The following is a 56,488-nucleotide window of genomic DNA, read 5'->3' as shown; positions in this document are numbered from 1 at the left end:
TTCGCGCCGATGATAGTGGACGGACGTCTGTGAAAGTAGGTCATCGTCAGGCTTTTATTGCGCAAAACCCCACAGGTAATCCTGTGGGGTTTTGTTTTATATAAGTGAGAACACGTAGATATGTGGTCATCGGTGGTAGCCATGATCACGAAAGTGTGCCTCGCTCAGTCACTACCTGTCAGTATGCAAAAATTCGAGTGGTTGACGTCTCGGTCAACGCTCAAGCGTTTACGCTTAACGACCATAGCAAGGTGGTACCACTCCTTCCCATCCCGAACAGGACAGTGAAACGCCTTCGCGCCGATGATAGTGGACGGACGTCTGTGAAAGTAGGTCATCGTTAAGCTCTTATTCCTCAAAGCCCCGCCGGTTTCCGGCGGGGCTTTGTCTTTGGCAAAGCGATCATGGATTGGGCGTTGAGAACTCATACGCATCGCCTCGTCAATCAGGCCGAAAGCCGCGCCAATGCTGATTGTGCCGAAATAACAACGCCCGTAGATGGGCCGGTTTTGTGCGGTAAGATTGACCGAGTCAATTCGTTGGAGCGTTATCGTGAGTGATCCCCAGACCCCCTTGCCCGGTACAACGTTAGACCTGCGCACACTGACCCATGTGGCTTACGGTTTATTCGCCCTGGGCTTTTTGACGAGTGGAATCCTGGGCATTGCGACGTTGGCCGCGGTGGTGCTGATGTACTTGAAGCGTTCGGACGCTGCGGGTACGGTTTACGCTGCCCACTTTGATTGGATGCTTCGCACGTTCTGGTGGGCGATGCTGTGGTTGGCCATCAGCGCGATTGCCATCTATATCTTCATTGGTTGGATTAGCCTGATCGCGACCATCGTCTGGGTGCTCTACCGTTTGATCAAAGGTTGGTTAGCGCTGCTGGACGGTGGTTCACCGACTACCTACGCCTGACCTGCAAGGTACACAGGGCCAGCAACGGCGGCTCTGTTGAGCATTTGAAAAGCCGGCAGTCTTGCCGGCTTTTTCACGTACGCAGAGATGTGTCGACTACGCGAGTCAATTACACCCGCAGCTTTGGTGCGACGCGCTGCTGGGTGTTGCCCCCGGTAATCCCGCTGGTCAAGCATGCACAGCGCAGGCATCAGGTGACGGCTGTTCGTGTACGGAAGTGGGCGCTTGGGAGCGTATGCTCCCCCTTCAGATATGCGCGCAAACAGAAGCTGGGCTGCCGTAAACAGCCGATGCTCTTGCAAGCTCTGTAGGCGCAGCGCCAGTCGAAGATCTTGAAGATCAGGGCGACAGCAAGAAAGATTTTTGACGCAGCCGCGATGTGCGGGCTCGCATGTTGCGCCGGGGGATGGCGTATGCGTGAAGGTAGCGAGCTAGCCCGGCGAAAAGCCAGGGCGTCGCGACAATCCAAGAGGCAGGGACGTACGGGGTACGCCCTTTGCCTGCTTACTTCAGATGTGCGTTGACCAACTTGGTCAATTCGAACATCGTGACCTGATCCTTGCCAAAGATCGGACGCAGCTTGGCATCGGCGTTGATGTTGCGCTTGTTGCTGGCATCTTGCAGGTTGTGCTTCTTGATGTATTCCCAGATCTTCTTGGTGACCTCGGTACGCGGCACGGCTTCCGAGCCGATGACAGCGGCCAATTCGGCGCTGGGGGTCAGGGGCTTCATGAATGCAGCGTTCGGCTTGCGCGCGGTCGCGGGTTTGGAGGTTGTGGCCATAATGCGGCGCTCCTTCTCTGGCTGTTGGAAAAATTGTCCTGCGGCCGGAGCATAACGTGTCTCTCTGGTAAAGACAAAGGCATTTATCCTCTGTAGCAACTAAAATGCGGTGACCGTCCCCTCTATCACGCCATTCTGTAACGTCCTATGTACGCACGATCTGCCTTGGAATCAATTCGGCTTTTTCATGACGAGCTGACTGCGCTGCGGCGCGATTTGCATGCTCACCCAGAACTGGGTTTTGAAGAGGTCCGCACGTCTGGCATTGTCGCCGGCGCGCTTGAGGCGTTGGGCATCGAAGTGCATCGCGGCATCGGCAAAACCGGTGTTGTGGGCGTGATCCGTGGCCGGCGCTGCGACAGCGGACGCATGATTGGCCTGCGGGCCGACATGGATGCCCTGCCCATGACGGAAGACAATGACTTTGGCCATAAGTCGACCAAGCCTGGCCTGATGCACGGCTGCGGCCACGATGGTCATACCGCCGTGCTGATCGGGGCTGCCAAGTACCTGGCGCAGACGCGTAATTTTGATGGCACTGCCGTCCTGATTTTTCAGCCGGCCGAAGAGGGGCGTGGCGGTGCCCGAGCCATGCTGGAGGATGGTCTTTTCGACACTTTTCCGTGTGATGCGATCTATGCCCTGCACAATTGGCCCGGACTGCGACCCGGTACCATCGGTATCAATCCGGGGCCGATGATGGCGGCGGCCGATCGCTTTGAAATTCAGATCACTGGTCGCGGTGGTCATGGTGCGCATCCCTATCAGACGATCGACCCGGTGACCATCGCCGGGCAGATCATCACCGCGTTGCAAACGATCGTGTCGCGCAATGTGAATCCGTTGGATTCGGCGGTGGTATCGATAGGTTCAATGCAGGCCGGACACCCAGGCGCAATGAGCGTGATTCCACGTGAGGCCAAGTTGGTGGGGACCGTACGCACCTTTCGCAAGTCGGTTCAAGAGATGGTCGAAACGCGCATGCGTGAGCTGGTCACTGCCATCGCCGGCGCGTTTGGAGGTGCTGCCGAGCTGATCTACGAACGCATTTATCCCGCAACCCTCAATACACCGCAGCACGCCAACCTTGTCGCGGATATCGCGACCGAGATGATCGGCAAGGAGAACGTGGTGCGCGACTTGGTGCCTTCGATGGGCTCCGAAGATTTCTCGTTCATGTTGCAGAGCAAGCCGGGCGCGTATTTCCGCCTGGGCCAAGGCGGCGCCGAGTCGGGCTGCGTGCTGCACAACTCTCATTTTGATTTCAACGATGCGGTCATTCCCCTGGGCAGCGCGATGTTTTGCGCGCTGGCCGAGCGGGGCATGCCGTTGGCAGATTAAGAAGCCCTTTACATGTCTACTCAAAGCACGACTCAGCTCACGATTACTCGTCCGGACGATTGGCATCTGCATTTGCGCGATGGCGCGGCGCTGGAGGCGGTGGTGGCGGACACCGCGCGCCAGTTCGCGCGCGCCATCATCATGCCGAATCTGAAGCCGCCAGTTACGACAACCGAACAGGCATTGGCGTATCGAGACCGCATCCTCCAGGCGCTGCGCAAGGCAGGCGGAAATCCGGACGCTTTTACGCCACTGATGACGCTTTACCTGACCGACAACACGTCCGCAGACGAGATCCGCACTGCGCATGCGTCCGGCCAGGTCTATGCGGTAAAGCTCTATCCGGCGGGCGCTACGACTAATTCGGATGCTGGCGTCACGGACTTGCTGGGCAAGTGCACCAAGGCGCTGGAAGCCTTGGAGAAATGCGGGATGCCGCTGCTGGTGCATGGCGAAGTCACCGATCCGGCGATTGACGTGTTCGACCGCGAGGCCATTTTCGTAGAGCGTGTCATGAAGCCTTTGCGCCGCGCGTTTCCTGCCTTGAAGGTGGTGTTCGAACACATCACGACGAAAGAGGGCGCGGAATACGTGCGCGACGCCGAAGGGCCGACTGCTGCGACGATCACGCCGCAGCACATGCTGTATAACCGCAACGCGATTTTCCTGGGTGGGGTGCGCCCACATTGGTACTGTCTGCCGATCCTGAAGCGCGAGACGCATCGACTGGCCTTGGTTGAGGCGGCTACCAGCGGTAGTCCACGGTTTTTCCTCGGCACCGACAGTGCACCCCATGCGCGCGGTCTTAAAGAGCACGCCTGCGGCTGCGCGGGTTGCTACACGGCATTGCACGCGATGGAGCTGTACGCGACCGCCTTTGACGCCGTGGGCAAGCTGGACAAGCTGGAAGGCTTTGCGAGTTTCCATGGCCCTGACTTCTATGGTCTGCCGCGTAATACCGGTACGCTGACGCTTGTGCGTGAGACGTATCAGGTGCCTGAAGAGCTGGCGTTCGGCAATACCACGCTGGTGCCGCTCGCGGCGGGCGAATCGCTGGCCTGGCGGGCGCACGTTTGAATAGCCAGGCACTTGAGCTGACGGCGGGGCCGCCAATGTAAACGAAGCGGGATGGCCGGCATCATGCCGGCCACCCCGCTTCTTTGGCCCGACCGTCGTTGCCGGTGTGCCTATCTATATAGTGATGCCGCTTAGAGAGTGCCGTCGCGGCGTGCTTCCAGCAGTTCCCAGCGGGCAAACTTTTCTTCTAGCTCGCTTTCCAGTTTGGCGAGTTCGCCATTGATGCGCTCAACTTCTGAGGGGGCTTCGCGGTAGAGGCTGCCGTCCGCCAACTTACCCGCCAGCTCGACCTGCTTGGCTTCAAGTGCGGCGATGGCATCAGGAAGGCCTTCAAGTTCACGCAGGTCCCACGCGTTTATCTTGCTGGCCTTGGCTGGCTTCGGGCGGGCGACTTTTGCTCGCGCCGCGCCTTCGTCCACGGGCTTGGACGCCTCGTCCTCGTCGGAAGATGGGGCGACGGGCGCGGGGCGCTGTGCGACCCATTCGTCATATCCACCCACATAATCGCGCCAGCGGCCGTTCCCTTCATACGCGATCGTCTGCGTGACGACGTTGTTCAGGAACGCGCGGTCGTGGCTGACAAGCAATACGGTGCCGGCGTATTCCTGCAGCAGTTCTTCCAGAAGCTCCAGCGTTTCGATGTCGAGGTCGTTGGTGGGTTCGTCCAGAACGAGCACGTTCGCGGGGCGAGCGAACAGGCGGGCCAGCAGCAGACGCGCGCGTTCGCCGCCAGACAGGCTGCGCACAGGGGAGCCGGCACGGGCGGGCGAGAAGAGGAAGTCGCCCAGGTAGGTCATGACGTGCTTGCGGGTGCCACCGATTTCAACCCATTCGCTGCCAGGGCTGATGATGTCCACCAGCGAGGCTTCTTCGTCCAGCTGCGCGCGCATCTGATCGAAATACGCGACCGCCACGTTCGTGCCCAGGCGGGTCGTTCCCGTGTCGGGCTGCATTTCTCCCAGAATGAGCTTTAGCAAGGTGGTCTTGCCGGCGCCGTTGGGCCCGATGATGCCAATGCGGTCGCCGCGCAGGATGGTCGTTGTATAGTCGTCCACCACGATCTTGTCGCCGAACGTCTTGCCCACGTGTTCAAGTTCGGCCACAAGTTTGCCCGAACGTTGACCTTCGGCAAGCGCCAACGAGACGTCGCCGATACGTTCGCGGCGTTCGGCACGCTGAACCCGCAGGCTCTCCAAACGGCGCACGCGGCCTTCGTTACGGGTGCGGCGCGCTTCGACGCCCTTGCGGATCCACACCTCTTCTTGCGCCAGCAGCTTGTCGAAGCGGGCTTGTTCCAGACGTTCCGATTCCAGCCACTGAGCCTTGCGTTCCTGCCATTGAGAGAAGTTGCCGGGAAAGCTCAGCAGGCGACCGCGGTCGAGCTCGACGATGCGGGTGGTGACGGCGTCCAGGAATCGGCGGTCGTGGGTGATGATGACCGCCGCACCACGCCAACTGCGCAACATCTCTTCCAGCCAGGCAATGCCTTCGAAGTCGAGATGGTTGGTGGGTTCGTCCAGTAGCAGCAGGTCGGGCTCTTCGACCAGTGCGCGCGCCAGCGCCACGCGCTTGCGTGTGCCGCCGGACAACCCGGCGATTTGCACGTCCGCCGGCAGGCCCAGCTTTTCCAGGATGGCACGTACGCGCGACGGGCGTTGCCAATCTTCGTGGTCGCCTTCCACGTTGCAGACAACATCGAACACCGTGGCGTTTTCATCCAGCTCTGGTTCCTGTTCGACCGTGGCAACGCGCAACCCCGAACTGCGGGCGATGTCGCCGTCATCGGGCACGGTGCGGCCGTCAAGCAGCCTCAGCAGCGACGACTTGCCGGCGCCGTTGCGGCCGATCAGTCCAATGCGCTCGCCGGCCTGGATGGCGAAGTCGGCGTGATCCAGCAGCGGGTGGTGCCCATAAGCCAGTTGGATGTCGGTAAGAGTGATGAGGGTAGCAAGGGCCATGTAGTCGGTCTTTTCTGCGGCAGACAAGTGAGTCAGGGCGTATTGTCGCAGGAACATTGCCGGCTCGTTGGGCGGGGCGTGGGGACGGCATCATGGGGACAGTGCCGCGACCTGTAATAGAATACGAACCGCAAGGCGGGTCGGGCGATCGCGGTGGATGCGAATTCATCGAGGAAGGTCCGGACTCCATAGGGCAGGGTAACGGCTAACGGCCGTCCGGCCGCGTTTTCGGGCGCGGTTGAGGAATAGGGCCACAGAGACGAGACTGGGAAGCGGGCGCGCATTGCGCGCACCGATACGGCCATCTCCGTATCGCGCGGTTCGGCAACGAATCGCGGCGTCGCAGGGTGAAACGCGGCAACCTCTATCCGGAGCAACATCAAATAGGCATGCGTGTGGCCCTCGGGCCGCGAAGGGCGGCTCCGTCCAAGCATGCGGGTAGGTGGCTAGAGCGGCTCAGCAATGATCCGCGCAGAGGAATGATCGTCCGCCAGGGAAACCTGGTGTACAGAATCCGGCCTATAGATCCGTCTTGCATCGAATTTTCCCTCGGCATGGCTCCGCGGCGTTGATCCCGGGTCGCTCCGCCCGCCCGGTCCGCTCATTTTTTAGAGCGGAGAAGGCGCGCGATGGGTGGGAAGCCTTGCCAGCCGGGGCGGAGGGGCGCGGCGTAAAACAATGCAAAGGCATCGTTAGCCGCTACTTCTTACTAAGGACTTTTAGAGTGTGTCGCAACCTCCTGATATATCAGGAGGTTTTTCTTTTTGCGGTTTTACATATTGGTCTAAGTCCTTGTTGTGATTGAAAAAATTGCAACCACGCGCTTGACCGCCCCATTGCCATACCGTAGAGTGGGAAATAGTAGGAAATTGTGCAATTAAGTGGGGTAAAAGTGGTGTTTCAGGGAAGCAGCGCACTCACGCTGGATGCGAAGGGGCGGATCTCGATTCCGACCCGGCATCGTGACGCGCTGATGTCGCAGGCCGATGGCCGGCTGACCCTGACCCGCCACCCTGACGGCTGCTTGCTGGTGTACCCGCGGCCTGAATGGGAAAAGAAGCGCGAGCAGATTGCCGCCTTTCCCATGACGGCTCGTGCGTTGCAGCGGCTGTTGCTGGGCAACGCTCAGGACGTGGAACTGGATGGCTCCGGCCGGGTCCTGATCGCGCCTGAACTGCGCAACGCTTCCGGTATGACGCGCGATGTGATGCTGCTCGGTCTGGGCGCGCACTTCGAGTTGTGGGACGCCGCTACTCTGGCCAGCCGCGAGGCAGAAGATTTGGCCAAGGGTATGCCGGATGTGTTGAACCAGTTTTCGTTCTGAAAAATTTTATGGAATTCGAACATCGGCCCGTTCTGCTGGAGCCGACGGTGGACGCACTATTGCTGCCCGATTTTGGTGGCAAAGGCGCGGCACGGTCGCACTCCCAGACCGAGCCGGATACGGCTACGCGGGCGGAACGCGGCGTGTTTGTCGACGGCACTTTTGGCCGCGGCGGGCACAGTCGCGAACTGCTTGGACGCCTGGGCAAGTCCGCGCGGCTGGTGGTGTTCGACAAGGACCCCGAGGCGATCGCGGTAGCCAACGCCCTGGCGGCGGCGGACCCTCGGGTCACGGTAGTGCATGGCGGCTTTGCCTCCATGGCGGAAGAATTGCAGCAGCTTGGCATCGACAAGGTCGATGGCCTGATGCTGGATCTGGGTGTTTCGTCGCCTCAGATCGATGACGCCGAGCGGGGCTTTTCGTTCATGAGAGACGGCCCGCTCGATATGCGGATGGACACCACTCGTGGTCCCACGGTGGCGGAATGGCTGGCGCAAGCCAGCGTGGATGAGATGCGGGAGGTCATAGCGGATTATGGCGAAGAACGGTTTGCTTTTCAGGTTGCAAAGGCGATTGCTGCTCGCCGCGCAACACGGCCGCTGTGCACCACGCTCGAGCTTGCCGAGTGCGTCGCCAGCGCCGTCCGCACGCGCGAAAAGGGGCAGCATCCGGCCACACGCACCTTTCAAGCTTTACGGATTTACATCAATCGGGAACTCGAAGAGCTCGCGCGCACCCTCGCGGCAGCTCTAGACCTGCTTGCCCCGGGAGGGAGGTTGGCGGTGATCAGCTTTCATTCGCTTGAAGACCGCATGGTCAAGCAGTGCATCGTGGCGGCGGCTCGGCCTGCCGCCGCGCATGCACGCCTGCCCCTGCGCGAAAGCGAAATGCCCCAACCCGTCCTGCGGTCGCTGGGACGCGTGCTGGCCGAAGACGAAGAAGTCTCGGCCAATGCGCGGGCCCGATCCGCAGTCCTGCGCGTTGCCGAGCGTACAGAAACGCCGCTGCCCCCCGAGGGCGGTTTTGCTTTTGTGAAAATCGGTTCGCTGCCCGGCAGCGATCTGGCTCCGCCGCCTCGCCGCGGCGGCAAAGGGGGGCGGCGCTAATGGGGCGTGTCAACCTGATCGTTGCGGCGTTATTGATGCTGTCGGCCATTTCCCTGGTCACCAGCCGATACCAGTCGCGCCTGCTTTTCGTTGAGCTGGGACGCGATCAGGCGCAGGCACGCGACCTCGAAACCAACTGGCGCCGTCTTCAATTGGAACGCGCGGAACTCGCTCGCAATGCGCGGGTGGATGCTATTGCCCGCGACGGTCTGAAGATGATTTCCATCGTTCCGGATCGCACGCTGTATGTGAATCAAGCCCCTGCGGCGTCGACCGGAGGCGCGCAATGAAACGCGTTCCCTTCTTCGATAATCCTGTGTTGCGCGGGCAGTTGCCCACATGGCGCGCGCGTCTGGTACTGATTCTGCTGTTCGGCGGATTCGCCGTGCTGGCGGGGCGCGCCCTGTTCCTGCAGGGCTTGTCGACGGAGTTTCTGCAGCAGCAGGGCGAACGCCGTTATGAACGTACATTGACCCTTGCCGCCACGCGCGGCAAGATCCTGGACCGCAACGGCGCCGTGCTGGCGTCCAGCGTGCCCGCGCGAGCCATCTGGGCCATTCCCGAAGATGCCAAGCAGGGCACGCCAGCGCAAATGGATGCCCTGGCGAAGCTGCTGGACACTCCCGTGGCCGATCTGCGTCGTCGCTTGGTGGACGAAGACAAGAATTTCGTCTACCTGAAGCGCCAGGTCTCGATGGATGTGGCTGACAAGGTCAAGCAGTTGAACATGCCAGGCGTGCACCAGCAGCCCGAAACCCGCCGTTACTACCCGGATGGCGATGTGATGGCTCATGTGGTCGGCTTCAACAACGTCGAAGACCAGGGCCAGGAAGGTGTCGAACTGACCTTCAACGAACAATTGCAGGGCCGGCCGGGCAGTCGCCGCGTCATCAAGGACCGTCTGGGCCGCGTGATTGAAGACGTGCAGGCGGTGACCTTGCCGGTGGATGGCCGCGACCTGCGCCTGTCTATCGATACACGCCTGCAGTACCTGGTGTTCAAGGAATTGAAGGACGCCATGGACAAACACCAGGCCAAGGGCGCCACTGCCGTCATCGTGGACGTGCATACGGGCGAAATCCTGGCGTTGGCAAGCGTGCCGACCTTTGATCCGAACAACCGCGAAACCTTCCACGGGTCCAAGCTGCGCAACCAGGCCATTACCGATACCTTCGAACCCGGCTCGATCATGAAGCCGTTTACGGCGGCGCTGGCTTTGGACCTCGGCCGCATCACGACGTCTACCTTGTTCGAAACCGGCAATGGCCGCTTCAGCTACCAAGGCAGCACGATCAGCGACGTCAGCCGCAACGGCACGCTGGATGTGGCGGGCGTGCTGCGCAAGTCCAGCAATATTGGCATGACGATGATTTCCGAGAAGCTGGAATCCCGGGAAATGTGGGACCGCTTCACCGAATTAGGCTTGGGGCAAGCGCCTCAGGTGGGATTCCCCGGCGCAGCGCCGGGCCGTTTGCGTCCGTGGGATCGCTGGCGCCTGATCGAAAAGGCGACGATGGCCTACGGTTATGGCCTGTCGGTATCGCTGCTGCAGGTGGCGCGCGCCTATACCGTTTTCGCCCGCAACGGCGACATGGTGTCGCTGACCCTGGTCAAGCGCGATAGCGATCCCACCAGCGTCAAGATCTACACGCCGAAAACCACCGCCCTGGTGCGCGGCATGCTTGAAGCCGCCGCTGGCCCCGAAGGCACAAAGGCCGCTCAGGTGCAGGGCTACCGCGTTGCCGGCAAGAGCGGCACCGCTCGCAAGATCGTGGATGGCAAGTACAGCACGCAACGCTACCGCAGCTCTTACGTGGGCTTTGCGCCAGTGTCGGATCCGAAGATCGTCGTGGCCGTGTCCATTGATGAGCCGACGGTAGGCGGCTACTACGGCGGCGCCATTGCCGCGCCCGTGTTCTCCCACATTGTCGGGGGAAGCCTGAGGTTGATGGGGGTGCGGCCGGACGCGCCTTTCGAATCCACAATTGTTGCTGGTATCAAGGAGCCAGGCAGATGAGCGCCACAGGCTTCCTCTTTCCCCCTGTCGCCACGGTTGCTGAAACCGTGGCGTGGTTGCATGCGCATGTGTCGTTGACCGCGCATCTCAAGCTGGACTCGCGCGATATCGAGCCGGGCGACGTGTTTGTTGCCTGCCCGGGCCTGTCCAGCGACGGACGTCTCTATATAGATAAGGCATTGGCGCTGGGCGCCAGCGCCGTGTTGTTCGAAGCACCGGTCAGTGGCGCCGTGCCAGAAGCCGGCGCCGATACGCCCATGCTGCCCGTGAATGGTTTGCGCACGCTGCTGGGCGAATTGGCTGACACCTGGTACGGCCGTCCGTCCGCCGCGCTGGCGGTGGTGGCGGTCACCGGAACCAACGGCAAGACCTCGTCGGTGCAATGGATTGCGCATGCGCTAAGCCGCAATGACAAGCCTTGCGGCACCATCGGCACCTTGGGCGCCGTGTTGCCAGACGGCAGCACGCTGGGGGGCGACCTGACGACGCCCGACGTGCTGACCGTGCATCGCACGCTGGCCGCCATGCGCGACGCCGGCGCTCGGGCCGTTGCCATGGAGGCGTCTTCAATCGGCATCGAGCAAGGCCGCTTGGACGGCGTGCGTGTGGCGTTGGCCGCCTTCACGAACCTGACCCGCGATCACCTTGACTATCACGGCACGATGGAACGTTACGAGGCCGCCAAGGCGCGCCTGTTCAACTGGCCGGGCCTGACCGCCGCCGTCATCAATGCTGACGACGAGGCCGGCCGCCGCCTGATTGCATCCTTGCCTTCGGGCATGGATGCAATGGGCTACAGCCTCAGCGATGCCGCCGATATTCCCGCCGCGATGCGCGCGCGCGATCTTCAGGCGACATCGCAGGGGCAGATCTTTACGCTGGTGTCCCCGCACGGAGAGGCCCAGATCGTGACGCGCCTTCTGGGCGCGCACAACGTGTCGAACCTGTTGCTGGTGGCCGGCGTCCTGTACAAGCTGGGCCTGCCCTTTGCACAGATCGCGCGCGAACTGGCCGCAACGGATCCCGTTGACGGCCGCCTGCAAACCGTTGAAACCGTACCCGTATCAACACAGGCCTCCGCAGGCCGGGGCACGTTGGTCGTGGTTGATTACGCACACACGCCGGATGCGCTGTCGCGCGCGCTGACCGCGTTGCGCGCGGTGGCGGTTGCGCGATCGGGCCGCTTGATCTGCCTGTTCGGCTGCGGCGGTGAACGCGACCCGGGCAAGCGTCCCGAAATGGGCCGAATCGCCGCCGAACTGGCTGACCACGTCGTCGTGTCCAGCGACAACCCGCGTACTGAATCACCCGAAGCGATTGTCGAACAGATCCTTGCCGGCATTCCTGAAGCGGCGCATGCCGACGTCCAGGTCGACCGCGCGCGCGCCATCATGCAGACCATCTGGTCGGCGTCGCCCGAAGACGTGGTGCTTCTGGCGGGCAAGGGGCACGAAACCTACCAAGACATCGCGGGCGAAAAGCTGCCCTTTGATGACCGCGAATGGGCGCGCCTGGCGCTGCTGCTGCCACACGTCAAGGGCGTGTCGACGGACACGCGGCGCATTGGTTCTGGCGAATTGTTCGTGGCGTTGGTCGGAGAAAACTTCGACGCGCACAATTATCTGGACCAGGCCGAAGGCCGTGGCGCCTGCGCGGCGGTCGTGGCGCACGTAGTGCCTGATTCCAAGTTGCCGCAACTGGTGTTGGGCGATACCCGACTTGCGTTGATGCGTATCGGCGCGGCATGGCGCGCGCAGTTCACGTTGCCCGTGGTGGCGGTGACTGGCAGCAACGGCAAGACGACCACCAAGGAAATGATCTCGGCCATGTTGGCCGAATGGCAGGGCGAGTCGGGCCGTTTGGCCACCGCCGGCAATTTGAACAATGACATCGGCGTGCCGCTGACGCTGCTGCGTCTGCGCCCCGAGCATCGTGCCGCGGTGTTCGAATTGGGCATGAACCATCCGGGCGAAATCGCCCAGTTGGCCGCCATGGCGGCACCTACGGTCGCACTGGTGACCAACGCGCAACGCGAGCATCAGGAATTCATGCACACCGTTGAAGCGGTGGCGCACGAGAATGGCTCGGCCATCGCGGCGCTGCCTGACGACGGCGTTGCCGTGTACCCGGGCGACGAGCCGTATTCGGAAATCTGGGATGCGCTGGCCGAGCCACGCCGTGTGCTGCGCTTTGGCTTGCAGCCCGGACTGGACGTGTATGCCGAGCAGATTCTGGCGGATGTTGGCTCGACGCGCTGCCGCGTGGTAACGCCGGTGGGGGTGGCCGACCTGGTGCTGCCGGTGCCGGGCCTGCATAACCTGCGTAATGCGCTGGCCGCCATCGCCAGCGCCATCGCCGCGGGCGTGCCGCTGGACAGCGCCGTGCGCGCCCTGGCTGGCTTCGCCCCCGTTGCGGGACGCATGCAGCACAAGCAAATGAGCGACGGAACGCTGCTCATCGACGACACCTACAATGCCAACCCCGATTCGGTTCGCGTTGCCATCGACGTGCTGGCGCGGATCGCCGGCAAGCGCGTCCTGGTGTTGGGCGACATGGGCGAGATCGGGGACAACGGCCCCGCCTTGCATGCCGAGGTGGGCAACTATGCGCGCGAGCAAGGGCTTGATGCGCTCATTACGCTAGGCGAAGCCAGCCGGACGGCCGCGGCCGCTTACGGTTCTGGCGCGCACGCCTGCGCATCGGTAGACGAAGTGGTTGCCGCCTTGCGCGGCTTGCGCCCGTCCTGCGTATTGATAAAGGGATCGCGCTTTATGCGCATGGAGCGGGTAGTGACGGCTTTTTCCACGAACGACGAACAGGCGGCCAAGACGCAGGGAGAGCAGCATGCTGCTTGAATTGGCCCGGCTGCTTTCCGATGATGTGCGCGCTTTGGGCGTGTTCGAATACATCACCTTGCGTGCCGTCTTGGCATGCGCGACCGCGTTGCTGATCGGCCTGGTAGCCGGCCCGCGTGTGATTCGCAAGTTGACCGAAATGAAGATCGGCCAGGCCGTGCGCGCCTATGGCCCGGAAACGCATCTGGTCAAGACCGGCACCCCCACGATGGGCGGCGTGCTGATCCTTATTTCCATCGCCATCAGCACCTTGCTGTGGGCCGACTGGACCAACCGCTTCGTGTGGGTGGTGCTGCTGGTGACGTTCGGCTTCGGCTGGATCGGCTGGATGGACGATTACCGCAAGGTGGTCTATCGCGATCCCGAAGGCATGCCCGCACGGCAGAAATTCTTCTGGCAAGCCACCATCGGCATGATCGCCGCGGTGTACCTGGCGTTTGCCGTCTCGGCACCCGCCAACACCGATCTTTGGCCCTTGTTCAAGGCCTGGGTGGGGAGTGGCTTCTCGATGCCGCTGCCGACGCGCGCCGACCTGATCGTGCCGTTCTTCAAGTCAGTGAGCTATCCGCTGGGCGTGCTGGGATTCGTGGCGCTGACGTGGGCCGTGATTGTCGGCACCAGCAATGCCGTGAACCTGACCGACGGCCTGGACGGCCTGGCCATCATGCCCACCGTGATGGTGGGCAGCGCCTTGGGCATCTTCGCCTACGTGGTCGGCCGCGTGGACTATTCGAAGTACTTGTTGTTTCCGTATATTCCCGGCGCGTCCGAACTCATGGTGCTGTGCGCAGCGATAGGGGGCGCGGGACTCGCGTTTTTATGGTTCAACGCGTATCCGGCTCAGGTGTTCATGGGCGACGTGGGCGCGCTTGCGCTGGGTGGCGCGCTGGGCACCATCGCCGTCATCGTGCGCCAGGAAATCGTGCTGTTCATCATGGGTGGCGTGTTCGTGGTGGAGACGCTGTCAGTGATGATCCAGGTGACCTGGTTCAAGTACACGAAGCGACGTTATGGAACAGGTAGACGCATATTCCGCATGGCCCCGCTGCATCATCACTTTGAAGTGGGCGGCTGGAAGGAAACCCAGGTGGTCGTGCGTTTCTGGATCATCAGCATGATGCTGGTGCTGATTGGCCTCTCAACCCTGAAGTTGCGATGAATACGATGGAAACCTCCCGCGCTGACGCGCCGCTCGTCCTGATCCTCGGATTGGGCGAGACGGGTGTCGCCGCCGCACGCTGGTGCGCCCGCCTGGGCGCCCGCTTGCGCGTGGCCGACACACGCGCCGAACCGGGCGGGCTGGCCGCGCTGCGCGACGCGCTGGCGCAAAGCGACGTGGAATACCGTCTGGGCTGCGATGCGTCGTTCGACGCGGCCCTGCTGGATGGCGTGACGCAAGTGGTGCTTAGCCCGGGCCTGGCGCCCACGCAAGCGCCGGCCGCCGACTTGCTGCGCGAGGCCGAGGCCCGCGGCATTGAAGTGGTGGGCGAGATCGAATTGTTTGCCCGCGCGTTGGCTGATCTGGCCGAAACGCGCGAATACCGTCCGCGTCTGCTGACGGTGACGGGCACCAACGGCAAGACGACCGTTACCGCGTTGACGCGTGACCTCATCGACGCCAGCGGCCTGTCGGTCGTGGCGGCCGGCAACATCAGCCCGGCCGCGTTGACGGCGCTGATGGACGCGTTGGACAACGATGCGCTGCCGCAAGTGTGGGTGCTGGAGTTGTCCAGCTTCCAACTGGAAACGACACGCTCGTTGATGGCTGACGCGGCCATCGTGCTGAACGTGACCCAAGACCATCTGGACTGGCATGGCGGCATGGACGCCTACGCGGCGGCCAAGGCGCGCATCTTGACGATGGCGCGCATTGCCATCGTCAACCGCGACGACCCGCTTACTGTTGCCATGGTCAAGAGCGTGAACGCCTTGAATGTGCGCAGCTTCGGCCGCGATATGCCCGAGCTGGTTGGTGACATGGGGCTGGAATTGGGCCAGGGCGTTGCTTGGCTGGTGGCCTGCGAACCCATCGATTTCGATGAGCCCGCACCGCCCACGCGCCGCAAGAAAGATGCACCCGAGCCGGTGCGCGCCAACGGTCGCATGAGCCGCCTGATGCCGGTGGACGCGCTGCGCATCCGTGGCATCCATAACGCCCTGAACGCCTTGGCCGCCTTGCAGTTGGCCCGTTGCCTGGACCTGGGTTGGGGCGCCATGTTGCGCACGCTGCGCGAATACGCCGGCGAGCCGCACCGCGCGGCGTTTGTGCGCCAGATTGGCGGTGTCGACTACATCAATGACAGCAAGGGCACCAATGTGGGGGCCACCGTTGCCGCCCTGGAAGGTCTGGGCCAGCCCGTGGTGCTGATCGCGGGCGGACAGGGCAAGGGCCAGGATTTCTCGCCGTTGATTCCCGTGGTGTCGCGCCATGCGCGCGCCGTCATGCTGATTGGCGTGGACGCGCCCGAGATTGCGCGCGTGCTGGCGCCTACCGGTGTCAACTGCATCGCCGTTGATTCGCTGCATGCCGCCGTGCGCGGCGCGGCCGAACTGGCGCAACCGGGCGACGCCGTGCTGCTGTCGCCGGCCTGCGCCAGCCTGGACATGTTCCGCAACTATCCGCATCGTGGCCAAGTGTTCGTGGAAGAGGTCGAAGACCTGGCCCGCGACCGGGGAGAGGTGGCATGAGCCTGATCGCCGACCTCACCGCCAGCGTCAATGCCGTACGGCCCGGCCGTACCAAGATGCGCAACTTCGATCTGCCGCTGGTCATCGCGGCGTCGACGCTGTTGCTGCTGGGCTTGCTGATGGTGTATTCGGCGTCGATTGCGCTGGCCGATGGCCCGCGCTACGCCTCCTATGGGCGCTATTACTTCGTGATCCGCCATGGCCTGTTCGTCAGCGCCGGCCTGCTGGCGGGCGCGGTGGTGCTGGCCATTCCCATCCGCGTCTGGCAGCGCATGGCGGTGCCGCTGTTCATGTTGGCCATTGTCTTGCTGGTGGCGGTCTTGATTCCTGGCATCGGCCGCGAAGTCAATGGCGCCCATCGCTGGATTCCGCTGGGCCCGCTGAACTTCCAACCTTCCGAATTGATGAAGCTGGCGGCCTTGCTGTACGCCGCCGATTACACCGTGCGCAAGCAGGAACACATGCAGGCGTTTGCCCGCGGCTTTCTGCCCATGGCATTCGCGCTGGCCGGTGTGGGCATGCTGCTGCTGTTGGAACCCGACCTGGGCGCCTTCATGGTGATTGTCGCCATCGCCATCGGCATCCTGTTCCTGGGTGGCATCAACGGCAAGTACTTCAGCAGCCTGCTGGGCGTGCTGGTCGGCACCTTCCTCACGCTGATCTGGCTGTCGCCCTGGCGTCGTGCGCGTTTGTTCGCGTACCTGGACCCCTGGAACGAAGACAACGCCTACGGCAGCGCCTATCAGTTGTCGCATTCACTGATTGCGCTGGGTCGTGGCGAATGGCTGGGCGTGGGCCTGGGCGCCAGCGTCGAGAAACTGCATTACCTGCCCGAAGCGCACACCGACTTCCTGATGGCGGTGGTGGGTGAAGAACTGGGTTTTGCCGGCGTCATGCTGGTGATCACGCTGTTTGCCATCATCATCTATCGCGGCTTTGATATCGGCCGGCAGGCCATCGCCATGGAACGCACGTTTGCGGGCCTGGTGGCGCATGGCGTGGCCATGTGGTTTGGCGTGCAGTCGTTCATCAACATGGGCGTGTGCCTGGGCCTGTTGCCGACGAAGGGCCTGACCCTGCCGCTGATGAGCTATGGCGGATCGGGCGTGGTGATGAACCTGTGCGCGCTGGCCATGCTGATCCGGGTAGATGTGGAAAACCGCGTAATGATGCGTGGGGGGCGAGTATGACCGCGGCCCGCACCATTCTGATCATGGCCGGGGGTACCGGCGGACACATCATGCCGGGCCTGGCCGTGGCTGACGTGCTGCGCGAGCGCGGCTGGCGCGTGCTGTGGCTCGGCAACCCGGACAAGATGGAAGGCAAGCTTGTGCCGCCGCGCGGTATAGAACTGGTGCCGCTGCGCTTCCAAGGCGTGCGCGGCAAGGGAATGTCCGCGCTGCTGAAGCTGCCGTTTCTGCTGCTGCGCGCGTTCGCACAAGCTTGGTCGCGGTTGGCGGATGTGCGGCCTGACGTGGTGCTGGGTATGGGCGGCTACGTGGCCTTTCCCGGGGGCGTGATCGCAGCCCTGCGCGGCACGCCGCTGGTAGTGCACGAGCAGAATGCCGTGGCCGGCACCGCGAACAAGTGCCTGGCCAAGATGTCGCGTCGTGTGCTCAGCGGCTTTCCGGGCGTGCTGCCCAAGGGCGAAGCCCTGGGTAATCCGGTGCGTGCCGACCTGTGCGCGCTGCCCGATCCGGCGGTTCGTTATGCCAGCCGTTCCGGCCCGCTACGCCTGCTTGTCGTCGGTGGCAGCCTGGGCGCGCAGGCGCTGAATACGGTGGTTCCGCAGGCGCTGGGCCGCCTGCCGCAAGATCGCCGCCCGATGGTCGTCCATCAGGCTGGCGAACAGCATCTACCCGCGCTGCAACAGGCCTACGCCCAGACGGGCGTGCAGGCCGATTGCCGCGCGTTCATCGATGACATGGCGGGCGCCTTGGGCGATGCCGACCTGCTGATCTGCCGCGCGGGCGCCATGACGGTGTCCGAAGTGGCCGCAGCGGGCGTCGCCGCGCTGTTCGTGCCCCTGCCGCATGCCATTGATGACCATCAGACCGCCAACGCGCGCTTTTTGAGCGACGCAGAGGCCGCTTGGCTGCAGCCGCAGTCCGCCGTGACGCCCGAGTGGCTGGCGGACTGGCTGGCCCAGCGTACCCGACAAGAACTCGAGGCCGTCGCCGTCCGGGCCCGCGCGCACGCGCAGCCGGAAGCCGCGGTCCATATCGCCGATGTCTGCGAACAAGCAGCGGGGCGTTCATCATGAAACACAGAATTCAACATATCCATTTCGTAGGCATCGGCGGCTCTGGCATGAGCGGCATTGCCGAAGTGCTGCTCAACCTGGGCTACACGATCAGCGGGTCCGACCTGAACGAGTCGGCGGTGACGCGCCGTCTGGCCGGTCTGGGTGCAAAGATCGCAATCGGCCACGTGGCCAGCAACGTCACGGGCGCGGCCGCCATCGTCACGTCCACCGCGGTGGCGGGCGACAACCCCGAAGTGATCGCCGCGCGGGCCGCGCGTATCCCCGTGGTGCCGCGCGCCGTCATGCTGGCGGAGCTGATGCGCTTGAAGCGTGGCATCGCGGTAGCCGGCACGCACGGCAAGACCACGACCACCAGCCTGGTGGCCAGCGTGCTTGCCGCTGGCGATCTGGACCCCACTTTCGTGATCGGCGGACGCTTGAACTCGGCCGGCGCCAATGCACGCCTGGGTCAGGGCGACTACATCGTGGTCGAGGCCGACGAGTCCGATGCGTCGTTCCTGAACCTGTTGCCGGTGATGGCCATCGTGACCAACATCGATGCCGATCACATGGATACCTACGGGCACGACGTGGCCCGCCTGAAAAGCGCTTTCATCGAATTCACGCAGCGCCTGCCGTTCTATGGCAGCGCGGTGCTGTGCTCGGATGACGCGAACGTGCGCGAGATCATGCCGTTCGTGTCGCGTCCGATCACCACCTACGGCCTGAACGAAGACGCGCAGGTGCGCGCCTATGAAGTGCAGCCGTCGGGCACGCGCATGCGCTTCAACGTGCAGCGCACGCACCTCGACACGCTGCTGCCGCCCCTGCAAGTGGAATTGAACCTGCCCGGCCTGCACAACGTGCGCAACGCGCTGGCCGCGATTGCCGTTGCCACCGAGCTGGGTGTATCGGACGACGCCATCCGTGATTCGCTGGCCGCTTTCAAGGGCGTGGGCCGCCGTTTCACGCAGACGGGCGAATTTCCGGTACCGGCCAGTCATGGCGGCGGCACCTTCACGGTGGTCGACGATTACGGCCATCACCCGGTTGAAATGGCCGCCACGCTGGCCGCCGCGCGCGGCGCCTGGCCTGACCGCCGAATTGTGTTGGCTTTCCAGCCGCACCGTTACACGCGGACGCGCGATTGTTTTGAAGATTTTGTGCGAGTCCTGGGCACCGCCGACGCCGTGTTGCTGACCGAGGTCTACGCCGCGGGCGAGCCGCCGCTGGTGGCCGCCGATGGCCGTGCGCTGTCGCGCGCGCTGCGGGTGGCGGGCAAGGTTGAGCCGGTGTTCGTCGAGGACGTGGCTGAACTGCCGCAGGCCGTGGTCGACTTCGTGCGCAACGGCGATGTCGTCATCGTGATGGGAGCGGGTTCGATCAGCAAGGTCCCCGCCCAAGTAGGAGAGCTGGCATGAGCGCGCAATTTGGCAAAGTGGGTGTGTTGTACGGCGGTCGTTCCGCCGAGCGCGAGGTGTCGCTGATGTCCGGCAAGGGCGTGCAGCAGGCGCTGGCCAGCGCAGGCGTGGACGCGCACCTGTTCGACACGGGTGAACGCAGCCTGGCCGAACTGGCTGCCGAAGGTTTCGACCGCGTCTTCATCGCGCTGCATGGCCGCTACGGTGAAGACGGCACGATCCAGGGCGCGCTGGAACTGTTGGGCATTCCTTACACCGGCAGCGGCCCGATGGCGTCCGCCCTGGCCATGGACAAAACCATGACCAAGCGCGTGTGGCTGCAAAACGGTCTGCCCACGCCTGAATTCGAGGTGCTGGACGCCGACACGGAACTGCGCCTGGTGCCCGACCGCCTGAGCCTGCCGCTGATCATCAAGCCGCCGCATGAAGGCTCGACCGTCGGCATCACCAAGGTTGTGGGTTATTCCGACATGAAGGAAGCCTATGCCGCGGCCGCGCGCTTTGACAGCGTGGTGCTGGCCGAGCAGTTCATCACCGGCCGCGAACTGACCGTGGCGGTGCTGGGCTCGGGCAAGGGGGCGCGTGCGCTGCCGGTGATCGAGATCGCCGCGCCCGGCGGCAACTACGACTACGAACACAAGTATTTCTCGGACGACACCCAGTATTTCTGCCCCGCAACGCTACCGGACGGCGTTGCCGAAGAAGTGGCTGATATTGCCGTCAAGGCCTATGTGGCGCTGGGCTGCGAAGGCTGGGGCCGCGCCGACTTCATCCTCGACCGCAACAACCGGCCGTGGCTGCTTGAAATGAATACCTCGCCTGGCATGACCAGCCATTCGTTGGTGCCGATGGCCGCGAAGGCCGTGGGGATCAGCTATGCCGATCTGTGCGTGGCGATTTTGTCCGAAGCCTCGTGCAAAGTGCACAGCGCCTCGCGTAACGCTTGACCTGGATAATCCGTGTGGAACGACGCTCGCACTACCAACCTGATCGCCAACACGCTAGCCGTGCTGGCGGTTTGCGCCATGCTCATTGCGGGCGTGGTGTGGGTAGCGCAGCGCCCGTTTTTCACGCTGACGGCCATCGAACTGGAGTCGATGCCGGACACCGAATTGCACTACGTGTCGCCGCAGGCGGTGCGCTCGGCCATCGCGGGCCGCTTCAAGGGCAACTTCTTTACGGTGGACCTGGACGACGCGCGCGAGATTTTCGAATCGGTGCCCTGGGTACGCCATGCCACGGTGCGCCGCATCTGGCCCAATGTGCTGCGTGTTCGGATCGAGGAACAGCAGCCCCTGGCGCTATGGAACGAGAACCAGATGATCAACACCTGGGGCGAGGCGTTCACGGCGAACACGGGCGAGGTGGACGACGAAACCGTATTGCCGCAGTTCTCCGGGCCCGAGGGCACGGAGTCGCTGGTGGTGCAGCGCTACGCCGAATTGGCGCGGTGGTTTGCGCCGCTGGACATGCATGTCAAACAGTTGGAGTTGAGTCCGCGATATGCCTGGCGCGTGGTGTTGTCCAACGGCATGCTGCTGGACCTGGGCCGCGATCCGGGCGCCGATGCGCCGGACCCGCACGGCCTGCCCGGCGCTTTGCCGTTCGCTGCACGCATTCAACGCTTTGTGCAGGCGTGGCCCAGCGTAGCGGGGCGCCTGGAAGGGCGCACCATCACGCAGGCCGACCTGCGCTATCCGAATGGTTTCGCCCTGGCGCTGGCTCCGTTGCCCGCGTCGGAAACCAAATCCAAATCCACACCGAAACCTCCCAAGAAACGCTAACGCCATGACCCGTGACATCAAGGACCTTATCGTCGCCCTCGATATCGGCACCAGCAAGGTGGTGGCTGTGGTGGCTGAAATTTTGCCCGAAGGGCGATTCGAAGTGCTAGGCCTGGGCCAGCATGAATCGCGCGGCATGCGCAAGGGCGTGGTCGTCAATATCGAGACCACTGTGAATTCCATTCAGCGCGCGCTTGAAGAAGCCGAGCTGATGGCAGATTGCAAGATTCGCGACGTCTACACCGGCATTGCCGGCAGCCATATCCGCAGCTTCAATTCCAGCGGCATGGTCGCTGTGAAGGACAAAGAAGTCACCGCCACCGACGTTGCCCGCGTCATCGAGACCGCCAAGGCGGTCAATATCCCGACCGACCAGCAAGTGCTGCACGTGCTGACGCAGGAGTTCATCGTCGACGGCCAGGAAGACATCCGCGAGCCCATCGGCATGAGCGGCCTGCGCCTGGAAGTGCGCGTGCACATCGTGACGGGCGCGGTCAGCGCCGCGCAGAACATCGTCAAGTGCGTACGCCGCTGCGGCCTGGAAGTGCAAGACCTGATCCTGCAGCCACTGGCCTCCAGCCTGGCCGTGCTGACGGCCGATGAAAAGGAACTGGGCGTGGTGCTGGTGGACATCGGCGGCGGCACGACCGACGTCGCCATCTTCACCGGCGGCGCCATTCGTCATACGGCGGTGCTGCCGATTGCCGGCGACCAGATCACCAACGACATCGCGGCCATGCTGCGCACGCCGACGCCGGACGCCGAAGAAATCAAGCTGCGCTACGGCGTGGCCAAACAGGTGCTGGCCAGCCCGGACGAATCCGTGGAAGTGCCGGGCCTGGGCGACCGTGGTCCGCGCCAGGTCAAGCGCCAGGCGCTGGGCGCCGTGATCGAGCCGCGTGTCGAAGAACTGTTCACGCTGGTGCAGCAGGTGGTGCGCGATTCCGGCTACGAAGACCTGCTGGCGTCGGGTGTGGTGCTGACGGGCGGTTCCGCGCAGTTGCCCGGCATGATCGAACTGGCCGAGGACGTATTCCTCAAGCCGGTACGCGTGGCGGTGCCCGAATACGAAGGAAGCTTGGCCGACGTGATGCGTAACCCGCGCTTTTCGACGGTGATGGGCTTATTGCAGGAAGCACGGATGCAGCGGGTGCGCGGCCGCAAGGTTGCCGCTCAGACAGGTAATTTCAAGAGCCTGCTTGCGCGCATGAAGGAATGGTTCATGAATTAAAGAGGAAGGGGCAGGTTGGGGCCTGCTCCTTGGAACGCGCCGCGGCGGTATGGCGGAGCGGTCCAGAACGGGGAGGCGTCTCAAACCCGTGGCGGGCCATAGCAGTCGGCATCGGCTTTGAGGCGATTCACAAAATATAGGTTGTTGGGGAATTTTTGTGATTTGCAAAATCGGACTTGTGAGGGAGTCATCATGATGAACTTTGAGATGCTTGAGAACAACACCAAAGGGACCGTAATCAAGGTCGTTGGTGTGGGCGGTGCGGGCGGCAATGCCGTCGCGCACATGATTCGCAGCGGCGTGCACGGCGTGGATTTCATCTGCGCCAACACCGATGCGCAAGCACTGGCGGCAACCAATGCCCCGGTGCAAATTCGTCTGGGCCGTACCGGCCTGGGTGCGGGCGCCAAGCCCGAGCAAGGACGTGCGTCGGCTGAAACCGCGCGCGAGGAGATCCGTGCTGCGCTGAACGGCGCTCACATGGTCTTCATCACCGCCGGTATGGGCGGTGGCACCGGCACCGGCGCGGGCCCGGTCGTGGCCGAAGTGGCGAAGGAACTGGGCATCCTGACCGTTGGCGTGGTCACCAAGCCTTTCACGTTTGAAGGCAACAAGCGCCTGAAGATGGCCGAGGACGGCATTGCCGAACTGGCCAAGCACGTGCATTCGCTCATCGTGGTGCTCAACGAGAACCTCTATGAACTGATGGACGAGGACGCGACGCAGGAAGACTGCTTCCGTTCGGCCGACGACATCCTGCACAACGCTTGCGCGGGTATCGCCGAAATCATCAACGTCGAAGGTAACGTCAACGTCGACTTCGAAGACGTCAAGACGATCATGGGCGAGCAGGGCCAGGCCATGATGGGCACGGCATCGGCATCGGGCGCGGACCGCGCACGTGTCGCCGCCGAGCACGCCATTGCTTGCCCGCTGCTGGAAGGCGTGGACTTGAACGGCGCGCGTGGCGTGCTGGTCAACATCACCGCCAGCCGCACGCTGAAGATGCGCGAAACGCGCGAAATCATGGAAACGATCCGCAGCTACGCTTCGGACGACGCAACCGTGATCTTCGGTACCGCCTACGACGAGTCCATGGGTGAAAACCTGCGCGTGACCGTGGTTGCAACCGGCCTGGGCCGTGCGCAGTCGCGTCCGCAATTGGTGCAAAACACCGCTGAGGTGCTGCGCACCGGTACCGACAACATGCCCATGGGCACGATGCCGGCCGGTCAAGGCGGCGATTACCGCAATCTGGACATGCCGTCGGTCATGCGCAATCCGCGCAGCCAGGCGTCGGCTCAAGTGCGTGCTCTGGAAAGCTCGGGAATGGATCATTTCGACATCCCGGCGTTCTTGCGCAAGCAGGCAGATTGAACGAAAGAGCCGATCACAGGCTCTAATCGCACTCCCTCATCTCCGGCTCGCTTGTCCCCGCGGGCGAGTCGGAGGCGGAGCGGTCCGTGTTTCCCTTGCACGGTTTTAAGGGACGGAAGTATCGGTCGATCCGGGTTGCTTGATGGCGCCAGGGATCGGACAGCGTTACAATACGTCAGTTACGCCGGCAATCTGTACTCTTCTTGCCGGCTTCCTGGCTCTAATACCCAAGCACCATGTTCCGACAGCGCAGCATTCAGAATCTAGTCCGCACGACAGGCGTCGGCGTCCACTCAGGACGGCGGGTAGAACTCACTCTGCGTCCGGCACAGCCCAATACGGGCATTGTTTTCCACCGCGTGGACCTGCCTGAAGTCGTGGACCTGCCTGCTCAGGCCACGGGCGTGGGCGATACGCGCATGGCGTCGGTCCTGCAACAGGGCAACGTCCGCGTTTCCACGGTAGAGCACCTGATGTCGGCATTGGCCGGCCTGGGTATCGACAACCTGCATATCGACCTCACTGCCGAAGAAGTCCCCATCATGGACGGCAGTGCGGCAACCTTTGTTTATCTGTTGCGCTCGGCGGGCATCGTTGAGCAGAACGCGCCCAAGCAATTCATCCGCGTGAAGAAAACCGTGGAAGTGCGCGAAGGCGAAGGCCGCAACGAGAAATGGGCCCGGCTGGAGCCGCATGAAGGCTACGCGCTGGCCTTCTCGATTGACTTCCGCCACCCCGCCATTGATTCCACCGCCAATTTTGCCGAGATCGATTTCGCCACGCACTCGTATGTGCGCGAAATCGCCCGCGCGCGCACCTTCGGGTTCGTGAATGAAGTGGAAGCGCTGCGCTCGATGGGCCTGGCGCGCGGCGGCAGCCTGGACAACGCCATCGTCATGGACGAATACCGGGTGCTGAACAGCGACGGGCTGCGCTATGACGACGAATTCGTGAAGCACAAGATCCTGGACGCCATCGGCGACCTGTATCTGCTGGGTAAACCGTTGGTGGCGCGCTATGTGGCGTGCAAGTCGGGCCACGGCCTGAACAACCAATTGGCTCGCGCGCTGCTTGCTCAGCAAGACGCCTGGGAAATGGTTACCTATGAATCGCAGGCAGAAGCGCCGCAGGCCTTCCGCCATGAATGGAAGCTGGCTTAACGCCAGCTTCCCATCTGAACGCGGATAGCGGGGCGTGGCCCCGATTCTTTTTTCCGCGATCCTGCTGAAGGGATGGCGCTAGCGGTCATCCTCTAGCGCAAAAGCCGCCATCCGGTTGCAAACCATTGTCGTAGTCCGGCAAGAACTTGGTTTCGCTTCGTTTCGATGCGCCCCGGGCGCCGGACAAAGCCGGATGGCTTCAGCTACTCTTGTGATGCCTCAAAAGCTTGGCCACCGCGTCGGCCAATGGGCCTGGACGTAGTTTTTCGTGCAGCGTCTCGAATGCGCCCAGCGCGGTGTCGCCCAGGGGTTGCGCCTCTTTGGGAGGGCGCGCCTGACGGGCGCCGGGCTTCGGTAAACCCGCTTGTACCTTGACGGCAATTTCGTTAAGGTTCCAGCCTTGATCGGCCAGGGCACGCGCCACGCGCGGCGCCAACTGACGCATCTTGGCTGCATGCGCGGCGCTGGGCACCACCAGATGCAGGCACTGGTTTTCCAGCTTGCCGACCTGGCACACAGCACCTAGCGGGGCGGGCAGAACCGCCGCCACCGCATACTGAATTTGCAAGTGCTTGCGGGCGGTCGCCAACACACCGGCGCCCCGCATGTCATGACCCAGCCATCCCAGGGCGGTATTTTCCTTCCGCCGGCTGGAACTGGAACGTTGACGGTATGAAGTGGGTCTATTCATCCCGGCTCTATAGAATTAGGAAGCAATCTTGAAGATCGTGATTATGCACGCCCAGGACGGGCGGGACGGGCATTTCACCCTGGGCGGTGCGCGGCTGGCGTTGTTGCTTGGGGCCGCCCTGATGACGGCAGCCATCTTTGGCGCCGCCATTCAGCGATACCTTACTCCGATCCTGCCGTCGGTACACGCCGTGGGTTGGCCATTGGCGCAGCAGCCCGGACGCGACACAGATTTCCTGCGGGGAAACATGAACTTGCTGGCCGCCAAGGTCGGCGCGCTACAGGCCAAGCTGGTCAGCATCGACGGCCTGGGCCAGCGCGTGGCCAAGGTGGCGGGCGTGGCGTACACGGACCCCGAATTGGCCAAGCAACTGGCCGCGGCGCAGCCAGAGGCGCTGACGCAACCTGAAGCCACCCACGTCATGGACGACCTGTTTACCGACCACCCGCCGCCCAGCGCGGCCTCGGCCGAGGCGCTGGGTCGGCAACTGGACGAAATCCAGGCGCGCCTGGCGCAGCAGTCGGACAACCTGAGGCTGCTGGACGCGGCCCTGACCAAGCGATCCGCGGACCAGGCGCGCATGCCGACCGCCATGCCGATCACCGATTACCCCTACCTGAGTTCGTCCTACGGCTGGCGCCGCAACCCGGTCACGGGGCGCACCGCCATGCACGAAGGGCTGGATTTCGCGGCTCCGTCGGGCACTCCGATCCTGGCCGCCTCCGGTGGCGTCGTCCTCGAGGCCAAGTACCTGCCGGGGTTTGGCAACATGGTCGAGATCGACCATGGCGATGGTTTGATCACTCGTTACGCCCACGCTTCGTCCTTGATGGTGAAGCAGGGCGAGCTTGTGGAGCGCGGCCAGCAAGTGGCCCGCGTGGGCAGTTCGGGCCGCTCAACCGGGCCGCATCTGCACTTTGAAGTCCGCCTTGCCGGACAGCCGCTCGACCCTCGATTGTTCCTGGGAACTCCACAGAACGCGCCGCCTGCCTTGGCGCAAGCCGCAGGGACTGAACCTGTGGTGCGCTGACCGGTCAAACCGCACAACATAAGTACTCTGGCAATAGGTCCAGGCTATTACGCGCCAGGTGCGTTAAACTGGTTCGTTTCCCAGCGGACCCCCGCTCAACCAATAAATCAAAGTCACGGGAGGCGCTGCCCTTGCCTTTTGCAGGCGCGGCGTGGCTCGTGCGGCCGACATACGCATGGTTTCTCTGCTCAAAAAACTCATAGGTAGCCGCAACGACCGGCTGCTTAAGCAGTATCGCAAGCTGGTAACCCAGATCAATGGGCTGGAGCCCAAGATTTCCGCGCTTTCCGACGCGGAGCTGGCGGCCAAGACTGACGAATTCCGATCTCGATACGCGCAGGGCACATCGCTGGACGACCTGCTGCCGGAAGCCTTCGCCGTGGTGCGCGAAGCGGGCAAGCGGGTATTCGGGATGCGACACTTCGACTCTCAGTTGTTGGGCGGCATCGCGCTGCACAACGGCAAGATTGCCGAAATGCGCACGGGGGAAGGCAAGACGTTGATGGCGACGTTGCCGGTTTACCTGAATGCTTGCGCCGGCAAGGGCGTGCACGTTGTCACGGTGAACGACTATCTGGCCCGCCGTGACGCGGAATGGATGGGGCGCCTGTACCACTTCCTGGGCATGACCACGGGCGTGGTGGTGCCGCAGCAGCCCAACGAAGAGAAGAAGGCCGCCTACGCCGCCGACATCACTTACGGCACCAATAACGAGTTCGGCTTCGACTACCTGCGCGACAACATGGAATACCGTGTTGAGGACCGCCGCCAGCGCGTGCTGTTCTACGCCATCGTCGACGAAGTGGACTCGATCCTGATCGACGAAGCCCGTACCCCGCTGATCATTTCCGGCCAGGCCGAAGATCACACCGAGCTCTACATCCGCATGAACGCGGTGCCGCCGCTGCTGACGCGCATGACCAGCGAGCCCAAGCCGCAGGAGCCGGAACCCGAAGGCGATTACTGGGTCGACGAAAAGAGCCAGCAGGTCCATTTGTCGGAAGCCGGGCACGAGAACGCCGAAGCCATCCTGGCCCGTCTGGGCATCCTGCCGGAAGGCGAATCGCTGTACGACCCGCGCCACATTGCGCTGATGCACCACCTGATGGTGGCCCTGCGCGCCAACAACCTGTTCTTCCGTGACCAGCAATATGTGGTCCAGGACGGCGAGGTGGTGATCGTTGACGAATTCACGGGCCGCCTGATGGTGGGCCGCCGTTGGTCTGACGGCTTGCACCAAGCCGTCGAAGCCAAGGAAGGCGTGAAGATCCAGCACGAAAACCAGACGCTGGCATCCATCACGTTCCAGAACTACTTCCGCATGTACGAGAAGCTGTCCGGCATGACCGGTACGGCCGATACGGAAGCGTACGAATTTCAGGAAATCTACGGGCTTGAAACGGTCATCATCCCGACCAACAAGCCGATGATCCGCAAGGACCAGAACGATCAGGTCTTCAAGACCGATCCGGAAAAATACAACGCGATCCTCGAAGACATCCGCGACTGCCACGAGCGTGGCCAGCCCGTGCTGGTGGGTACGACCAGCATTGAAAACTCCGAGCTGCTGTCGGGCCTGTTGAAAAAGGCCAAGCTGCCGCACGAAGTGCTGAACGCCAAGCAGCACGCCCGCGAAGCCGAGATCGTGGCCGAAGCCGGCAAGCCGGGTCATATCACCATTGCCACCAACATGGCGGGCCGCGGTACCGACATCGTGCTGGGCGGCAGCGTGGACAAGCAGGTTGACCTGATCCGCGCCGATGAGTCGCTGTCGGAAGCCGAAAAGAATGCGCGCATCGAGAAGATCCGCGCGGAATGGAAGCCGCTGAACGAGCAGGTCAAGGCCGCGGGCGGCCTGCGCATCATCGGCACCGAGCGCCACGAATCACGCCGTATCGACAACCAGCTGCGCGGTCGTGCCGGCCGTCAGGGTGATCCGGGTTCGTCCCGTTTCTACCTGTCGCTGGAAGACTCGCTGATGCGCATCTTCGCGGGCGACCGCGTGCGCGCCATCATGGAACGCCTGAAGCTGCCCGAGGGCGAGCCGATCGAGGCGGGCATGGTGACGCGCTCGATCGAAACCGCGCAACGCAAGGTGGAAGGCCGCAACTTCGACATCCGCAAGCAATTGCTGGAGTACGACGACGTCGCCAACGACCAGCGCAAGGTGCTGTATTCGCAGCGTAATGATGTGCTGGAAGCCGCGAGCGTGGGCGCCACGGTGAGCAACTTGCGCGATGCCGCCGTGGTCGAGCTGTTCAACACCTACGTGCCCCCGGAATCAGTGGAAGAGCAGTGGGACGTGCCGGGCCTGCAACGGGCGCTGGAAGCGGATTGGAATCTGCACCTGCCGCTGACCGAAATGTTGGACAAGGAAACCACCTTGACCGACGAAGATCTGCGTGAGCGCGTGGTGGCGGCTGCTCGTGATGCCTACCAGGCCAAGGTTGACCAGGTGGGTGCGGAATCGTGGTCGCAGTTTGAGCGTTCGATCATGCTGCAGTCGATCGACACGCATTGGCGCGAACACCTGTCGTCGCTGGATTACTTGCGCCAGGGCATCCATTTGCGCGGTTATGCGCAGAAGAATCCCAAGCAGGAATACAAGCGCGAAGCCTTCGAACTGTTCTCGGGCATGCTGGATCGCATTCGCGACGACGTGGTGCGTGTGTTGATGACGGTGCGTGTGCAGTCGTCCGAGCAGGTCGAACAGGCCGAAGCCGAAGCCGCCCAGTCGCATGTGCAAAACGTGCAATACCACCACTCCGATTACGACGAAGCGCTGGCCAAGACGGAATCGGAAGAGGGGGCGCAGCCCGTGCGCAACGCCATGCCCAAGGTCGGACGCAACGACCCGTGCCCGTGCGGCAGCGGCAAGAAGTACAAGCAGTGCCACGGCAAGCTGGTCTGATCAGGGGATAACGCCATGCTGCATTCCGTCGGCCGTACCGAATTCGACCACGCCGTCGTGATGGTGCGCGATCGGCTGGATGCGCTGGCCCCGCATTTCGAGCGCCAGGGGTTTCACCTGAGCGACAAAGCGGTGCATAACCTGGGGTCGTGCAATCGCCTGATCGTGCTGGAAGGCACGTATGTCGAGCTGCTGGGGTGGCCCACGGGCGCCCCGCCAGCCCGCAAGGAAATCGCCGATTCTCCGTTTGGCCTGGAGGCGCTGGTGTTCCGCACGTATGACGCGGATGCGACCTATGAACGCCTGAAGGCGGCCGGCTTTGCGGTGAACCCGGTACAGGAACTGACGCGCCCGGCGATGCTGGACGGTCAGGAAGTGCAGGCCCGCTTCCACACCGTGCGCTTTGCCGAGCAGCCTTTGCCCGGCATCCGCATGTATTTCTGTCGTCACCTGACACCCGAGTGTGTCTGGTCACCGGAATTGATGGCGCATCCCAATGGCGCTCGCAGCCTGATGCGCATTGACGCCCGCGCGGCAGATGCCCGTGCCGTGGCCGAACGCCTGGCGCTGGTGGCGGATGTCAGCGCGGAAGCCGCCGAGGGCGGCTGGGACGTTCCCTTGGCCAACCTGCGCATCCACGTGCAACAGGATGACACGTCGCCCACCCCCGCACTGTCCACGTTGACCCTGGAAAACCGCGACGGCGCCCACTACACCCTGGACACCGGGTCGTAGGATGGGTGCAGCGCGCGAATCCCGCCGCTAGAACCCCGACATCACAACGCGCGAAACCCATCAAGCAGCGATCGAATCCTTAGCGGAGTCAGCCATAGCGCAGCGGCTGCTTGATGGGTTTCGCGCGTTCTATACCGGCTTTCTTTTTATCAATTTTTTCGCGCTGCACCCATCCTACGGCCAATTGCCATCGCGGCGGCATCCCCTTTCCCCATGGGGCAAACCCTGCTTGCGTTGAAAAGTGTATGCACTTTAGTATGCACTTCATCCCCGCTGATCTTTCACGCCAATTCGACCAGCCATGACGCCGCCTTCTCCTGCCCCCCGCCCGGCCCCGCGCACCTCCGCTGGGCAGGCCGAGTTGTACGGCGCGGTCAAGGCGATGGCGGTGCGGTTTGATTTCAAGCCGGGCGAGCGCATCAATGAAGTGGACCTGGCGCGGCGCTTGAACGTCAGCCGGACGCCGCTGCGCGAAGTGCTGAACCAATTGATGGTCGAGGGCTTCCTGACTCGTTCGGTGAACCGTGGTTTTATCGCGCGCTTGCTGGACGCCAAGCAGATCCACAGCTTGTACGAATACCGGGCGGTGCTCGAGGCCGGTATCGTGCGGGCCGCCTGCGAACGTGCCAGCGACGAGGAATTGGCCCAACTGCGCCAATTCGTGGAACGGTCTCGCGACGAACCGGAAGACAGCGACGCCACGCGCCTGCTGGATTTGGACGAAGCCTTTCACCTGAATCTGGCGCGCCTGTCTCGTAATGAAGAATTTGTGCGTGCGCTGGAAAGCGTAAATGCCCGCATCCATTTCGTGCGTTGGATCGACATGCAGCAGGGCCGACGCAGCCACACGCAGGGCGAACACCTGCGTATCGTCCAGGCGCTGGAACAGCGCGACATGGACGCCTTGCCCGCGCTGATCGGCGCGCATATCGGGCGCCGCCTGGACCAGATCACCGACGTGATTCGCACCGGATTTTCAACGATTTACATGCGGGACCAGGCCGAACCCGCCACGGTAGCGACGGCCAACACCACAACAGCAGGGGAAAAACAATGAATCACACGATGAAGCGTATTTTGGCGGGCCTATGCACGCTGGCAGCCGCGGGGGGCGCCTTTGTCGCCGCACCCGCCGCCGCCGAGGAACGGCCGTTGGTGCTGGTAGTGCCGTACCCGCCGGGCGGCAGCACCGACATCCTGGCGCGCATTCTGCAGCCGCGCCTGTCGCAGCAAATGGGCGGGCGCACGGTGATCGTGGAAAACCGCCCCGGCGCCGCCAGCCAGATCGCCACTGCCTTCGTGGCGCGCGCCGAGCCCGATGGCAGCACGCTCTTGGTCAGCTTTGACAACCACGGCATCAACCCCGCCGTGAAGCCCAAACTGCCTTACGACACCTTCAAGGACTTTGTCGCCATTTCGCAGACCGTGCGCTTTCCGCTGGTCATTGGCGCCAACCCCAGCGTGCCCGGGGATAACCTGAAGGAGTTCCTGGCGGTGGCCGCGAAGGAATCGCCCAACAAGTTCAACTACGCCTCCACCGGGGTCGGTTCGCTGAACCATCTGGCGCCGGAAGAACTCAAGCGCTTGTCGAAGGTGGAGCTGCTGCATGTGCCGTATGGCGGCGGCGGGCCGGCCATTCAAGCCGTGGTGGGCGGGCAGGCCAATATGACCTGGCTGAGCTTCGCGGCGCTGCGCGGGCAGATCCAGGCCGGCAAGATCAAGGCGCTGGCAGTGGCGGGCGAGAAGCGCCTGCCGGAACTGCCCAACGTGCCTACGGTGGAAGAGTCGGGCTTCCCCGGCTTTGTCGCCTATTCGTGGAGCGGCATGTTCGCACCGAAGGGCACGCCCGAGGCAACGGTGAAAAAGCTGACCGCCGACTTCAAGGCGGTATTGGCCGACCCGGAGATCAAGAAGAAGGTGACGGAAGCGGGCTTCGAGATCGTGGCCTCGGATGGCCCGGCGCTGGATGCCTACGTGAAATCGGAATATGACCGGTGGAGCGCCTTCATCAAGAAGAACAACATCAATCTGGATAACTGAGCGACGGTTGGCCGGACGGTGCGCCGTCCGGCCCTGTGGGCGAATCACGTGGAGATGACATGGAAAACCTGAACGGCGCCGAAGCCATGGTGCGGATGCTGCAGCACAACGGCGTCAAACATATTTTTGGCCTGTGCGGCGACACCAGCCTGCCGTTTTACGATGCGCTGTACCGCCTGGACCACGGCATGCAGCACATCCTGACCCGCGACGAACGTAGCGCGGGGTACATGGCGGACGCCTACGCCCGCGTCACCGGCAAGGTTGGCGTGTGCGAAGGCCCCAGCGGTGGCGGCGCCACCTATCTGTTGCCCGGCCTGGTCGAAGCCAATGAGTCCTCGATTCCTGTGTTGGGCATCACCTCGGACGTAGCCGTCGGGTCACGCGGGAAATACCCCCTGACTGAACTGGACCAGGAAGCGCTGTACCGTCCGCTGACCAAGTGGAACCGCACGATTGACCGCGCGGACCAGATTCCCGGCATGGTGCGCGCGGCATTCCGCGCCATGACCACCGGCAAGCCGGGCGCCGCGCACCTGTGCTTTCCGTATGACGTGATGAAGCAGCAGGTGGATGCGTCCGATATCTGGGCGCAGCCCGAACACGCCCGCTTCCCGGCCATGCGTTTTGCTCCGGATCCCGCGGATGTGGCGCGTGCCGCGCAGCGCCTGATCGGTGCGCGTGCGCCGGTGATCATCTGCGGCGGCGGCGTGGTCATCGCCGGGGCCAGCGGCGCCTTGCAGGAACTGGCGGAAAGCTTGAAGGCGGCGGTGTGTGTGACCGTCAGCGGACAAGGCAGCCTGGCCGACACGCATCCGCTGAATGCGGGCGTGGTGGGCTCCAACGGTGGCGTGATGGCCACCCGCGACGTGGTGGCCGCGGCCGACGTGGTGCTGTTCGTGGGTTGCCGGGCTGGCTCCACATCCACGGAACATTGGCGCTTCCCGAACCGCGACGTGCCCATCCTGCACATCGACATCGATCCCATGGTGATCGGCGCCAACTATCTGACCGAAGTCGGCCTGGTGGGCGACGCGAAGCTGGCGCTGGAAGCCTTGGGCGCCGAAGTGCAGGCGCGCCTGGCACATCGCAATTCGGACGCGGTGGACGGCGCGGTGCTGGCCGGCCGTGCGAAGGCCGCGCGCCTGGCGCAACTGGAGCCGCTGGCCAACAGCCTTGAAACGCCGATCCGCCCCGAGCGCGTGGTGCAATCGCTGAACCGCTTGCTGCCCGACGATGCAGTGGTGTGCGCCGACCCGGGCACGCCTTGCCCGTATTTCTCGGCCTATTACGATGTGTCGCGCCCCGGCCGCCACTTCATCACCAACCGTGCACACGGTGCGCTGGGCTTTTCCATGTCGGCCGCGTTGGGCGCCTGGGTTGGCCGGCCGCAGTCCAAGTGCGTGTCGGTGATGGGCGACGGCAGCTTCGGCTTCACCGTCGGCGAACTGGAAACCATCGTGCGCCACAAGGCACCGTTGCTGTTGATCGTGTTTTCGAATTCGGTCTACGGCTGGATCAAGGCCAGCCAGAAGGCGGGCTACGACCAGCGCTACTACAGCGTGGACTTCAACCGCACCGACCATGCCCGCATTGCCGAAGCCTATGGCGTGAAGGCATGGCGCGTGGAAGATCCGGCCAAGCTGGACGACGCCATCAAGGCCGCCATGGAACACGATGGCCCGGCGCTGATCGACGTGGTGGCGCAGCCGCTGCAGGATACGGCGGCCCCGGTCAGCCAGTGGATGGGCTGATGCGCGCTTGACGGTGCATTGACCACGCAGTCAACGCAAGAGGCCCTTCGGGGCCTCTTATTTTTGGTCCAAGGTGTTGGCAGCCGGTCCTATACTGATCCGCTTTGGCGCGGCGTTGCCGCGTGGCTTGCAACACGTCAAAGGGGAATCGGGCATGGATCTGGGGATCAGTGGCAAGACGGCCTTGGTGTTCGGCGGCAGCCGCGGCATGGGCCGCGCGTGTGCGCTGCAACTGGCGCGCGAGGGTGTGGCGGTGACCATCGCCGCGCGCAATCCCGAGACGCTTGCGCAAGCCGCGGCCGAGATTTCCAAGGACGCCGGCATCGGCGTGGGATGGGTGTCGGCCGATCTGACCCAGGAGCACGGCCGCGATGCGGCCATGGCCGCGTGCCCGCAACCCGACATCCTGATCAACAACGCCGATGGCCCGCTGCCCGGCGATTTCCGGGATTGGACGCGTGAGGACTGGATCGCATCGTTGGACGCCATGATGCTGGGGCCCATCGACATGATCCGGCGCGTGGTGGATGGCATGGTGGAGCGGCGCTTTGGCCGCATCGTGAATATCGTGTCGCGCAGCGTGAAGGCGCCGCACGCCGAGCTGGGCCTGTCGAATGGGGCGCGTTCAGGTTTGATCGGCTTCGTGGGCGGCCTGGCGCGGCAGACGGTGCGCCACAACGTCACCATCAACAACCTGCTGCCGGGCGCCTTCGCCACCGACGCCCAGGTCCGGCACGTACAGGGCATGCTGGCGCAATCGTCGGACAAGACCTTCGACCAACTGTGGCAAGAACGCGGGAGCGCCAACCCGGCGGGGCGCTTTGGCCAGCCGGAAGAAGTGGGCGCCTTGTGTGCCTATCTCTGTTCGGCGCAAGCCGGCTACATGACGGCGCAAAGCCTCTTGATAGATGGTGGCGGCTACCCCGGCACGTACTGAAACCAGCGACACGCGGCGGCTGCTTCCGGCTGGACGGCGACCGGACTAACGGGCAAGATTGCCTTCCATTGTGTTCGAGAAAAACTCATGGACCAGACCGACATCAAGATATTGGCGTTGCTGCAGAAGGACGCTACCTGCTCGGTCGCTGAAATTGCCGAACAGGTGAACCTGTCGGTGACGCCATGCTGGCGCCGCATTCAGAAGCTGAAGGATGACGGCGTTATCGCGCGCAACGCCATCTTGCTGGACCCGCGTGCGCTGGGCCTGAACCTGACGGTGTTCGTGTCCATCAAGACCAGCCAGCACAACGAAAAGTGGACGCAAAGCCTGATCAACGCCGTCATGGCCTTGCCGAATGTGGTGGAATTCCACCGCATGGCGGGCGATATCGATTACCTGCTCAAGGTGGTGGTCGAGGACATGGCGGCGTATGACCGCTTCTACCGTCGGCTGATCGGCGCGGTGGATCTGCTGGACGTCAGCGCCAGCTTCTCGATGGAAATCATCAAAAGCACCACCGAATTGCCGCTGGACGCGGTATAGCGGCGGTCGCGCAAATTTTTTTCGTTGCGCGCCGCTACGGCGGATGCAAATTTCTTTCGGCGTGTTGCGCAAGGCCTATCTCGCAATGCTTTTGCGCAGTGTGCGGCGTAGGATATCTCTCGTTCCCATCAGGGAATGAATCGGGATATCAGAGGACCCTATGTCGTTCGCAGTACCCGCCGGCTGTGCCGGTTTGGCAAAAGCGCGGCAAGCGCGATCGGTGGACGACCTGCTGGCCGACTGGAACGGCGTCGACGACCTATGGGTGTTCGCCTACGGGTCCCTGATCTGGCATCCCGGTTTTGCGTGGCGCGAGCGCCGCCTGGCGACGGTGCGCGGCTATCACCGGTCGTTGTGCCTGTGGTCGCACGATCATCGCGGCTCGCCAGACAACCCTGGCTTGGTCTTCGGCTTGAACCGGGGCGGTTGCTGCCGGGGCGTGGCGTATCAGATCGCGGCGGCCGATGTGCCCGATGTGTTCCAGGCGCTGTGGCGCCGCGAAATGGTCACCGGGGCCTACACCCCCCGTTGGCTCGCTTGCCATACCGAGGTCGCCCCGGTGCGTGGCCTGGTCTTCCTGCTGAATCGCGCCTGCGATGAGTACGCCGCCGACCTGAGTGACGACCGCTTGATCGCATCCGTGCGCAATGCCGTCGGCCAGTCGGGGCCTTGCCTGGACTATGTGGTGGAGACCGAACGCGCCTTGCGCGCGCACGGTATCGACGATTGGCGGCTGGGTGATCTGGTGCGCAAGCTGGGCCAGGCGTTCTGAGTGTTGGCCCTGCGCCTTAGGTTTAGAAGTGCCAGCGTCCGAACATATACAGGACGTTGCCCGCGCCGCTTGAGCCGGGAATGTAGGTCGCGTAGAACATGGCGTCTTTGTAGCCGGCGCCCACCAGCGGCAGGATGCCGGGAAATGGCACGTAGCTCATGATGTCGTGCCGCGCGGTCAGGAACACCGTGTAGCCCGCGCCCAGGCGAAAGTTCTCGCTGACTCGGCCTATTTTCAGGAAGCCATAGCCGGCAATCGGTTCGACCTTGCTGTGCGAATCCAGGAACGCCACGGCATACAGGCCCTGCCAGTCGCCGTCTTCGTCGTAGATGCTGCGGCCATAGCCGGCGCCCCACGCCAGCTCGTTGAAGCTGTCGATTTTTTCTTTGCTGTACATGGCGCGGTTGTGCCAGGCATAGCCGGAAACGTAGAGGTCGTTGCCGCCTTCGGTCCAGATCTGGTCAAGGCGATTGCAAGCGGACTGTGCCCAGGAGGGCATGCTTTCACAGGCTTGCGCGGCGGCGGTGAAAGTCCAGAGCAGCAGGCCAAGAAGGGCTGCTCGAAATGCGGTGATCATTACGGGTACAGACGGATGAAAATGACAAGCTCATGACTGTACATGTTGTCATCGCTCGGTCCCTGTCAGTACGCTTTCATCAAACGGCGTTCGTGGCCCTGGCCCCAGGAAAGGGGCGGTCAGGCAAACGCGAAATCAAGAATTTTCTGTGGTGGCCGTGCTACAGCAGGAAGATGGTGGCCAGCCCCAGGAAGATGAAAAACCCCAGCGAGTCGGTGGCGAAGGTCAGCAGCACCGATGAGCCCATGGCGGGGTCCTTGCCGAAGCGCGCGCGCACCATCGGCACCAGCACGCCCACCGAGGCGCCGACCAGCATGTTGCAGATCATCGCCGCCATCATCACTAGCGCAATCGAGATCGAGCGCGAGATCACCCAGGCGAACAAGGCGGCCACCAGGCTGCCGCACAGGCCCACCAGCAAGGTCACGAACAATTCGCGCTTGACCAGTTGCCACAGGTTGCGGCCCGTGATCCGGCCCATGGCAAGCGCCCGGATGATCAGCGTCATGGTCTGGTTGCCGGAGTTGCCGCCGATGCCGGCCACGATCGACATCAGGAAAGCCAGGATCACGATGTGGCTGACCGTGCCTTCGAACCGCGATGCCACGAAGGATGCCGTGGCGGCGGTGCAGAGGTTGAGCAGCAGCCACGGCGCGCGGTTGCGCAGCGCGGTGGTGACGGGCGCGAAGATGTCTTCTTCTTGCAGACCCGCGCGCGACAGGGCTTGTTCCTGGGAGTCTTCGCGCATCACGTCCACCACATCGGCGATGGTGACGCGCCCGATCAGGCGACCCTGGTCGTCCATCACGGGGGCGGAAACCAGGTCGTAACGTTCGAAGGCGCCTGCCGCGTCGGCGTCGGAATCCAGCGGGTTCAGCGTCAGGAAGTCGGCGTTCATGACGGCGCGCACTTCGGTTTCCGGTTCGCTGACCAGAAGGCGCGACAGCGGCAGGATGCCTTGCAGCTTGTCTTGGCGGTCCACCACGAAAATCTGGTCGGTGTGGTCGGGCAGTTCGTGCAAGCGGCGCAGATAGCGCAGCACCACTTCCAAGGTGACATCTTCGCGCACCCGGACCATTTCAAAGTCCATGATGGCGCCCACGCTGTCTTCCGGATAGCCCATGGCTTCCAGCAGCTGCGCGCGTTCTTCTTCGGTCAGGCCTTTTTGTACTTCGGCCACCACGTCGGGCGGCAGGTCGGGCGCCAGGTCGGCGAGTTCATCGGCGTCCATGCTGCCGGTGGCGGCAACCAGGTCCTGGCGGTCCATCGCTTCAATCAGCGATTCCCGCACCCAGTCTTCCACTTCCAGCAGCACGTCGGCGTCGTGCTCGGGGCTGACCAGCTTCCAGATGGCCTGGCGTTCATCCTTGGGCAGCGATTCCAGGATGAAGGCGATGTCGGCCGGATGCAGGCCGTCCAGCAGCGTCTTGAGTTCGGCTTCGTGCTGGCGGTGAACCAGGTCTTCGACCAGCGTGGCCTTGGCGTCGCCTTCTTCCTGGCGGTGCACCAGGTCGGCCACCAGTTGCTGGCGGCGCAGGCATTCCTGCACTTCGGCCAGGGCGGTCTGTGCGTCTTCCGGGTCGAGGCGGCGGGGCGTCGCGGGCGGTTTCTGCGCGGCGGCGGACTGCGTCATGCGTTACGGCTCAAAGAGTAGGAAGGGGGCGGCTGCGCCGTGCTTCGTCGGTGGCGACGTAGGTCAGGGTGGCCTCGGTGACCTTGACGACTTCGGCGTCCAGGCGCTGGCGTTCCGCGTAAACCTCGACCGACACCGTGACAGACGTGGTGCCGGTTTTGACGATGGCTGCGTAGAAGCTGAGCAGGTCGCCCACGAATACGGGCTCTTTGAACTGGAAGGCGTTGACCGCCACGGTGGCGACCCGTCCCGCGGCGCGGCGCGCGGCGGGAATGGACCCGGCGATGTCGACCTGGGCCATGATCCAGCCGCCAAAAACGTCCCCGTGGATATTCGCGTCGGCCGGCATCGGCATGACGCGCAACACCGCGTCGCGATTGGCGGGCAAAGTCGTAAACGGGGATTTGGGGCTGGAGGTCATGCGGCCGACTCCAATGCATGGGAATCAGCCGATTATGCAGGAAAAACGAGACAGCGGCGTGCGTGGCGCAAGCCGTCGCGGCGCTTTGCCGCGACGGCTTGGAAATCAGGTGGCCAACTTCACGATCCCGTAGCCGCCAACCAACAGCCAGGCGTACAGAATCAGGCCCAGGGCCATCACGCGGGGGCCCGCTTTCTTGATCTGCGCAAAGCGCGTTTCGATGCCGAGCGCCGTCATGGCCATGGTCAGGGCAAAGATGTCCAGGCGGCGGATGGCGGCAATGGCGTCGGCGGGAATGATGTTCAGCGAATTGATGATGGCCAGCACCAGGAAGCCGACGGCAAACCAGGGAATCGGCAGCTTGCCACCCTTGGCCTGACCGCCCGCCTGGCTGGCCGCGCTGCGCAGATACATGCCCAGCACCAGCAACACCGGCACCAGCAGCGCCACGCGGGTCATCTTGACGATGGTGGCGACTTCGGTGGTGGCCGGGTCGATATTGCTGGCGGCCCCTACGACTTGAGCCACTTCATGGATGGTGCCGCCGATATAGATGCCCAAGGCCTGGGTGTCCAGGCCGAGCCAGCCTGCGTGATACAGGATGGGGTACAGAAACATGGACAGCGTGCCGAACAGCACCACGGTGGCCACGGCGACGGCACTTTTATGGGGGGCGGCCCGCAGTGTGGGCTCGAACGCCAGTACGGCGGCCGCGCCGCAGATGGCGCTGCCCGCGGCGGTCAGCATGGCGGTATCGCGGTCCAGGCCCAGAATGCGTTGCCCGACGACGGTGCCGATCAGCAAGGTGCCCAACACCACCGCCACCGACACGGCCAGGCCCGGCAAGCCCACGGCCGCGATCTGCTGAATGCTGATGTTCAGGCCGTAGAAGGCCACGGCAATGCGCAGCAGGCGCCGCGCGGTGAAGTTGACGCCCACGCCCCAGTCAGCCGGCATCGTGCCGCGCAGGAAGTTGCCGTACAGCATGCCGCAGACAATGCCCACCACCAGGGGCGAAAAGCCCAACTGGCGGATGACGGGCAGGTCGGCCAACTGCATTACGGCGGCGGCCATCAGCCCGACAAACAATACGCCGTTGAGCTTGTCACGCCACGGGGTGGCCGTGGCGGGGGCGGCAGCAACCGACGGGGCGGGCGCTGAGGGAGGAAGGGGAACGGCGGTGCTGGTTGAGGTGCTCATGACGGCTCTTGGGGTATATCTAAATAACTTCTCGAAATATTAGATCTGACCTCGTTATTTGAAAAATCTTGATTTTGAATATGTAATATCAAGAATTCTGATATCGAAAGAAGCTGCTATGACACCTGACCAGTTGCTGTCGTTTGCCTGCGTGGCCGACACGGGCAATATCAGCCGCGCCGCGCAAGTGCTGAATTTGTCCCAGCCCGCCGTGTCGGGCCAACTGCGCGCGCTGCAGGACTGGTTTGGCGAACCCTTGTATCGCCGCAGTGGCCACGGCATCGTCCTGACCGAGGCGGGCGAGCGCTTGGCAGAGCAGGCCCGGCAATTGCGGCAGGTCTACCGGCAGGCCCAGGCGGTTCGGGAATCCTGGCGTGGCTTGGAAACGGGCGTCTTGCGCCTGGGCGCCAGCACCACGCCCGCCAGCTACCTGTTGCCGCGCCTGGTGGCGGATTTTCGCTCGGCGTTTCCGGCGGTCAGCCTGCACCTGTCAGACGGCAATACCCGCGAAATCGTCGAGCGCCTGCCCGCGCTGGACCTGGCGTTTATTGAAGGCGATGTGCCGTCAGGCTTGCCGTCGGACACGGCCGTGCATGCCTGGCGTCAGGACGAGGTGGTGGCGATTGTGCGGGCCGACCATGCGCTGGCAGCCAAGGGGGCGGTGACCTTGCGGGACTTGGCGGCGTCGCCGCTGGTGATGCGCGAGCCGGGCTCGGGGGTGCGCCGGCTGGTCGAGCGCGCGTTTGCCGATGCCGGGCTGACCCCGTCCGTGGGTTTGGAACTGGCGGGCGTGGAAGGCGTGAAGCAGGCGGTGCGCGCGGGGCTGGGGGTGGGGTTTGTGTCGGTGATGTCGATGCGGCACGAAGACGGCGCCTTGGCGGCGTTGCGTCTGCTGCCCAGGCCGCTGACTCGCACGCTGAGCATTCTGGTGCCGCACGCCGATGCCGCCGCCCGCGCCGCCGAACGCTTTCTGGCGATGTGCCTGGCGGTCGGGGCGGGAGACGGCGGGTAGCGCTCAGGCCTTGGCCAGGCGCTTCAAGGCAAGTTGGACCCAGTACGTGCCGCCCAGGGGCAGCAGCTCGTCGTTGAAGTCGTAGCTGCCGTTGTGCAGCATGCAGGGGCCCAGGCCGTGGCCGCTATCGCGGTGTTCGCCGGTGCCGTTGCCGATCCAGACATAGCAGCCCGGCAGTTCCTGCAGCATGAACGCAAAGTCTTCCGCGCCCATGGTCGGTTGCACGTGGTCGTTGACGTTGGCGTCACCGACGATGTCGCGCAGCACGTCGGCGCAGAACGCGGCTTCTTCGGCGTGGTTGATGGTGGGCGGATAGTTGCGCTGGAACGTGAACTCCACTTCGCAATCCATGGCCGCGCAGGTGTGCCGCGTGATCTCTTCCATACGGCGTTCGATCAGGTCCAGCACGTCCAGCGTGAACGTACGCACGGTGCCGCGCAATTCCGCGTGGTTGGGCACCACGTTGTCGGCGCTGCCCGCGTGGATCTGGGTAATGCTGAGCACCGCGGCATCCAGCGGATTGCGGTTGCGCGTGATGATGGTCTGCAGCGATTGCGCCAACTGCACCGCCGCCATGACGGGGTCGATGCCCAGGTTGGGCATGCCCGCATGCGTACCCTTGCCTTTGACGACGATCGAAAATTCGTTGCTGGACGCCATGATGGGGCCGGCGGTCAGGCCGAACTGGCCGGGCTTCATGCCGGGCCAGTTGTGCATGCCGAACACCGCTTCCATGGGAAAACGCTTGAACAAGCCGTCGTCGATCATGCGCTTGGCGCCGCCGCCGCCTTCTTCGGCCGGCTGGAAAATCACATACACGGTGCCCGCGTAATCGCGATGCTGGGACAGGTATTGCGCCGCCGCCAGCAGCATGGCGGTATGGCCGTCGTGGCCGCAGGCGTGCATCTTGCCTTCGTTCTTGCTGGCGTGCGCGAAGCTGTTGACCTCTTGCATGGGCAGCGCGTCCATGTCGGCGCGCAGGCCCACCGCGCGATCACCAGGCAGCTTGCCGCGAATGATGCCGACCACGCCCGTACCACCCAGGCCGCGATCAATCTCGATGCCCCATTCTTCAAGCTTGGCCGCCACCACGTCAGCGGTGCGGAATTCTTCGAAGGCCAATTCGGGATGCGCGTGGATGTCGCGGCGGATCTTCGAAATATCCTGGTGCCAGGCGACGATGGGTTCGAGCAGTTTCATGGGAGAAGGGGGGCGGAAAAAGGGAACGCAACAAGGTTATCATCAATCAAAAATCTGTTTAATGGAGACAAACACCATGACGCGACCGTGGCTTGCTCACTATCCGCAGGGGGTGCCGGCAGAGATCTCCACCGAGGGCTATTCCTCGCTGGCCGACCTGTTGGACCGGGCCTGCAAGCAGTACGCCACCCGCATCGCCTGCACGGCGATGGGCAGCGACATCACCTACGCGCAACTGGATCGGCATGCACGCGCGTTTTCCGGATGGCTGCAAAGCCTGGGCCTGGAAAAGGGCGCCCGTGTTGCGTTGATGATGCCCAATGTGCCGGCTTATCTTGTCGGCATGCTGGGCACGCTGCGCGCCGGGTTGGTCGTCGTGAACGTGAACCCGCTGTACACGGCCGACGAACTTGAACGCCAATTGCAGGACAGCGGCGCGTCCGTCATCCTGATCCTGGAGAACTTCGCGCACACGCTGCAGGCGGTGAAAAACCGCGCTCAGCTCAAGCATATTGTCGTGACAGGGCCAGGCGATCTGCTGGGTGGCCTGAAAGCACCACTGGTCAACTTCGTGGCGCGTCATATCAAGAAGATTGTTCCGGCCTGGAACATCGACGGCGCGCATACGCTGCCCAAGGTCTTGGCGGCCGGCGCCAACCTGCCGTTCACGCCGCCCACGCTGACGATGGACGATATAGCGGTGCTGCAGTACACGGGCGGCACCACCGGCGTGCCCAAGGGTGCGATGCTGTCGCATCGGAACCTGACGGCCAACGTGCTGCAGACCGAAGCCGTGGCGCAGCCCGTGGTGCATGACTTGTCGGCTACGCAGCTCACGATCATCAGCGCGCTGCCGCTGTACCACGTGTTCGCAATGACCGTCTGCGGCTTGTACGGCCTGCATGCGGGCATGCGCAACGTGCTGATCATCAACCCGCGCGACCAGCCTTCGCTGATCAATGCGTGGCGCAAGGTGCCCATCAATCTTTTCCCCGGGGTCAACACCTTGTTCAATGCCTTGGCGCACAACGCGGATTTCGCCAAGCTGGATTTTTCGGCGTTGCGCCTGACGCTTGGGGGCGGCATGGCCGTGCAGCAGCCTGTGGCCGAACGCTGGCTGAAGATCACCGGCAGGCCGCTGATCGAAGGCTATGGTTTGTCGGAAACTTCGCCCGTGGCCACGGTGAATCCCACCAACGCCACGGCCTATTCCGGCTCTATCGGCCTGCCGCTGCCGTCCACCGACGTGGCCATTCTTGACGATGCGGGCCAGGAAGTGCCGCTGGGCGAACGCGGCGAAGTGGGCATCCGCGGGCCGCAGGTCATGCTGGGCTATTGGCAGAAGCCCGACGAAACCCGGCAGTCGATGACGGCGGACGGGTTCTTTCGCACGGGCGATATCGGCATCATGGATGACAAGGGCTATACGCGCATCGTGGACCGCAAGAAAGACATGATCGCGGTGTCCGGCTTCAAGGTCTATCCGAACGAGGTCGAAGCCGTGGTAGCGCAGATGCCGGGTGTGCTGGAGTGCGCGGCCATCGGCGTGCCGGACGAACACTCGGGCGAAGCGGTCAAGGTGTTCGTGGTGAAAAGCGACCCGTCGTTGACCGAGGCGCAGGTGCAGGACTGGTGCCGCGAAAAGCTCACGGGTTACAAGCGCCCGCGCTTTGTGGAATTCCGTGATGAACTGCCCAAGAGCAATGTGGGCAAGATTCTGCGCCGGGAATTGCGCCCCGACGCGCCCGCCAAGGCGTCTTAGGCTTCGGCGGGTGGCTCGCCGCCAAGGTGCGGCGCAATCATCTCGTGCAGGGCGCGTTCGATGGCGGGGTTGCCCGCCACAACGCGCCCGCCGATGGGCCAGGGATCCAGCTTGTGCATGTCTGAACACGTGCCACCCGCTTCACGCAGGATCAGCGTGCCGGCGGCCACGTCCCACGGCGCCAGGCCCATTTCCCAGTAACCGTCGTAGCGGCCGCAAGCCGTCCAGGCCAGGTCCAACGCTGCCGCGCCCATGCGGCGCACGCCGCGCGCGCGCTTGATGGCGTCGTTCAGCATGGGCATGTATTGTCCGGCGAAGGAAAAGTCGCGGAACGGAAAACCGGTTGCCAGCACGGAATCTTCAATGGTCTGCGTGCGCGAACACTTGATGCGGCGGCCGTTCAGCCAGGCGCCAATGCCATAGACCGCGGTGAACAGCTCTTCGCGGTTGGGGTCGTAAACCACGCCGGCCACGGGCGTGTCTTCAGTCAGTGTTTCCGTGCCAGACACTGCGGTGCCCGCATGCGCGATCAGCGCGATCGAGACGGCGTAGTGAGGGATGTCGTGCAGGAAATTGGTGGTGCCATCAAGCGGGTCGATGTACCAGGTGGCGCGGCCTTGGGGCTTGCCGCCCGTCTCTTCAGCCACGATGCCGAACTTGGGCGTGCGCGTTTGCAGTTCCTGGATGATCACGGCCTCGGCTTCGCGGTCTGCTTGCGATACGAGATCGTTGCGCGCCTTGCGGTCGATCACGAGGTCGGCCCGATGATGCGCGTAGGATTGCAGGATGGCCGCACCGGCATGCGCCGCAGTGACTGCCGCGTCGATCGCGGCGCACAGGTCGATGGGTTGAGCCAGTGAGCGGGGCTGATCATAGGTGTCCATGCAAACCAGTGTAAGCCCAGGTTTGCGTCAAATCCGAGGCAGCCATTTGAAACCGCGCCACCGCGTGGCGTCTATCCAACGCATGGGGCGCGGCCAGCCGATAATTCGCGTTTGTCACAACCCTGATTCTTTTTGAAGAGCCCATGTCCGCGCCTTACGTTCCCCTGACACCCGCAGTGGTCGACTTCGATGCCGACGGCAAGCTCCATGACGCCGAGTCCGGCGACGTCTACCCCCAGCATGCCGGGTCATTCAGCGACCGGGAACACGTATTCCTGCGCGGTAACGGGCTGCCCGAGCGTTGGCGCGGATGCGACGTATTCACCATCTGCGAGACCGGTTTCGGGCTGGGCCTGAATTTTCTGGGGCTGTGGCAGGCGTGGAGGCAAGATCCGCAGCGGCCATCGGCGTTGCATGTCGTGTCGCTGGAGGCGCATCCGTTCACTTTGGCTGATTTGTCGGCATTGTTGGCGCGTTATGCGCCGGCGTCCTTGGCGGGATTGGCGCGGCATCTGGTGGAGCAGTGGCCCACGCTGCTGCCGGGGCTACATCGGCTGGAATTCGAGAACGGCGCGGTAACGCTGACGCTGGGTTTCGGCGATGCGCAGGTGCTTGCGCCACGCCTGGACGCGCGCGTGGATGCCTTCTTCCTGGATGCCTACACGCCAGAACCCGATCCCGGCACGAGGTCGGCTCCCTTGCTACGCGCGCTGGCGCAACTGGCGGCGTCCGGGGCCACCCTGGCGGCCGGGGTCGGCACGGAAGCGCTGCGGCGTGCGTTGCAGGATGCGGGTTTTGACGCGCGCTGCGTGCCGATTGACGGGGGCAAGCGGCAAATGATCCAAGCCACCGCCCGCGTGCAGGGCCGAGCGGCCGGAGCGGCCGCGACGCCCGCGGCCGTCAAGCATGCGGTGGTGGTGGGCGCAGGGCTGGCGGGTGCCGGCATCGCGCAGGCGCTGGCCGGCCGGGGCTGGCGAGTCACCGTGTTGGACGCAGGTAGGGCGCTGGGGGCGCCTGCGCACGCCGGTCATGTGGCCGCTGCGCTGACGCCCGTGGTGGCGCGTGACGACAATGCGCGGGCGCGGCTGTCGCGCGCCGGCAGCCAGCGCGCGCTAGCGCGTTGGCAAGGGCTGGCTGGCGACGCCGCGCCGCGCGTGTGCGGCACGGTTCAGATCGAGCGCGACGCGGGCAAATCTGCTGCGTTGGCGAGCACATTGGAAACGCTGGCTTTTCCGCGCGACTGGGTACGCCGGGTGGATCGTGACGAAGCCAGCGCCTTGGCCGGTTTGCCGGTGGCGCGCGGCGGCGTGTACTTCGCGCAGGGCATGCTGGTTCAACCGAACCGACTGATCGACGCCTTGCTGGAAACGCCCGGCGTGAGCGTCTTGCCGGGCAGGGCGGCCCGGGTCGAACGACAGGGGCAAGGATGGAGCGTACGAGACGTGCAAGGCGGGGAATTGGCGCACGCCGACACCGTCATCCTGGCCAATGCCTTTGGCGCGCGCGCGGTGCTGGCCGAAAGCGGCTTGCTCGATCCCTTGCCGCGCGTGGGGCAGATGCACGCGCTGGCTGGCGAGGTCACCCTGGTGCCCGGCGAGGCGCTTGCGGGCGGGCCGCGCTGCATCATCGGCGGCGAGGGCTATCTGCTGCCGGACGTGGGCGTGGGCTGCGTGGTCGGCAGCACCTACGTGCATGGCGCTACGCAGGCCTTGGTCAGCCCGGAAGGGCAGCACACCACGCTTGCCAAGGCGGCCGGGCTACTAAGCGGTCACTTCCCGGCCTTCGATGCGTTGGTGCCCGGCACGCTGCCCGGTTGGGCGGGATGGCGGGCCGTATTGCCCGGGCGCCTGCCCGCAGTGGGGGAATTGCCGCATGCGCCGGGCCTGTGGCTAGCCATCGGCTATGCCTCGCGCGGCTTGTCCTGGTCAGCCTTGATGGGCGATTTGATCGGCGCTCGCCTGGCTGGCGAACCGGCGCTGCTGGAAACCGATCTGTCCAAACTTATTTCACCACGGTGAAAAAAAGTTTGGCGGTGAATGGGGGCTCGACCCAGGTGGCGTAGAATTGCGGTAATTGCCAGGATTTGGCGCCAAATAGGCTGTATTGGCCTCGTTGTTGGCGTTTCGGCGGCGCGCGGCACTAAGCCGATAGGCGCTGATCGAGGGCTTTACGACCCCTTTTTATGGATGAGAAAGCCATCCAGAAGAGGGACCGAGTTTATTTCAAAGCTCAAATCCGTCAAAATAGCGTCTTTTGATGGTTTTTGGCTTAAGCCGGGGGATGCTCTGTGCCGCCCAAGTTCGACTTTGCCCATACTACCCAGCTCGACACCATCGAGCTGCTGACGTCCCGCCCCAGTCGCTTCGATTTCGACGCGGGCGATGGGTTGCACCTGGTAGTCGAGGCGCATGCGCCTGGTGTGTTTCGCCTGCGCTGCGGCGAGGCGAACCACCTGAACGATGACAAGCCCGGCGCGCGTGCGCGCGCCGTGGCCGAGATGCTGCTCGCGCGCCAAGAGGCCGTGGGCGAGGCTTCTATTGCCCCTCGCGAAGGCGGGGATGGCTGGCGGATCACACAGGGCGACGTTGCCCTGGAGATCCAGTCCGACCCTGTGCGCGTGGCGATCTATCGCAACGAGGACCGGGTGTTCGAGTCCGAGGTTTCCGCGCATACGCCCGCATTCGGACACAACGCGCTGGACCAGGAAGACGACGCGGTGTGGACGGCGGGCTTCACCCTGCAGGCCGACGAGCGCATCTTCGGCCTGGGGGAAACACCGGGCGACTTGAACCGCCGCGAAGAATCGGTGGTGTCCGATGACCCCGAGCACCGCGCCTTGCCACTGGCATGGAGCCCGCGCGGCTGGGGCGTCTACGTCAATACGATGCGGCGCGTTGAGCATTCCGTGGGCGTTGCCCCGGCGGATTCGGCCTACGTGCTGACCGTTGACGACGCCGTGCTGGATATGTTTCTGTTCGCCGGCGAGCCCGCCGAAATCCTGAACCAGTACACCGCCTTGACTGGCCGCGCCGGCCAGCCCGTGCTGTGGGCGATGGGCGCCTGGCTGCAACAGGCTACAGGCGAAATGCCGACGCAAACCGTCGCTTTGCTGGCCCGTATGCGTGAAAACCAGATTCCCGTGGATGCCGTAACGCTGGCACAGCCGGCGGCTTGGGGTTTCCAGTCGGACAAGGCGGTGTTCGAATGGGACGCCCAGCGCTTCCCCGACGCCAAGCAGATGCTGGCCCTGTTCCACAAGCACAACGTGCATGTCGCGGCATCCGGTTTCCCCGGCGTGCTCAAGACCAGCCCCTTGTTCGAAGAACTGGAAGACCGGGGCTGGCTGCTGACCAAGGAAGACGGCGCTGCCCAGGTGTTTGACGGCATCGCCGCCACCTCGGGCCAGCCGTTCGGCCTGCTGGACCTGACTTACCGCGACATCTACAACATGTGGGTCGAGCGCCACCGCCAACTGATCGAAGACGGCCTGGACGCGCCCGCCTGCGATGCCCAGCTTGCCATTCCCGATGGCGTGACGGCCCGCAATGGCGAAACCGGCCCGGCGCTGCGCAGCATGTATCCGCTGCTGGTGCGCCGCGCGCTGTTCGATGCCGTGGCCGGCCTGAAGGTGCCGCCCGAAGGCGTCGTCCCCAGCTCCGACCTGTTCCCCGCCGCGCAACGTCTGCCTTGGCAGGTGGGGCCGCAGGCCGAGAACTCCTGGGATGGCTTGCGCCATACGCTGCGCACCGCCTTGTCGATCGGCGCCAGCGGCGTGCCCGTGCAGGTGCACGGCATCGGTTCGGCATCGCGTGACCGCGCGGGCATGACGTCCGAACTGTATTTGCGCTGGCTGACCGTGGGCGTGTTCTCGGCGAACTTCTCGTTCCAGGGCGTGGAAGGGCTGATGCCTTGGGACTTCGACGACGACACCCTGGCGCAGGCCAAGACGTGGATGCAGTGGCGCTATCGCCTGGTGCCCTATGTGTTGGGCGCCATCGAGGATTCCGCCCGTACCGGCCTGCCGGTGCAGCGTTCCATGGCCCTGTCTTTCCCGAACGATCCGCATGCCCACGAGTGGGACCTGCAATACCTGCTTGGCCCCGCCTTGCTGGTGGCGCCGGTCACCGAGCCCGGCAAGCAGGTGCGCGTGTACCTGCCCAAGGGCGAGGCCTGGTGGGATCTGAACACCGGGCATCGCTACGAAGGCGGCACCACCTGGACAATCGACTGCGAGCTGGGCCAGTTCCCGGTTTTTGGCCGCGAAGGGCACATGCTCTGTCTGGGACCCGCCGCGCAGCACACGGGCGAGTTCAACTCGGCCCGCATCCTGGACGAGGTCTGGATGTTTGGCATGCCGGTGCATAACCCGGTTGTCATGCGCAACAAGATCCGCGTGATGCAGATGCAGGGCTCCAGCTACATCAAGGGGCTGGAAGGGCTGCGCATCTCGCCGTCCGAAGGCCTTGAGGTCAAGCGCCGGGGGGCGGAAGTCCGCATCTCTCGCGCTCGCTGATAGCGACGCGGCCGGTTCTCCGGCTACCGTCATCAAAAGGGGCAGTCAGGAAGGCTTTCCTTCCGACTGCCCTTTGCGCGTTTTGCCGACGCCCTATCGCAACCACGGCCCGCGTTTATACGGGGCGGGCCGATGTCGCGGTAAAGATCGCTGATATTACTTATAGTTATTAAAAATGAAAAAAACGGTCGTTCTCTTCAGAAGAGAAAAGATACAAAATCGCTTGCCATGATTCACATCGAGAACCTATCCAAGACCTATGCCACGCCGCATGGACTATTCCAGGCGCTGCGAGGCATCAACCTGCATATCGAGCAGGGCGAGGTCTTCGGCATCATCGGCCCCAGCGGGGCCGGCAAAAGCACGCTGGTCCAATGCATCAACCTGCTTGAACGCCCCAACGAAGGCACGATTGCCATCGGTGGACAGCAACTTACCGGCCTGAACGAGGCGCAGCTTCGTGGCCAGCGCCGCCGCATCGGCATGGTGTTCCAGGGCTTTAACCTGCTGTCGCGCCGCACCGTCTATGGCAACGTGGCGCTGCCGCTGGAAATTGCCGGTGTCGCCAAGGCCGAGATTCCGGCCCGCGTTGAACGCTTGCTGGCCTTAGTGGGCCTGGAGCATCTGCGCGACCGCTATCCCAGCCAGATCAGCGGCGGCCAGAAGCAGCGGGTGGGCATCGCCCGCGCGTTGGCCAACAACCCGGACGTGCTGCTCAGCGACGAAGCCACGTCCGCGCTGGACCCCGAAACCACGCACAACATTCTGGCCCTGCTGCGCGACATCAACCGCAAGACGGGCGTGACGGTCGTCATGATCACGCACCAGATGGAAGTGGTGCGCGAAGTGTGCGACCGGGTGGCCGTGCTGTCGCAAGGCGAAGTGGTTGAAATCGGCAGCACGCGCGAAGTGTTCGCGCAGCCGCGCCACGAGGTCACGCGCGGCATGGTGTCGGCCGCCACCGCGTCCGACCTGACCGACGCCACCTTGGCGGCCGTGAAGGAACGCATCGCCACGCTGCTTGCCGCCACGCCCGGCCAGGCGGTGCGCCTGTTGCGCCTGGCCTTGACCGGTACGGATTCGTCGGGCTCGTTCCTGACCGATCTGTCCAAACAGTTCTCGCTGGACGTGAGCCTGGTGCAGGCCCGCGTTGAAGATATCCAGGGCGTGGCCGTGGGCACGATGTTCGTGCTGGTCCAAGGCGCGCCCGCCACGGTCAAGGACGCGATTGCCGCGTTGGCCGCCCGTGACATTACCGTTGAAGAAATAGCTCATGAGTCCGCAACTGATCGATCTGCTTATTACGTCGCTGCTTGACACCCTGCTGATGGTGGGCGTGGCCAGCGCCATCGCGGTGGTGATCGGCATTCCGCTGGGCGTGACGCTGACCGTGACCGCGCGCGGCAACATGCTGGAAAACCAGCCCGTGAACCACGTGCTGGGCGCCATCATCAACGCCACGCGCTCGGTGCCCTTCGTCATCCTGATGGTCGCCATCATTCCGTTCACGCGCCTGATTGCGCAAACCTCCATCGGCACCACAGCCGCCATCGTGCCGCTGTCGGTGGCCGCGATTCCGTTCATGGCCCGCATCGCCGAAAACGCCATGCGTGAAGTGGATCCGGGGTTGATCACCGCGGCGCGTGCCATGGGCGCATCGCCGATGCAGATCATCCTGAAGGTGCTGTTGCCGGAAGCCTTGCCCGGCCTGATCGCCGCCACCATCGTCACCGTGGTCAGCCTGATCGGCTATTCGGCGATGGCTGGCGCTATCGGTGGTGGCGGCCTGGGCGACCTGGCCATCCGCTACGGGTATCAACGTTTTCAATCGGACGTCATGGCCGCGGTCGTGATTGTGCTGATCATTTTGGTCCAGGCAATCCAAAGCCTGGGCGACCGCTTCGTGCGCCGCATGTCGCATCGCTGATACGTCGCGGCGCCGCTTCGTTTTCGCTGCAATTTTCTTTCTACTTCCGTTACTCGGGATATCGCAACATGAGCATCAAGGTTTTGAAGTCGCTGGCTGCATTCGCCCTCGGCGCCGCCGTATTCGCCCAGCCCGCGCTGGCTCAGGACAAGCCGCTGAAGGTTGGCGTTACCGCCGGCCCGCACGCGCAGATCTTTGATGTGGTCAAGGCCGAAGCCGCCAAGCAAGGCTTGAACATCCAGGTCATCGAATTCACCGACTACGTGCAGCCCAACGTGGCGCTGGCCGCGGGCGATCTGGACATGAACAGCTACCAGCACCAGCCCTACCTGGACAACGCCAACGCCGACCGAGGCTACAAGCTGGTCAGCATCGCCAAGACCGTGATCTTCCCCATCGGCATCTACAGCAAGAAGATCAAGTCGCTGTCCGAACTGAAGGACGGCGCCCGCATCGCCTTGCCGAACGACCCCACCAACGGTGGTCGCGCGCTGTTGCTGCTGCAAGCCAACGGCCTGATCAAGCTGCGTCCGGAAGCGGGCCTGAAGGCAACGCCGATTGACGTCATTGAAAACAAGAAGAAGCTGCGCTTCATCGAACTGGACGCCGCCCAATTGCCGCGTTCGCTGGACGACACCGACGCCTCGGCCGTCAACACCAACTTCGCACTGGAAGCCGGCCTGGATCCTGCCAAGGACGCCATCGCCCAGGAATCGCCGGATTCGCCGTACGCCAACGTGCTGGTCGTGCGCGAAAAGGACAAGGACCGCGCCGAATTCGCCAAGCTGATCAGCATCTATCACAGCCCGGCCGTGAAGCAGTTCATCCAGACCAAGTACAAGGGCGCCGTGGTGGCTGCCTGGTAATCCAGGTCCATCGCAAGCCCCGGAACGACCGCCGCGTGCGGTCGTTTTCTTTTGGGCTGCACGCCGGGGGTTGCGGGCCAAGCGCTGGGCGACGTTAAACTTTTTGACAAGCCCAAAGAAATCCGCCATAATTTCTGGCTTCGGTCGGGCTGATAGCTCAGTCGGTAGAGCAGCGGACTTTTAATCCGTTGGTCGCGAGTTCGAGTCTCGCTCAGCCCACCACCAAACACCCGCATTATCAAGAACTTACGCCGCTATCACTAGCGGCGTTTTTTCTTTCTGTTCCGACTTTGACCAAAATTCGACCGTGTTCGAATGGTGGGCCAAGTGCGACGGGGCCAAATGGGCATAGCGTTGAACCATGTCCAGCGTCTCCCATCCCCCCAGATCCTTTAGGACCATGAGCGGTGTTCCCGCCTGTACATGCCAACTGGCCCATGTATGGCGAAGGTCGTGGAAATGAAAGTCGTCAATCCCGACCTCGGCGCACGCACGACGCAAGCACCGAGCATCGACCTGGCTGATCTTCCGCACCAAACCATCTCTTGAGGGGCGTTCAAAGACAAACCTCTTGGCTTTGGGAATCCGGCGCTGCAGCACTGCCATCGCGTCCGCGTTGAGGGGCACCGACCTGGCATAGCCCGATTTCGCCTCTTCGGCAATGACCCATGCGTTTCGCTGGGGCATATCCACGTTGCTCGGCCTGAGCGAAAGCAATTCGTCTTCCCGCATGCCAGTCGCCACTGCAACGAGGCTGACATCGCGCATCCACTCAAGCGTCATCGCGCTTATCAGCCGGCCGATGACGGATGGGGGTTCCCATCGCACACGATTGTCGGGTTCAACGAACTCCGAAAATTTCGGGCACTTGTCGATCCAGTCCCAGTCTTCGCATAGCTTGAGCATCCTTCGCAGCGTGGCTAGGTAGCGGTTTTTGGTCGCTGCACTTACCGGCGTGGGTTTGCGATGCTTATGGGTAGTATGCGTTGGCAGTTTGTCCGCGATCTCGTCGAATTTTAAAGAGCGAATGGCACGTCCAGAGAACTGAGTACGCCAGTACGCGACGTGCCGGACCTTGCTGTCATAGTCGCGTAGTCCGTCCCACAGTCGAAGACAACGCACCGCGGCCTCTTCAAAAAAGCGGTCGGGTTGCTCGCCAAGCTTGGCTTGACGCCAGAGGTCGGCTTTCAGCTTGTCGTGGTATTCCTGCGCGGCTTGCCTGTCCGTCGTTCCAGAAGAACATCTAACTCGCGGGACGCCTGGGACGCGGATATCAACTTGCCAGATACCTGAGGTTTCATCTTTGCGGATGGGCATTGTGCATCTCCCACAACCCGCAGCGATAGCTGGGTGACATTGTTATTCTTTTCCGAAAATGCAGCAAGACGCGAAGGCCAGATGCGCCATGCGCCCCTCGCTCTAAGCTGAAAACCAAGCTCTTTGCGATAGCTAAAGATGGTGCTGTAAGAGATGTTGAGGCGCATAGCAGCTTCTTGCAGCGTGAGCGCCGTTTCATCCATGTTCTCTGCTGGAGGCATGGAGGACATGTGAACTCCTTTATTGGACCGTGAATGCACCGGGCCGTGCCAGGCAAGCGCAGGAGGCTAGTTTCTCTTTCGAGCAGTAGGCCAAGGGCGGGGAAAATTCGGTGATATCACGGGGTTTGCAACGGGCAGCGCCGCCAAGAGGTCGGTCAGGAATCCGTCTTGGCTTTGTAGCCAGCCCTCAATCCACCAGTGCTTTTCCAGGAGCTCCGGCGCATGACTCTGGAGCAATTCGAGAAGTTCGCGGTTCTCGTCAATTCTCTTGTGGATGCCTCGATGGGAGTGCGTAAGCACTTCCTCTAGGGCTTTCAGCTTCTTGCTAGTGAAAATCCCGAGCATGTACACGTCCTTTCTAGCTTTCAAAAACGCCTAGCGCGGTGTTTTGGCGGCGCCGTTTGTACACGGAGGTGCCAGGTGCCTGGACCGGCTACAGCCACAGAAGGAAGTAGGTCGTCACCGCGAAGATGGCGCAAACACCGAGGTCGCGCACAACCCCCCTTCGGCCCGCGGTAGCCATGGAGAAAACTGGCATCAACGCAGCGGTCAAGACAGAGAAGCCTGCAAAGAGGCGTTCCATCCCGATCTGACTCGACTCGGGGAATGAGCCCGAATTTAGAAGAATTCCCATCAGAACCGTGGTAATCAGGGCTGCGAAAAATACGAAGCCGCCTCTGGACGAACCACGAATGCCGGCGTTCACTATTCCCGCAATCGACACGCCTACGAGAAAGCAAAGACCGAGAATTGTTGTGTGCTGCATCATTGCCCTTCCCGTTGTAGGTTGATCGGCGGGGGAAATTCTGGGACGGGATCCCCGATGGAGGCGTTCCATGCCCACCAGCCATCCTTTCCGTATGTCTCGTCGTAGTGCTGGCCCTTTTCAGCTTTGCGCGCCAAGTACTCGGGCGTATTCATGCCCCACACCTCCAGCGGTGCTGGCGTGTGCCTGTCGCGCAACCAAAAGTCCGGAAACGCTGCGTCCTCGCCAGCATCAAACCGCAGCGGCTTTTCGAACCGACGCTTTTCCGCCACGAGCTTGTCAGCTACTAGAGCCTCGTAGCCTGAATCGACTGGTATCCAGTCGTGCGTTGTCTGCATCAGGGCGATATCGACAACTTGCGCTCGCATGCTGCCGCCAGAGGACTTGGGCGGATCAGTTTGTACGACAGCGATGACGGCATTCCCAGCCCGCCAAGAGTCGATTTCTCTCGCAAAACGGCGCTCCAAGGGTTCCCAGACGTTCTCATCAAGGTTCAGGTACGGGATGCCATGAAATCCCGCGATAGGCAGCGTGGCGCTGCCGTCCATTCCCTCTTGGTGCTGTGCGAGGGGGGCAATTACAACCAAGCGCCGTCGTTGAGTGACCGCTTCCAACGCCTTGGCCTTGTTGTGCCCTGCTTGCTGCCCGGTCGCTGTCGGCGTGGCGATCACGAGGTTTTGAGCCAGTCGCACACGCCCCGCGTAGGTAGTCATAGCCGAGCGCATCAAGTGGTAATGCACCACACCAAGATTGCGCTTTCCTTCCATGCCTGGCGACCATGTATGGAGGCCTGCTTGTGTCCAAAGAAAGTGCAGGAGGCCAAGCAACGTCATGCTGGCTTGACCGGTACGCGGGCGCGTCGCGGGCATCGACGGCGCGGCGGCCGAAGAGGCGTCTCCTTCTTCTGGGGCTGCTGTCGCACGCTGTTGAAGCCCGACCTTCAGCTTAATCTTCACTGCGCCATCGTCGAGCTCTTGGACCACGCCACGTCGATATGCTCCGAGCCCGGACATGCTTGGATCCACACCGTAGTAGACGCAGTCTTCGCTGTGCTCTGACCCCGTCTCGGGAAAGCGGGCAAGGTGGAACCGATCAGAGTTGGAACGGCTGTGGATCGACAAGCGTCGTTCGCCCGATCCAGGGCAAGTACACCTGACGTCTGCCTTGCCATGCGCCATCAACAGTACGCGTTTCCAGCCGTCCTTGTACTGATCAGCTGTTTGAAACTCCGACGAGTACGGTCGGGTCGTTCCGCCTAGCGTGATTTCCACGGCATATTGCTTCCGGTCCATAGACTATCTCCGAAATTGCGCTTTCAGCGTGCCCGCTAAGGCGCCGAAGACCAGAGCCACCGAGGCGGTCATTGCTACGGCAAAGATCTTTTGATAAATATCCAGATCAGAGAACGTGATGTTGATTTGCAGGCAGAGTTGACCCACTTTTACGTTTGATTTGCATCTAATTCTGACCCACCTCGTGAACACTATC

The 56,488-nt window shown here is 63.2% G+C and carries 47 protein-coding genes, 1 tRNA gene, 1 rRNA gene and 1 other RNA gene; 37 read left to right on the top strand and 13 right to left on the bottom strand.

What is annotated here, in order from left to right; translation table 11 throughout:
* Window positions 1–233: 233 nt before the first annotated feature.
* Window positions 234–346: ribosomal RNA gene (gene rrf, locus WBR68_RS29330) — 5S ribosomal RNA — on the top strand.
* Window positions 347–498: 152 nt separating this feature from the next.
* Window positions 499–918 (top strand): DUF4870 family protein, encoded by a 420-nt coding sequence (locus WBR68_RS29325; RefSeq protein WP_050450190.1) that lies wholly within the window; start codon window positions 499–501, stop codon window positions 916–918.
* A gap of 504 nt (window positions 919–1,422) precedes the next feature.
* On the opposite strand, the gene WBR68_RS29320 is transcribed toward WBR68_RS29325, so the two are convergent.
* Entirely contained in the window at window positions 1,423–1,701 is a 279-nt protein-coding gene (locus WBR68_RS29320; RefSeq protein ID WP_006217453.1) for an SWIB/MDM2 domain-containing protein, read from the bottom strand.
* A gap of 147 nt (window positions 1,702–1,848) precedes the next feature.
* Between WBR68_RS29320 and WBR68_RS29315 the strand changes: the two genes are divergently transcribed.
* On the top strand, window positions 1,849–3,042 hold the full coding sequence (locus tag WBR68_RS29315) for a M20 aminoacylase family protein (RefSeq protein WP_050450189.1): 1,194 nt from the start codon (window positions 1,849–1,851) through the stop codon (window positions 3,040–3,042).
* A 12-nt stretch (window positions 3,043–3,054) separates the two neighbouring features.
* Window positions 3,055–4,119 carry a dihydroorotase gene (gene pyrC, locus WBR68_RS29310; RefSeq protein WP_230695990.1) on the top strand — a complete coding sequence of 355 codons (1,065 nt, stop codon included), beginning with the start codon at window positions 3,055–3,057 and terminating at the stop codon, window positions 4,117–4,119.
* Window positions 4,120–4,250: 131 nt separating this feature from the next.
* Here the strand turns inward: pyrC and WBR68_RS29305 are convergent, their stop codons facing one another.
* Window positions 4,251–6,077, bottom strand: coding sequence for an ATP-binding cassette domain-containing protein (locus tag WBR68_RS29305; protein WP_050450191.1), 1,827 nt, complete (start codon window positions 6,075–6,077; stop codon window positions 4,251–4,253).
* A gap of 132 nt (window positions 6,078–6,209) precedes the next feature.
* Between WBR68_RS29305 and rnpB the strand changes: the two genes are divergently transcribed.
* The 16 genes from rnpB (at window position 6,210) to lpxC (ending at window position 25,285) form a co-directional block, all read left to right on the top strand.
* An RNA gene (gene rnpB / locus WBR68_RS29300) (RNase P RNA component class A) lies at window positions 6,210–6,615 on the top strand.
* 357 nt (window positions 6,616–6,972) lie between these two features.
* The gene (gene mraZ, locus WBR68_RS29295; protein WP_006226256.1) at window positions 6,973–7,401 is read left to right on the top strand and encodes a division/cell wall cluster transcriptional repressor MraZ; all 429 of its coding nucleotides are present in this window, start codon (window positions 6,973–6,975) and stop codon (window positions 7,399–7,401) included.
* An 8-nt stretch (window positions 7,402–7,409) separates the two neighbouring features.
* The gene (gene rsmH, locus WBR68_RS29290) at window positions 7,410–8,507 is read left to right on the top strand and encodes a 16S rRNA (cytosine(1402)-N(4))-methyltransferase RsmH (protein WP_050450187.1); all 1,098 of its coding nucleotides are present in this window, start codon (window positions 7,410–7,412) and stop codon (window positions 8,505–8,507) included.
* A complete protein-coding gene (gene ftsL / locus WBR68_RS29285) occupies window positions 8,507–8,797 on the top strand; it encodes a cell division protein FtsL (RefSeq protein WP_050450186.1) in 291 nt (96 codons plus the stop codon). The genes rsmH and ftsL overlap by 1 nt, the downstream gene beginning before the upstream one ends.
* The gene (locus tag WBR68_RS29280) at window positions 8,794–10,524 is read left to right on the top strand and encodes a peptidoglycan D,D-transpeptidase FtsI family protein (protein ID WP_050450185.1); all 1,731 of its coding nucleotides are present in this window, start codon (window positions 8,794–8,796) and stop codon (window positions 10,522–10,524) included. The genes ftsL and WBR68_RS29280 overlap by 4 nt, the downstream gene beginning before the upstream one ends.
* Window positions 10,521–13,379, top strand: a complete 2,859-nt coding sequence (murF, locus tag WBR68_RS29275; protein ID WP_230695989.1) for a bifunctional UDP-N-acetylmuramoyl-L-alanyl-D-glutamate--2,6-diaminopimelate ligase MurE/UDP-N-acetylmuramoyl-tripeptide--D-alanyl-D-alanine ligase MurF — start codon at window positions 10,521–10,523, stop codon at window positions 13,377–13,379. The genes WBR68_RS29280 and murF overlap by 4 nt, the downstream gene beginning before the upstream one ends.
* The gene (gene mraY, locus WBR68_RS29270; RefSeq protein WP_050450183.1) at window positions 13,369–14,538 is read left to right on the top strand and encodes a phospho-N-acetylmuramoyl-pentapeptide-transferase; all 1,170 of its coding nucleotides are present in this window, start codon (window positions 13,369–13,371) and stop codon (window positions 14,536–14,538) included. The genes murF and mraY overlap by 11 nt, the downstream gene beginning before the upstream one ends.
* Entirely contained in the window at window positions 14,535–16,067 is a 1,533-nt protein-coding gene (gene murD / locus WBR68_RS29265; protein WP_230695988.1) for a UDP-N-acetylmuramoyl-L-alanine--D-glutamate ligase, read from the top strand. Before mraY ends, murD begins: the two co-directional genes overlap by 4 nt.
* Window positions 16,064–17,257, top strand: a complete 1,194-nt coding sequence (gene ftsW, locus WBR68_RS29260) for a putative lipid II flippase FtsW (RefSeq protein WP_050449958.1) — start codon at window positions 16,064–16,066, stop codon at window positions 17,255–17,257. The genes murD and ftsW overlap by 4 nt, the downstream gene beginning before the upstream one ends.
* Window positions 17,254–18,330 (top strand): undecaprenyldiphospho-muramoylpentapeptide beta-N-acetylglucosaminyltransferase, encoded by a 1,077-nt coding sequence (gene murG / locus WBR68_RS29255; RefSeq protein WP_230695987.1) that lies wholly within the window; start codon window positions 17,254–17,256, stop codon window positions 18,328–18,330. Before ftsW ends, murG begins: the two co-directional genes overlap by 4 nt.
* Window positions 18,327–19,733, top strand: a complete 1,407-nt coding sequence (gene murC / locus WBR68_RS29250) for a UDP-N-acetylmuramate--L-alanine ligase (RefSeq protein WP_230695986.1) — start codon at window positions 18,327–18,329, stop codon at window positions 19,731–19,733. The genes murG and murC overlap by 4 nt, the downstream gene beginning before the upstream one ends.
* Window positions 19,730–20,680 (top strand): D-alanine--D-alanine ligase, encoded by a 951-nt coding sequence (locus WBR68_RS29245; RefSeq protein ID WP_230695985.1) that lies wholly within the window; start codon window positions 19,730–19,732, stop codon window positions 20,678–20,680. The genes murC and WBR68_RS29245 overlap by 4 nt, the downstream gene beginning before the upstream one ends.
* Before the next feature lie 12 nt (window positions 20,681–20,692).
* Window positions 20,693–21,517: a cell division protein FtsQ/DivIB gene (locus WBR68_RS29240; protein WP_050449962.1), complete on the top strand. Its 825-nt coding sequence runs from the start codon at window positions 20,693–20,695 to the stop codon at window positions 21,515–21,517.
* Window positions 21,518–21,521: 4 nt separating this feature from the next.
* Entirely contained in the window at window positions 21,522–22,748 is a 1,227-nt protein-coding gene (gene ftsA, locus WBR68_RS29235; RefSeq protein ID WP_006217473.1) for a cell division protein FtsA, read from the top strand.
* Between the two features lie 192 nt (window positions 22,749–22,940).
* Window positions 22,941–24,125, top strand: a complete 1,185-nt coding sequence (ftsZ, locus tag WBR68_RS29230; RefSeq protein ID WP_050449963.1) for a cell division protein FtsZ — start codon at window positions 22,941–22,943, stop codon at window positions 24,123–24,125.
* Window positions 24,126–24,361: 236 nt separating this feature from the next.
* A complete protein-coding gene (lpxC, locus tag WBR68_RS29225; RefSeq protein ID WP_050449964.1) occupies window positions 24,362–25,285 on the top strand; it encodes a UDP-3-O-acyl-N-acetylglucosamine deacetylase in 924 nt (307 codons plus the stop codon).
* 199 nt (window positions 25,286–25,484) lie between these two features.
* Here the strand turns inward: lpxC and WBR68_RS29220 are convergent, their stop codons facing one another.
* Complete coding sequence (locus WBR68_RS29220) at window positions 25,485–25,892, bottom strand: DciA family protein (protein ID WP_083447561.1); 408 nt, start codon at window positions 25,890–25,892, stop codon at window positions 25,485–25,487.
* A 127-nt stretch (window positions 25,893–26,019) separates the two neighbouring features.
* Here WBR68_RS29220 and WBR68_RS29215 point away from each other — a divergent pair, with 127 nt between their 5' ends.
* The 9 genes from WBR68_RS29215 (at window position 26,020) to WBR68_RS29175 (ending at window position 36,701) form a co-directional block, all read left to right on the top strand.
* Entirely contained in the window at window positions 26,020–27,006 is a 987-nt protein-coding gene (locus WBR68_RS29215) for a M23 family metallopeptidase (RefSeq protein ID WP_050449980.1), read from the top strand.
* A gap of 175 nt (window positions 27,007–27,181) precedes the next feature.
* Window positions 27,182–29,917 carry a preprotein translocase subunit SecA gene (secA, locus tag WBR68_RS29210; RefSeq protein ID WP_050449966.1) on the top strand — a complete coding sequence of 912 codons (2,736 nt, stop codon included), beginning with the start codon at window positions 27,182–27,184 and terminating at the stop codon, window positions 29,915–29,917.
* Window positions 29,918–29,932: 15 nt separating this feature from the next.
* Window positions 29,933–30,652 (top strand): VOC family protein, encoded by a 720-nt coding sequence (locus WBR68_RS29205; protein ID WP_050449967.1) that lies wholly within the window; start codon window positions 29,933–29,935, stop codon window positions 30,650–30,652.
* Between the two features lie 301 nt (window positions 30,653–30,953).
* Complete coding sequence (locus WBR68_RS29200) at window positions 30,954–31,709, top strand: GntR family transcriptional regulator (RefSeq protein ID WP_127183464.1); 756 nt, start codon at window positions 30,954–30,956, stop codon at window positions 31,707–31,709.
* Window positions 31,706–32,692 (top strand): tripartite tricarboxylate transporter substrate binding protein, encoded by a 987-nt coding sequence (locus tag WBR68_RS29195; protein ID WP_050449969.1) that lies wholly within the window; start codon window positions 31,706–31,708, stop codon window positions 32,690–32,692. The genes WBR68_RS29200 and WBR68_RS29195 overlap by 4 nt, the downstream gene beginning before the upstream one ends.
* A gap of 59 nt (window positions 32,693–32,751) precedes the next feature.
* Window positions 32,752–34,446 carry a thiamine pyrophosphate-binding protein gene (locus WBR68_RS29190; protein ID WP_127183465.1) on the top strand — a complete coding sequence of 565 codons (1,695 nt, stop codon included), beginning with the start codon at window positions 32,752–32,754 and terminating at the stop codon, window positions 34,444–34,446.
* 154 nt (window positions 34,447–34,600) lie between these two features.
* Window positions 34,601–35,383, top strand: coding sequence for an SDR family oxidoreductase (locus WBR68_RS29185; RefSeq protein WP_050449981.1), 783 nt, complete (start codon window positions 34,601–34,603; stop codon window positions 35,381–35,383).
* Window positions 35,384–35,470: 87 nt separating this feature from the next.
* Window positions 35,471–35,929: an Lrp/AsnC family transcriptional regulator gene (locus WBR68_RS29180; RefSeq protein ID WP_006226278.1), complete on the top strand. Its 459-nt coding sequence runs from the start codon at window positions 35,471–35,473 to the stop codon at window positions 35,927–35,929.
* A gap of 160 nt (window positions 35,930–36,089) precedes the next feature.
* A complete protein-coding gene (locus WBR68_RS29175; protein ID WP_050449971.1) occupies window positions 36,090–36,701 on the top strand; it encodes a gamma-glutamylcyclotransferase in 612 nt (203 codons plus the stop codon).
* 22 nt (window positions 36,702–36,723) lie between these two features.
* Here WBR68_RS29175 and pagP read toward each other — a convergent pair whose 3' ends face one another.
* The 4 genes from pagP to WBR68_RS29155 form a co-directional block, all read right to left on the bottom strand.
* Window positions 36,724–37,278, bottom strand: a complete 555-nt coding sequence (pagP, locus tag WBR68_RS29170; RefSeq protein ID WP_230695984.1) for a lipid IV(A) palmitoyltransferase PagP — start codon at window positions 37,276–37,278, stop codon at window positions 36,724–36,726.
* A 160-nt stretch (window positions 37,279–37,438) separates the two neighbouring features.
* Complete coding sequence (gene mgtE, locus WBR68_RS29165; RefSeq protein ID WP_127183468.1) at window positions 37,439–38,911, bottom strand: magnesium transporter; 1,473 nt, start codon at window positions 38,909–38,911, stop codon at window positions 37,439–37,441.
* A 10-nt stretch (window positions 38,912–38,921) separates the two neighbouring features.
* Window positions 38,922–39,332 (bottom strand): acyl-CoA thioesterase, encoded by a 411-nt coding sequence (locus WBR68_RS29160; protein ID WP_050449974.1) that lies wholly within the window; start codon window positions 39,330–39,332, stop codon window positions 38,922–38,924.
* A 105-nt stretch (window positions 39,333–39,437) separates the two neighbouring features.
* On the bottom strand, window positions 39,438–40,532 hold the full coding sequence (locus WBR68_RS29155) for a YeiH family protein (protein ID WP_050449975.1): 1,095 nt from the start codon (window positions 40,530–40,532) through the stop codon (window positions 39,438–39,440).
* A 118-nt stretch (window positions 40,533–40,650) separates the two neighbouring features.
* Between WBR68_RS29155 and WBR68_RS29150 the strand changes: the two genes are divergently transcribed.
* On the top strand, window positions 40,651–41,544 hold the full coding sequence (locus tag WBR68_RS29150; RefSeq protein ID WP_050449976.1) for a LysR family transcriptional regulator: 894 nt from the start codon (window positions 40,651–40,653) through the stop codon (window positions 41,542–41,544).
* A 3-nt stretch (window positions 41,545–41,547) separates the two neighbouring features.
* Here WBR68_RS29150 and WBR68_RS29145 read toward each other — a convergent pair whose 3' ends face one another.
* Entirely contained in the window at window positions 41,548–42,744 is a 1,197-nt protein-coding gene (locus WBR68_RS29145) for a M20 aminoacylase family protein (protein ID WP_050449977.1), read from the bottom strand.
* 76 nt (window positions 42,745–42,820) lie between these two features.
* Between WBR68_RS29145 and WBR68_RS29140 the strand changes: the two genes are divergently transcribed.
* The gene (locus WBR68_RS29140; RefSeq protein ID WP_164741211.1) at window positions 42,821–44,506 is read left to right on the top strand and encodes an AMP-binding protein; all 1,686 of its coding nucleotides are present in this window, start codon (window positions 42,821–42,823) and stop codon (window positions 44,504–44,506) included.
* Here WBR68_RS29140 and WBR68_RS29135 read toward each other — a convergent pair.
* Window positions 44,503–45,390 (bottom strand): inositol monophosphatase family protein, encoded by an 888-nt coding sequence (locus WBR68_RS29135; RefSeq protein ID WP_050449979.1) that lies wholly within the window; start codon window positions 45,388–45,390, stop codon window positions 44,503–44,505. The two genes, WBR68_RS29140 and WBR68_RS29135, sit on opposite strands and share 4 nt — an antisense overlap.
* Before the next feature lie 143 nt (window positions 45,391–45,533).
* On the opposite strand from WBR68_RS29135, the gene mnmC reads away from it, so the two are divergent.
* The 6 genes from mnmC (at window position 45,534) to WBR68_RS29105 (ending at window position 52,918) form a co-directional block, all read left to right on the top strand.
* Entirely contained in the window at window positions 45,534–47,408 is a 1,875-nt protein-coding gene (mnmC, locus tag WBR68_RS29130; protein WP_230695983.1) for an FAD-dependent 5-carboxymethylaminomethyl-2-thiouridine(34) oxidoreductase MnmC, read from the top strand.
* A 269-nt stretch (window positions 47,409–47,677) separates the two neighbouring features.
* On the top strand, window positions 47,678–49,903 hold the full coding sequence (locus WBR68_RS29125; RefSeq protein ID WP_127183471.1) for a glycoside hydrolase family 31 protein: 2,226 nt from the start codon (window positions 47,678–47,680) through the stop codon (window positions 49,901–49,903).
* Between the two features lie 228 nt (window positions 49,904–50,131).
* On the top strand, window positions 50,132–51,220 hold the full coding sequence (locus tag WBR68_RS29120; RefSeq protein WP_050450319.1) for a methionine ABC transporter ATP-binding protein: 1,089 nt from the start codon (window positions 50,132–50,134) through the stop codon (window positions 51,218–51,220).
* Complete coding sequence (locus tag WBR68_RS29115) at window positions 51,177–51,830, top strand: methionine ABC transporter permease (RefSeq protein WP_050450318.1); 654 nt, start codon at window positions 51,177–51,179, stop codon at window positions 51,828–51,830. Before WBR68_RS29120 ends, WBR68_RS29115 begins: the two co-directional genes overlap by 44 nt.
* A gap of 68 nt (window positions 51,831–51,898) precedes the next feature.
* Window positions 51,899–52,696, top strand: coding sequence for a MetQ/NlpA family ABC transporter substrate-binding protein (locus WBR68_RS29110; RefSeq protein ID WP_050450317.1), 798 nt, complete (start codon window positions 51,899–51,901; stop codon window positions 52,694–52,696).
* A gap of 146 nt (window positions 52,697–52,842) precedes the next feature.
* A tRNA-Lys gene (locus tag WBR68_RS29105) sits at window positions 52,843–52,918 on the top strand.
* A gap of 24 nt (window positions 52,919–52,942) precedes the next feature.
* Here the strand turns inward: WBR68_RS29105 and WBR68_RS29100 are convergent.
* The 4 genes from WBR68_RS29100 to WBR68_RS29085 all read right to left on the bottom strand — a co-directional run.
* Window positions 52,943–54,013 (bottom strand): tyrosine-type recombinase/integrase, encoded by a 1,071-nt coding sequence (locus tag WBR68_RS29100; RefSeq protein WP_230695982.1) that lies wholly within the window; start codon window positions 54,011–54,013, stop codon window positions 52,943–52,945.
* A gap of 654 nt (window positions 54,014–54,667) precedes the next feature.
* The gene (locus tag WBR68_RS29095) at window positions 54,668–55,003 is read right to left on the bottom strand and encodes a hypothetical protein (RefSeq protein ID WP_230695981.1); all 336 of its coding nucleotides are present in this window, start codon (window positions 55,001–55,003) and stop codon (window positions 54,668–54,670) included.
* Complete coding sequence (locus tag WBR68_RS29090; protein WP_230695980.1) at window positions 55,000–56,292, bottom strand: DUF1173 family protein; 1,293 nt, start codon at window positions 56,290–56,292, stop codon at window positions 55,000–55,002. Before WBR68_RS29090 ends, WBR68_RS29095 begins: the two co-directional genes overlap by 4 nt.
* 3 nt (window positions 56,293–56,295) lie before the next feature.
* Window positions 56,296–56,488, bottom strand: a 193-nt coding sequence (locus WBR68_RS29085) for a hypothetical protein (RefSeq protein ID WP_230695979.1), incomplete at its 5' end; no start/stop codon positions are given.

Origin of the sequence: Achromobacter sp. JD-1 (genome assembly GCF_038594925.1) — a bacterium.
In the GTDB taxonomy this organism is placed as follows: Bacteria; Pseudomonadota; Gammaproteobacteria; order Burkholderiales; family Burkholderiaceae_B; genus Achromobacter; species Achromobacter spanius_C.
The sequence above is the reverse complement of the archived record's forward strand: the minus strand, read 5'-3'. Positions and strand labels throughout refer to the sequence as shown.

Bases quoted from the DNA above. Each gene is read 5' to 3' on its own strand.
- WBR68_RS29100 (WP_230695982.1), bottom strand. From the start codon at position 54,013: ATGCCCATCCGCAAAGATGAAACCTCAGGTATCTGGCAAGTTGATATC.
- rsmH (WP_050450187.1), top strand. From the start codon at position 7,410: ATGGAATTCGAACATCGGCCCGTTCTGCTGGAGCCGACGGTGGACGCA.
- lpxC (WP_050449964.1), top strand. From the start codon at position 24,362: ATGTTCCGACAGCGCAGCATTCAGAATCTAGTCCGCACGACAGGCGTC.
- WBR68_RS29090 (WP_230695980.1), bottom strand. From the start codon at position 56,292: ATGGACCGGAAGCAATATGCCGTGGAAATCACGCTAGGCGGAACGACC.
- murF (WP_230695989.1), top strand. From the start codon at position 10,521: ATGAGCGCCACAGGCTTCCTCTTTCCCCCTGTCGCCACGGTTGCTGAA.
- WBR68_RS29320 (WP_006217453.1), bottom strand. From the start codon at position 1,701: ATGGCCACAACCTCCAAACCCGCGACCGCGCGCAAGCCGAACGCTGCA.
- WBR68_RS29315 (WP_050450189.1), top strand. From the start codon at position 1,849: ATGTACGCACGATCTGCCTTGGAATCAATTCGGCTTTTTCATGACGAG.
- WBR68_RS29205 (WP_050449967.1), top strand. From the start codon at position 29,933: ATGCTGCATTCCGTCGGCCGTACCGAATTCGACCACGCCGTCGTGATG.
- ftsZ (WP_050449963.1), top strand. From the start codon at position 22,941: ATGATGAACTTTGAGATGCTTGAGAACAACACCAAAGGGACCGTAATC.
- WBR68_RS29190 (WP_127183465.1), top strand. From the start codon at position 32,752: ATGGAAAACCTGAACGGCGCCGAAGCCATGGTGCGGATGCTGCAGCAC.
- WBR68_RS29195 (WP_050449969.1), top strand. From the start codon at position 31,706: ATGAATCACACGATGAAGCGTATTTTGGCGGGCCTATGCACGCTGGCA.
- WBR68_RS29325 (WP_050450190.1), top strand. From the start codon at position 499: ATGGGCCGGTTTTGTGCGGTAAGATTGACCGAGTCAATTCGTTGGAGC.
- WBR68_RS29220 (WP_083447561.1), bottom strand. From the start codon at position 25,892: ATGCGGGGCGCCGGTGTGTTGGCGACCGCCCGCAAGCACTTGCAAATT.
- murC (WP_230695986.1), top strand. From the start codon at position 18,327: ATGAAACACAGAATTCAACATATCCATTTCGTAGGCATCGGCGGCTCT.
- WBR68_RS29110 (WP_050450317.1), top strand. From the start codon at position 51,899: ATGAGCATCAAGGTTTTGAAGTCGCTGGCTGCATTCGCCCTCGGCGCC.
- pyrC (WP_230695990.1), top strand. From the start codon at position 3,055: ATGTCTACTCAAAGCACGACTCAGCTCACGATTACTCGTCCGGACGAT.
- murG (WP_230695987.1), top strand. From the start codon at position 17,254: ATGACCGCGGCCCGCACCATTCTGATCATGGCCGGGGGTACCGGCGGA.
- pagP (WP_230695984.1), bottom strand. From the start codon at position 37,278: ATGATCACCGCATTTCGAGCAGCCCTTCTTGGCCTGCTGCTCTGGACT.
- ftsW (WP_050449958.1), top strand. From the start codon at position 16,064: ATGAGCCTGATCGCCGACCTCACCGCCAGCGTCAATGCCGTACGGCCC.
- mraY (WP_050450183.1), top strand. From the start codon at position 13,369: ATGCTGCTTGAATTGGCCCGGCTGCTTTCCGATGATGTGCGCGCTTTG.
- WBR68_RS29095 (WP_230695981.1), bottom strand. From the start codon at position 55,003: ATGATGCAGCACACAACAATTCTCGGTCTTTGCTTTCTCGTAGGCGTG.
- WBR68_RS29215 (WP_050449980.1), top strand. From the start codon at position 26,020: ATGCACGCCCAGGACGGGCGGGACGGGCATTTCACCCTGGGCGGTGCG.
- murD (WP_230695988.1), top strand. From the start codon at position 14,535: ATGAATACGATGGAAACCTCCCGCGCTGACGCGCCGCTCGTCCTGATC.
- WBR68_RS29175 (WP_050449971.1), top strand. From the start codon at position 36,090: ATGTCGTTCGCAGTACCCGCCGGCTGTGCCGGTTTGGCAAAAGCGCGG.
- WBR68_RS29305 (WP_050450191.1), bottom strand. From the start codon at position 6,077: ATGGCCCTTGCTACCCTCATCACTCTTACCGACATCCAACTGGCTTAT.
- WBR68_RS29280 (WP_050450185.1), top strand. From the start codon at position 8,794: ATGAAACGCGTTCCCTTCTTCGATAATCCTGTGTTGCGCGGGCAGTTG.
- WBR68_RS29200 (WP_127183464.1), top strand. From the start codon at position 30,954: ATGACGCCGCCTTCTCCTGCCCCCCGCCCGGCCCCGCGCACCTCCGCT.
- WBR68_RS29140 (WP_164741211.1), top strand. From the start codon at position 42,821: ATGACGCGACCGTGGCTTGCTCACTATCCGCAGGGGGTGCCGGCAGAG.
- secA (WP_050449966.1), top strand. From the start codon at position 27,182: ATGGTTTCTCTGCTCAAAAAACTCATAGGTAGCCGCAACGACCGGCTG.
- WBR68_RS29115 (WP_050450318.1), top strand. From the start codon at position 51,177: ATGAGTCCGCAACTGATCGATCTGCTTATTACGTCGCTGCTTGACACC.
- ftsA (WP_006217473.1), top strand. From the start codon at position 21,522: ATGACCCGTGACATCAAGGACCTTATCGTCGCCCTCGATATCGGCACC.
- WBR68_RS29145 (WP_050449977.1), bottom strand. From the start codon at position 42,744: ATGAAACTGCTCGAACCCATCGTCGCCTGGCACCAGGATATTTCGAAG.
- ftsL (WP_050450186.1), top strand. From the start codon at position 8,507: ATGGGGCGTGTCAACCTGATCGTTGCGGCGTTATTGATGCTGTCGGCC.
- WBR68_RS29160 (WP_050449974.1), bottom strand. From the start codon at position 39,332: ATGACCTCCAGCCCCAAATCCCCGTTTACGACTTTGCCCGCCAATCGC.
- WBR68_RS29150 (WP_050449976.1), top strand. From the start codon at position 40,651: ATGACACCTGACCAGTTGCTGTCGTTTGCCTGCGTGGCCGACACGGGC.
- mnmC (WP_230695983.1), top strand. From the start codon at position 45,534: ATGTCCGCGCCTTACGTTCCCCTGACACCCGCAGTGGTCGACTTCGAT.
- WBR68_RS29185 (WP_050449981.1), top strand. From the start codon at position 34,601: ATGGATCTGGGGATCAGTGGCAAGACGGCCTTGGTGTTCGGCGGCAGC.
- mgtE (WP_127183468.1), bottom strand. From the start codon at position 38,911: ATGACGCAGTCCGCCGCCGCGCAGAAACCGCCCGCGACGCCCCGCCGC.
- WBR68_RS29180 (WP_006226278.1), top strand. From the start codon at position 35,471: ATGGACCAGACCGACATCAAGATATTGGCGTTGCTGCAGAAGGACGCT.
- WBR68_RS29120 (WP_050450319.1), top strand. From the start codon at position 50,132: ATGATTCACATCGAGAACCTATCCAAGACCTATGCCACGCCGCATGGA.
- WBR68_RS29135 (WP_050449979.1), bottom strand. From the start codon at position 45,390: ATGGACACCTATGATCAGCCCCGCTCACTGGCTCAACCCATCGACCTG.
- WBR68_RS29245 (WP_230695985.1), top strand. From the start codon at position 19,730: ATGAGCGCGCAATTTGGCAAAGTGGGTGTGTTGTACGGCGGTCGTTCC.
- WBR68_RS29155 (WP_050449975.1), bottom strand. From the start codon at position 40,532: ATGAGCACCTCAACCAGCACCGCCGTTCCCCTTCCTCCCTCAGCGCCC.